Source organism: Rhizobium acaciae, from assembly GCF_025941625.1.
GTDB lineage: Bacteria > Pseudomonadota > Alphaproteobacteria > Rhizobiales > Rhizobiaceae > Rhizobium > Rhizobium acaciae.
The window spans coordinates 57672-115342 of sequence record NZ_JAPCZO010000017.1; the positions used below are offsets into that span (position 1 = coordinate 57672).

The following is a 57671-nucleotide window of genomic DNA, read 5'->3' on the forward strand; positions in this document are numbered from 1 at the left end:
CCCTTGCCGAACAGATTCAGGCCATGGCCGATCTGCCGGTCGAATTTCATCTGAAATCGCTGATCGAGACGCTGGAACTCGGCGACAAGATGAGCGATGTCGTCGAGACGATGACCGACCTCTATCTCTCCGGCGACATCGGCATGACCATGCCGATGCTGAAAACGGTGACGCCGGAGGAAGAAGGCGAAAACAGCGACTATGCCGCCTTCGAGCAGCGCGTCATCCTCGACCGCAACAAGGTGATGGCCGAGCGCGCTACCCCCCTCCTCGACAACGGCAACGTCTTCATGGCTGTCGGCGCCCTGCACCTGCCCGGCAAGGAAGGCGTCATCGAACTTCTGCGCAAGCAGGGCTTCACCGTCACCGCAGTAAACTGAACCGGCCGGCGGTCAGCCGAGCGTCATGCGGCGCAGAACATTGCTTTTCCAATAGAAGTGATGAACGAGCGCGCCGGCGACATGCGCCGCGATCAGCGCCCAGAGAATGATCTTCAGGACATCCGCGTGCAACGACCCGGCGGGATCGATACCGAAATAGTAGGCGGCGATGCCTGAAATCGGCATGGCGAAGATCAGGATGTAGAGGCCGGCATGAGCAAGCCTCGCTGCAAAACGGAAGATCGCCGGCTCCTGCGCGATCTCATCCGGAACGCCCTTGGAAAAACGCAGCCCGAGCCTGAGGACGGCAAGCACCAGGATGGCGATGCCCACATAGGCATGGATATTCGCCGACGAAATCTGCTCCGGCGTCGGTACCTGTCCCCTGCGCATGAGCCGATGCCAGATATTCATGCCATCGGGAAACAGCAGGTTGAAGAAGATCAGCAGCGCCACGGCCCAGTGAAGAAAGCGCTGGCTCAGGCTGTAACTCACGATGGACGGCTGTTGCATTTCTGGACCTTCACGAATGCTGAACTCAACGATACGCAAAAACTAAAACAGCCGCCTGCCTTCCGGCAAGCGGCTGTATGCTTTGTTACGAATATGTAAGATTACATATGGATCGGCTTGAAGAAGGTTGCGAGCGCAGCCTCTTTCACCGCTTCCGACATGGTCGGATGCGCGTGGCAGGTACGGCCGAGATCTTCCGACGAACCGCCGAATTCCATCAGCACGGCGATCTCGTGGATCATCTCGCCGGCGCCGAAGCCGACGATATGGCCGCCGAGCACCCGGTCGGTTTCCTTGTCGGCAAGGATCTTGACGAAGCCGTCGGTCGCCAGCATCGCGCGAGCGCGGCCGTTCGCCGTGAACGGGAACTTGCCGACCTTGTAGGCGATGCCTGCCGCCTTCAGCTCTTCCTCGGTCTTGCCGACGGAAGCGATTTCCGGCTGGGTGTAGACGACGCTCGGAATGACCTCGTAGTTCACATGGCCATGCTGTCCGGCGAGGATTTCGGCAAGCGCCACGCCCTCGTCTTCCGCCTTGTGCGCCAGCATCGGACCCTTGACCACATCGCCGAGCGCATAGATGCCGTCGACATTGGTCTTGTAGTGACCGTCGATCTCGACACGGCCGCGATTGTCGAGCGTAACACCGGCCTCTTCGAGGCCGAGACCCGCCGTATAGGGCTTGCGGCCGGTGGCGATCAGCACGACCTCGGCGTCGAGGGTCACCTTGTCGCCGCCCTTGACCGGCTCGAAGGTGACCTTGGCACCCTTGTCGGCCTTCTCGACACCGGTAACCTTGGCGCTGAGATTGAAATCGATGCCCTGCTTGGCGAGCATGCGCTGGAATTGCTTGGAGACTTCGCCGTCCATGCCGCCAAGGATGGTGTCGAGATATTCGACGACGGTGACTTTGGCGCCGAGGCGCGACCAGACGGAACCGAGCTCGAGCCCGATGACGCCGCCGCCGACGACGATCAGCGTTTCCGGCACCTTCTCCAGCGCGATGCCGCCGGTGGACGAGATGACGGTCTTTTCGTCGATTTCGACCTGCACGCCGGGAATGCCGGCGACGTCGGAGCCGGTGGCGATGACGATGTTCTTGCCCTCGATCTCCTGCACCTTGCCGTCGTCGGCGGTGACGGAGACCTTGCCGGCCGAGACGATCTTGCCGGTGCCCTGGAAGGCATCGATCTTGTTCTTCTTGAAGAGGAAGGCGACGCCGTCGACATTCGACTTCACCGTCGCATCCTTGTGGGCCATCATATTGCCGAGATTGAGCGTCGGCGCCGGAACGTCGATACCGAGCGCGCTCATCCCGTGGCCGGCCTGATGGAACATTTCGGAGGCATGCAGCAGCGCCTTCGACGGAATGCAGCCGACGTTCAGGCAGGTGCCGCCATAGGTTGCCCGCTTTTCGATGACGGCGACCTTAAGGCCAAGCTGGGCCGCCTTGACGGCGCAGACATAGCCGCCCGGGCCGGTTCCGATAATGATCACATCGTAGGACATTGCTTCTTTCCCTTTGGATTTTTTCGTCTAGAGCATGATGCCGAAAAGTGTGAGCGGTTTTCGGACGACATCACGCTCTAACTATTTAATTTAGAACAGGATTCAGATTTTAGGCCGACCCGGCCTAAATCATCCTGTTCTAGGCGGCCCCGCGCGACATCAGGCCGAGGAATTCGAGAATATATTGCATGCTATTTTTCACCCCGTCGTTCTAGCGGCCGCCGCTCACATTGAGGATCGCGCCGGTTATATAGGAGGCCGAAGGTGAAAGAAGATAGAGGATCGCATCCGCCACCTCCTCGGGCGTGCCCGCGCGCTGCATCGGGATCGACGGCGCCAGCTCGCGCGGCCGATCCGGCAGGCCGCCGGAAGCATGAAGGTCGGTTTCGATAACGCCGGGCCTTATCGCATTGACGCGGATACCCTCGGCGGCGACCTCGCGCGCCAGCCCGACGGTGAACGTGTCGATCGCCGCCTTCGAGGCGGCATAATCGACGTACTGCGTCGCCGAACCGAGGACCGCCGCCATCGACGAGATGTTGACGATCGCCCCGCCATGCCCGCCATGCCGGCTCGACATGCGGCGTATGGCCTCTGCCGCGCAGAGTATCGACCCGGTCACATTGACGCGCAGCATGCGCTCGATCCGCTCTACCGACATCTCGTCGACGCGCTGAGGATAGTCGACGATGCCGGCATTGTTGACGAGCCCGTCGAGCCGGCCGAAATGCCGGTCGACCGTCGTGAACATCGAGACAATATCCGCAGCCTTGCCGACATCGCCCTGGATCGCCACGGCCTCGCCGCCATCCTCGACAATCGCAGCGACGACGGCATCCGCGGCTTGACGGTTGGCGGCGTAGTTCACCGCAATACGCCAGCCCTGGCGCGCGGCAAGCCGTGAAGCCGCAGCGCCGATACCCCGGCTTCCGCCGGTAATGAGAACCACAGGTGCATCGCTCATGTCGCACACTCCTTAAATGTCAGCACGTCCCACGGTGCCACCACGTCCTTGCCCTCGCCCCAGGCGCTGGATTCGCGGATGGCGGGACCAAGGCCGGGAAGCACGAGCTTTTCAGCCGCTTCAGCGCCTTCGGGCTGCAGATTGTCCATCTCGCCCTCGGCATCCATGCCATAGACGGCGCCCTGCCAGACCGTGCAGGCATCGAGATCGGCGCCGGTCGCATCACCCTCGGGGCAGTTGAACATCAGGATGCCGATGGCGCGCACCGGATATTCCGACGGCATGACATAACCTTCCATCACGACAGGTGTCTTCAGCGCGCTGACCTTGAACTGGTTGCTGGCGGCTGCCGATGGAGAATTCAGCGGTGCAAAGCGCAATTCATAGGCACCATCGCGATCGACATAGACAGCCTGCTCCTGCTTGCATGCGGCACCGAAGGTGGACGCCGGAACGGCGAAAAACGCGGCGGCTGCGATTGCAGCCACGCCTGTCCGTCTCGTCGTGATCCCGGTCCTTCCGCTCATTGCAGCTTCGGCTCCTTGCGCCCGTCGGCATTCTCGACAACGCTGAAATCCGTCAGCAGCACCAGCGCGCGGCCATCCCTGTCGAGCCCCCAGAAAACCGGATAGAAACCGTCGCCCCAGCCGCTCCAGAACACCGCGACATTGCCTCGTCTGCCGGCGACCGGCCGGTGCAGCGCATAGATGCCCTTGTTGGCGTCGAGATCCGACGCCAGCACGTCGTCGTAATAGTTGACGTCGGAATCCGGTTTCTGCGCCTGCACCTGCTCTTCGCGCTCTCCGATCAGATCAAGCGTATCGGCATCCATGTAGCAGCCGAGGCCGGCATCGACGGGGTAGCCGAAGATCTCGCCGTCCTTCAGCGTCGTCGGGTCCTGCCCTGGCAGAACCGCAAGCTCCCAACGATCCGGCTTGCCCTCGGCAAACCGCATGCTGGCAGCGGCGATGCGCCCGAAGGCCTGGTAGAGCGTCACCGGATATTCGCCCGGCGCAACCGTTCTTGCGAGTGCCGGACGGTCGGGCTGGGCGAGCGGATCGGCGGCAACGATGCGCCCCGAGGTCAGTTCGACATTGCCCATATGGATCGCGCCGATCGACCGACCGGAGAGTTCGGCATCGCTGAGTGCCACCAGCTCAAAATTGCTGCTTGCCTTGCCGATATCCCAGCCGGCAGCCGATGCGGCGACCGGGACATGCGCGGCGGCAGCGCAAAGAAGAAGGCGCGCCGCTCGCATGATCCGGTTCCGCATCGAAAGCGCTCCCTTAGAGATCGAGAACCAGACGTTCCGGATCTTCCAGGCTTTCCTTGACGCGCACGAGGAAGGTGACCGCTTCCTTGCCGTCGACCATGCGGTGATCGTAGGACAGTGCCAGATACATCATCGGACGGATGACCACCTGACCGCCGATCGCAACCGGCCGCTCCTGGATCTTGTGCATGCCGAGAATGCCGGACTGCGGCGCGTTGAGGATCGGCGAAGACATCAGCGAACCGTAAACGCCGCCATTGGTGATGGTGAAGGTGCCGCCCTGCATGTCGGCCATGGAGAGCGAGCCATCACGGGCTGCCTTGGCAAGACGGCCGAGCTCCTTTTCGATTTCGGCGATCGACATCTGGTCGGCGTCGCGGATGACGGGAACGACGAGACCTTTATCCGTGCCGACGGCCATGCCGACATGGCAGTAGTTCTTGTAGATGACGTCGGTGCCGTCGATTTCGGCGTTGACGGCCGGTAGTTCCTTCAGCGCATGCGTCACCGCCTTGGTGAAGAAGCCCATGAAGCCGAGCTTGACGCCGTGCTTCTTCTCGAAAATGTCCTTGTACTTGTTGCGCAGGTCCATGACCGCCTTCATGTCCACCTCGTTGTAGGTGGTCAGCATGGCGGCGGTGTTTTGCGCATCCTTGAGGCGCTTGGCGATCGTCTGGCGCAGGCGCGTCATCTTCACGCGCTCTTCGCGCGAGGCATCCTCGACCGTCGACGGGCCGCGCGCGGCCGCAGGCGTCGTCGCCGGTACAGCCGCCGGAGCGGAAATGCCCTTGGCGACGGCGGCGATGACGTCGCCCTTCAGCACCTGGCCGCGCTTGCCGCTACCGTCGACCTGATCGGCGGAAAGGTTGCTTTCGGCAAGCATCTTCGAAGCTGCCGGTGCCGGCGGCATGGTGGAGACGGAAGCGCTCGATGACGATGCAGCAGCGACAACCGCCGGCTGGGCCGGAGCGGCAGCGGCCGGTTGGGCGGGAGCCGGAGCAGCAGGCGCGGCCGCCGGTGCAGCAGCAGCCGGCGCCGCAGCAGCGGCAGCACCTTCGGCGATCTGGCCGAGCAGCGCGCCGAGGCCGACGGTCTCGCCGGCGGCGACGACGATTTCCGAAAGCGTGCCGGAGGCCGGTGCTGGAACTTCGATGGTCACCTTGTCGGTTTCAAGCTCGAGAATCGGCTCGTCGGCCTTGATGGCGTCGCCGACCTTCTTGAACCAGGTGCCGACGGTTGCCTCGCTGACGGATTCACCGAGAGTTGGAACGCGGATTTCTGTGGCCATTGTTCAGATCCTGATTTGGTGTGTTTTCGTTTATGCGTTTCAGACGGCGGGCGGCCGCGAGATGATCGAGGGCATCGGCAGGATATCGAAGCGGAAACCGAAACCGGAAGCGATGATCGGATCGCCGTCGGCAAGAACCTGCGCCGCCGCCTGATCCTCGACCTCGACGATCGCCATGCCCCAGGCGCCTTCACCCTCGAAGACGGGGCCGACGATGATCGCCGATCCCGCAAGAGCGTTCCGATGCCAGTATTCGGCATGGCGTTTCATCGCCGCCATTTCCTCCCCGGTCCCGTCATGCGGGAAAGTGGGGCGCGGCGGCTGCAGTCTCAGAAAGAAATAAGCCATTGCGCCCCCCTTGTCTTAACCGCCCAATGCATCCTCGAGGAATGCGGCGAGCTGCGACAGATGCTTGGACATCAGGCCCGTCGCCGGCGAGGCGGCGGCTGGACGACCGGTATAACGGACGCGCTGGTACTTCGCGTCGATATGGGCGAGCACCCATTCGAGGAAGGGGTCGATGAACGACCATGCACCCATGTTCTTCGGCTCTTCCTGGCACCAGACCATCTCGGCATTGCGGAAGCGCGACAGCTCGTTGATCAGCGCCTTTGCCGGGAACGGATAGAGCTGCTCGACACGCAAGAGATAGACGTCGTCGATGCCGCGCTTTTCACGCTCTTCGAGAAGATCGTAATAGACCTTGCCGGAGCACATGACGACGCGGCGGATCTTGTTGTCCTTCTGCAGCTTGATCGGACCATCCTTGATCACCTCGGCATCGTCCCAGAGCAGGCGATGGAAGGCGGATTCGCCGGCCATTTCGGCAAGCGTGGAGACCGCCCGCTTGTGGCGCAGCAGCGACTTCGGCGTCATCAGGATCAGCGGCTTGCGGAAGTCGCGCTTTACCTGCCGACGCAGGATGTGGAAGTAGTTCGCCGGCGTCGTGACGTTGGCGACCTGCATGTTATCCTCAGCGCAAAGCTGCAGGAAACGCTCGAGGCGGGCCGAGGAGTGTTCCGGACCCTGACCTTCATAGCCGTGCGGCAGCAGGCAGACGAGGCCCGACATGCGCAGCCACTTGCGTTCGCCCGACGAGATGAACTGATCGAAGACCACCTGCGCGCCGTTGGCGAAATCGCCGAACTGGGCTTCCCAGAGCGTCAGCGCATTCGGGCGGGCAAGCGAATAGCCATATTCGAAACCGAGCACGGCCTCTTCCGAAAGCATCGAATTGATGACTTCGTAGCGCCCCTGCGTCGGCGAAAGATTGGCAAGCGGGATGTAGCGCTCTTCGGTTTCCTGATCGTAGAGAACCGAGTGACGCTGCGAGAAGGTGCCGCGTTCACAATCCTGGCCGGACAGGCGGATCTTGCTGCCTTCGACGCAGAGCGCGCCGAAGGAGAGCGCTTCGGCCATCGCCCAGTCGATACCCTCGCCGCTGGCGATCATGTTGGCGCGGTTTTCCATGAAGCGCTGGATCGTGCGGTGCGCGTTGAAGCCCGCCGGGATCTCGGAGAGCTTGCGGCCGATCTCCTTCAGCGTCTTCATCGGCACGGCGGTCTTGCCGCGGCGCTGCTCGTCGGCATTGTCGGCCGTACGCAGGCCCGACCACTCGCCGTCCAGCCAGTCGGCCTTGTTCGGCTTGTAGTGCTGGCCGGCCTCGAACTCCTGCTCGAGATGGGCGCGCCAGTCGGCCTTCATTTTCTCGACTTCACCGTCGGTGAGCAGGCCCTCGGCGACGAGACGGGCCGCATAGAGCTGCAGCACGGTCTTGTGGGCGCGGATCACCTTGTACATCTTTGGCTGCGTGAAGGACGGTTCGTCGCCTTCATTGTGGCCGTAGCGGCGGTAGCAGAACAGGTCGAGCACAACAGGCTTGTGGAACTTCATGCGGAATTCGGTGGCGATCTTGGCCCCATAGACCACCGCTTCCGGATCGTCGCCGTTGACGTGCAGGATCGGCGCCTCGATCATCTTGGCGACGTCGGACGGATAAGGCGACGAGCGCGAGAAGGCCGGGTTGGTCGTGAAGCCGATCTGGTTGTTGATGATCACATGCATGGTGCCGGCAACGCGGTGACCGCGCAGACCGGACAGGCCGAGGATTTCGGCAATGACACCCTGGCCGGCAAAGGCCGCATCGCCATGGATCAGCAGCGGCAGCACCTTGGCGCGTTCGGAAAGCGGGATGATGTCACCGTCCCAGACGGTGGCGTTCATATCCTGCTTGGCGCGGGCCTTGCCCATGACGACGGGATCGACGATTTCGAGATGCGACGGGTTCGCCGTCAGCGAAACGTGGATCTTGTTGCCGTCGAATTCGCGGTCGGAGGAGGCGCCGAGATGGTACTTGACGTCACCCGAGCCCTCGACCTCGTCGGGAGCGGCCGAGCCGCCCTTGAACTCGTGAAAGATCGCCCGGTGCGGCTTGCCCATGACCTGAGAGAGCACGTTCAGGCGGCCGCGATGGGCCATGCCGAACACGGCTTCCTTGAGGCCGAGATGGCCGCCGCGCTTGAGTATCTGCTCCAGCGCCGGGATCAGCGATTCGCCGCCGTCAAGGCCGAAACGCTTCGTGCCCTTGAACTTGACGTCGAGGAACTGCTCGTAGCCTTCGGCTTCGACGAGCTTGGCAAGGATCGCCTTCTTGCCTTCCGGCGTGAAGGCCACACCCTTGTCCGGCCCTTCGATGCGCTCTTGGATCCAGGCCTTTTCTTCCGGATTGGAGATATGCATGAATTCGACGCCGAGCGTCGAGCAATAGGTGCGCTCGAGGATTTCGATCATCTCGCGGATGGTCGCGTATTCGAGGCCGAGCACGTTATCGATGAAGATCTTGCGGTCGTAATCGGCGGCCGTGAAACCGTAATTCTCCGCCGAGAGCTCGTGATAGTCGTCGACGGAAGCGGCGATGCCGAGCGGGTCGAGCTTGGCATGCAGGTGGCCGCGCATGCGGTAGGCGCGGATCATCATGATGGCGCGCACGGAATCGCGCGTCGCCTGCAGCACCTCGGTGCTGTCGGCAGGCTTGCCCTGAGCTTCGGCCTTGGCCTTGACCTTGGTCTCGATCACCTTCTCGACGATGCCCCAGTCGCCATCGAGAGCCGATACCAGATCGCCGCTTGCCTGAAGCGGCCAGTTCTTCTTGCGCCAGGAAGCGCCCTTGGCCGCCCTTTTCACATCGCTGGGATCCTCCTCCAGCGCCTTGAAGAAGGACCGCCACTGATCGTCGACCGATGCCGGATCTTCTTCGTACCGCGCGTAGAGCTGCTCGATATAGGCAGCGTTGGCGCCATCCAGAAACGAGGTGATCTGAAACTGCTCGTTGGCTTCTTGCCGTGCCATGGTGATATGCGGACGCTTCCGTCCGCCTCCTGACTTTGATGAATTTGCCGGCTTGATGGCCGGCTGCCGCATTCCGATTGCCGCCTGTCCGCGGCGCATCTGCTGGTCTGGTGTTGTCGAGGCCGGGCGGAAGGCGCAGATGCCGTTCCTCCGCCCGGTCTATATAGGTGGCTTAGCCCTTGAGGACTTCAACCAGCGTCTTGCCGAGGCGGGCCGGAGAGGGAGATACCTTGATGCCTGCCGATTCCATCGCCGCGATCTTCGATTCCGCATCGCCCTTGCCGCCGGAAACCACAGCGCCGGCATGGCCCATGGTGCGGCCCTTCGGCGCCGTACGGCCGGCAATGAAGCCAGCCATCGGCTTCTTGCGGCCCTTCTTGGCTTCGTCCTTCAGGAACTGCGCTGCGTCCTCTTCAGCCGCACCACCGATTTCACCGATCATGATGATCGACTGGGTCGCTTCATCGGCCAGGAACATTTCCAGGACGTCGATGAACTCGGTGCCCTTGACCGGGTCGCCGCCGATGCCGACGGCCGTCGTCTGGCCGAGACCTTCGTTGGAGGTCTGGAACACGGCTTCATAGGTCAGCGTGCCCGAGCGGGAAACGATACCGACCGAACCCTTGCGGAAGATCGAGCCCGGCATGATGCCGATCTTGCATTCTTCCGGCGTCATGATACCCGGGCAGTTCGGACCGAGCAGGCGCGACTTGGAGCGGTCGAGGCGAGCCTTGACCCGCACCATGTCCATGACCGGGATGCCTTCGGTGATGCAGGTGATGAACGGGATCTCGGCGTCGATCGCCTCGATGATCGCGTCGGCGGCTCCTGCCGGCGGAACATAGATGACGGTCGCGTTGGCGCCGGTCTTTTCCTTGCCCTCGGCAACGGTTGCAAAGATCGGCAGGCTTTCGCCCTTTGCGCCGGTCCAGGTTTCGCCACCCTTCTTCGGATGGATACCGCCGACCATCTGGGTGCCGTAGTAAGCGAGCGCCTGTTCGGTGTGGAATGTGCCGGTCTTGCCGGTCAGACCCTGAACGAGGACCTTGGTGTCTTTGTTGACGAGAATAGACATTCTTTCAGATCCTTCAAAATTAGCCGTTGATCGCCGCGACGATCTTCTTGGCCGCATCGTCCAAGTCGTCAGCCGCCGTGATCGCCAGACCCGACTCGTTCAGGATCTTCTTGCCGAGCTCGACATTGGTGCCCTCAAGGCGCACGACGAGCGGAACCTTGAGGCCGACTTCCTTGACCGCGGCAATCACGCCCTCGGCAATGACGTCGCACTTCATGATGCCGCCGAAGATGTTGACGAGAATGCCTTCGACCTTGGGGTCTGCGGTGATGATCTTGAAAGCTGCAGCAACCTTCTCCTTGCCGGCGCCGCCGCCGACGTCGCAGAAGTTAGCCGGCTCCTTGCCGTAGAGCTTGATGATGTCCATGGTCGCCATGGCAAGGCCCGCACCGTTGACCATGCAGCCGATGTTGCCGTCGAGCGCGACATAGGCGAGGTCCCACTTCGAGGCCTCGATTTCCTTGGCGTCTTCTTCGGTCTCGTCGCGCAGCACCTTGACGTCGTCGTGACGGAAGAGCGCATTGCCATCGAAAGACATCTTGGCATCGAGGACGCGCAGGTGGCCGTCCTTCATGACGATCAGCGGATTGATCTCAAGCAGAGCCATGTCCTTCTCGCCGAAGGCCTTGTAGAGCATCGGGAAAAGCGTCTTGGCGTCTTCGGCGGCAGCACCCTCGAGCTCAAAAGCCTTGGAGATCGCAGCAACGTCGGCAGCCGTCACGCCGGCTTGCGGATCGATGGCGATCGTCTGGATCTTCTCAGGCGTGTCGTGGGCGACAGCTTCGATGTCCATGCCGCCTTCGGTGGAGACCACGAAAGCCACGCGACCGACCGAGCGGTCGACCAGCAGCGAGCAATAGAGCTCGCGAGCGATGTCGGCGCCGTCTTCGATGTACAGGCGGTTGACCTGCTTGCCGGCTTCGCCGGTCTGCGCCGTCACCAGCGTGTTGCCCAGCATTTCCTTGGCATGGGCGACGACTTCGTCGATCGACTTGGCGAGACGCACGCCGCCCTTGGCTTCCGGCGACAGTTCCTTGAACTTGCCCTTGCCGCGGCCGCCGGCATGGATCTGGCTCTTGACCACGTAAAGCGGACCGGGAAGCGACTTGGCGGCAGCCTCGGCTTCTTCAACCTTGAGAATAGCCACACCTTCGGCAACCGGCGCGCCATAGCCCTTCAGCAGAGCCTTGGCCTGATATTCATGAATGTTCATGGGTGTATCCCTGTTTCGATTACTTCAGCCCATCGACTACTTGAGGGCAGGCGCGATGTTGATGCAGGCTTCGCAGAGACCGGCGACGGCGCCGACGGACTTGTCGAAGGCTTCCTTCTCGGTCTTGTTGAGATCGATCTCGATGATGCGCTCGACGCCGCCGGCGCCGATGACGGTGGGAACGCCGACATACATGTCCTTGACGCCGTACTGACCGGAGAGGTGGGCAGCACAAGGCAGAACGCGCTTCTTGTCCTTGAGGTAGGATTCGGCCATCTCGATCGCCGAGGCGGCCGGGGCGTAATAGGCCGAGCCGGTCTTCAGCAGGCCGACGATTTCGGCGCCGCCGTCACGGGTGCGCTGGATGATCTCTTCGAGGCGCTCCTTGGTGACCCAGCCCATGGTGACGAGATCGGTGAGCGGAATGCCGCCGACCGTCGAGTAGCGGGCGAGCGGCACCATCGTGTCGCCGTGGCCGCCGAGAACGAAGGCCGTGACGTCCTGGACGGACACGTTGAATTCCTTGGCGAGGAAAAGACGGAAACGCGAGGAGTCGAGAACGCCGGCCATGCCGACGACCTTGTTGGCCGGAAGGCCGGAAAACTTCTGCAGCGCCCAGACCATGGCGTCGAGCGGGTTGGTGATGCAGATCACGAAGGCATTGGGGGCATACTTCTTGATGCCGGCGCCGACCTGTTCCATGACCTTGAGGTTGATGCCGAGAAGGTCGTCGCGGCTCATGCCGGGCTTGCGGGCGACGCCCGCCGTCACGATGCAGACGTCAGCGCCTTCGATCGCGGAATAGTCGCTGGCGCCCGTCAGATTGACGTCGAAGCCTTCGACCGGCGACGACTGGGAAATATCGAGACCCTTGCCCTGGGGAATGCCGTCCGCGATGTCGAAGAGAACGATGTCGCCCAGTTCCTTCAGGCCGGCGAGGTGCGCCAGCGTGCCACCAATCATGCCAGAACCAATGAGTGCGATCTTGTTACGCGCCATTTTCGCTGTTTCCTTTGCGATCAAATTCGTCGAACGGACGCGCAAGGCACCGCCCAATGACGCAATCGCATAGACCCAAAGCCAAAAAATGGCAATTCATTATTTTTGATGCAGCGTTTTCAATCGTTTAGATACAAAAATTCTTACGTAAACGTAAGGTATTCTGTCACCAAATTGTTACTCTGCGGCGCGTTTCTCATGGTGCAGCGCAAGATATTCCGCACTGCGCATCTCGAACAGACGCGACGCCGTGCGGTCGAATTCGAAGCCCTCGGTGCCCCGGCGGTGCAGCAGCAGTTCCTCCGGCATGGCCGCCGCGGAAATGTAAAGCCGCACGGCATGATCGTAGAATGTATCGACCAGAATGATGAACCGTTTGATCTGGTTTCGCTTTTCCGGCCCGAGCAACGGAATGTGATCGACGAAGACCGTATCGAAACGTTCGGCGATGGCGAGAAAGTCGACCGCCCCGAGCGGCTTTTCGCAAAGATCGGCGAAAGAGAACCGCGCCATGCGGTCGACGGCGAGCGGCACATGGATGTGGCGCCCCTTCATTGGAATATTAAGCGGCTGCGCCTTGCGCCCATGCAGCGCCTGTGTCCAGGACGCATCCATCGCCATGTCGTTATGCTCGTTGATCGGCACCAGATAGACCGGCTGGCTGCTCAGCTTCTCCATCCGGTAGTCGGTCGGCGAATCCAGGGTGACGACATCGACATGCTGCTTGAGCAAGGCGACGAAGGGCAGGAACAGGCCACGATTGAGGCCATCCCGGTAGAGATTGTCGGGCTCGACGTTCGAGGTCGCGACCAGCACGCATCCGCGCGCGAAAAGCTCGGAGAACAGCCGCGACAGGATCATCGCATCGGCGATGTCGGTGACCGTGAACTCGTCGAAGCAGAGCAGTTCTGCCTCGTCGTACAGCGCTGCGGCGACCGGCGGCATCGGATCGGCCTGCCTCGTCTCGCCGTTCTTAAGCTTGAGCCGGTGCGCCGCGATGCGGTTATGCACATCTGCCATGAATTCGTGGAAATGCGCCCGGCGTTTCTTCCGGCATGGCGCCATGGCGAAAAACATATCCATCAGCATGGTCTTGCCGCGCCCGACGCTGCCGTGGATATAAAGCCCCTTGATGCCGTCGCCGGATTTCTTCTTGGCGGCAAACAGCCAGCCGAGCGCGCTCGATTTTGCCGCCGGCCGCCGCTGCTTCAGCCCCGCGAGCACCCGGTCGAGGCTCTTTGCCACATCCATCTGGGCGGAATCGACCTGGAGCGCGCCCGATGCGGTCAGCGCTTTAAGCTGTTCGCAGACGCTGAGCGCATAATCCGGCATTGGTTGCATGAGGGCATGTCCGCCTGTCAGTCAACGGCGGAGACCCGCCGGAACATTTACCGGCTGAGGCTGATCGACTGGCCTGTGCTCGTCTGTCCCTCGAAGCGGTTGTCGGCCGTCTTGTAGACGCTGCCGAGCTGGTTGCCCGAGCGGTCCTTGAGCAGCACCTGCTTGCCGGCGACCTCCCAGGAGCCCATCGCCGTCAGCTCGCCGACGCAGCCACGCGTTCCGCCGCGCGAACCGCTGCCGAGATTGGTGAGCGTCAGGAACATGTCGCAGCTGCCGTTGACACGCCAGCTACCGACCATCGATTCCTTGGTGATATCGAGCGCATTGGCGGCCATTGCGCCGGGCTGAGCGCCCGGCATCGGCGCCGTCGCCGTCGGTGCGGCCGGAAACTGCGAACTGCCGGTCGGCGGCGGAAGCTGCCCGCCCTGTACGGAGGGAACCGGCTGCGCAGTCAACGGCGTTGGCACCGAGTTTGAGCTGGAGTTGTAATTATATGCCGTCCGATCACAACCGGCTAGCGACAGAACCACCACCAGACCTGTCATCGCATATCGCAACTGCATCATCATACTCCTGAATTCGGCTAGCGCCGTAGAGAAACGGGCGTGAGACAAGTCCGATTATCTTAATTCGCTTTGGTTAATCAAGTCGGGCTGCATAAATTGCCCGTGACAACAACTAACCGAAAAACGATACAGTTCAACTGTCCCGCTGCAAAACTTCCTGCACATAGAATTTGTCAGCAAGGTGTTGCCCGCGTTCATCTCTGTCAGGATCCCTGTCGAACGCGCGCAATGTCTCGGAATAGCGCTCCGGCGAACCCCGCAGAAGGATTGCACCAGCACCGATGCTGAGGCCCTGTTCGCGCACCGAGGCAAGCCTCGACCTGATCTCGGTGACGGCTCCGGGATCGAAGCCGTCTATTCCGCCATCGGTACCGAGGCTGATCAAACCCGGCGCTCGACCATCATCTTCTTGATTTCGGCGATCGCCTTGGCCGGGTTGAGGCCCTTCGGGCAGGTCTGCGCACAGTTCATGATCGTGTGGCAGCGATAGAGACGGAACGGATCCTCGAGATTGTCGAGGCGCTCGCCGGTCGCCTCGTCTCTGGAATCGATCAGCCAGCGATAGGCCTGCAGCAGAACGGCCGGGCCGAGATAGCGGTCGCCGTTCCACCAGTAGCTCGGACAGGAGGTAGAGCAGCAGGCGCAGAGGATGCATTCATAGAGGCCGTCGAGCTTCTGCCGGTCCTCGTGGCTCTGCTTCCACTCCTTGGCTGGCGCCGGCGACACCGTCTTCAGCCATGGCTCGATCGAACGATGCTGGGCATAGAAGTTGGTGAGGTCCGGAACCAGATCCTTGACGACGGGCAGATGCGGCAGCGGATAGATCTTCACCGCACCCTTGATATCGTCGAGGCCCTTGGTGCAGGCGAGCGTGTTCGTGCCGTCGATATTCATCGCGCAGGACCCGCAGATGCCCTCGCGACAGGAACGACGCAGCGTCAGCGTCGGGTCGATCTTGTTCTTGATGTAGAGCAGACCGTCGAGCACCATCGGTCCGCAATCGTCGATATCGATGTAGAAGGTATCGATCGACGGGTTCTGACCGTCGTCCGGGCTCCAGCGATAGACGCGGAATTCGCGGGTGTTCTTGGCACCCGCCGGCTTCGGCCAGACCTTGCCTTCACGCATCTGAGAATTCTTGGGGAGAGCGAGTTCAACCATGTCCGGTTCCTCTTGAGATCAGTACACGCGAGCCTTCGGCTCGATCTTATGCGGATCGATGCCTTCGGCAATGAGCTCGGTGTGAACCGGCCGATAGTCGAGCTTGACGTCGCCGGCCTCGCTGACCCAGGCGAGCGTGTGTTTGCGCCAGTTGACGTCGTCGCGGCCGGCGAACGCACCCTCGGTATAATCCTCGCGTGCATGCGAACCGCGGCTCTCCTTGCGGGCTTCGGCGCCGTAGATCGTCGTGATGGCATTGGCCATCAGGTTCTGCAGCTCCAGCGTCTCGACCAGATCCGAGTTCCAGATCATCGAGCGGTCGGTGACCTTGATGTCCTTCATCTCGCCCCAGATCGCAGAGATACGCCGGCAACCGGATTCCAGCGATTCCTGTGTCCGGAAGACGGCGGCGTCTTCCTGCATGGCGCGCTGCATCTTCTCGCGCAGTTCCGCCGTCGGCGTGCCGCCGCTGGCGTGACGCAGACCGTCGAAGCGGTCCATGATCTTGTCGCAGGCTGCGACGTTGAGATGCGGGATTGGCGCTGCGCGGTCGATCACCTCGCCGGCGCGGATCGCAGCGGCGCGGCCGAAGACCACGAGGTCGATCAGCGAGTTGGAGCCGAGACGGTTGGCGCCGTGCACCGAAGCACAGCCGGCTTCACCCACAGCCATCAGGCCGGGAATGATCCGTTCCGGATTGGCACCGTCGGCGTTCAGCACTTCGCCCCAATAATTCGTGGGAATGCCGCCCATATTGTAGTGAACGGTCGGCAGAACCGGGATCGGTTCGCGCGTGACGTCGACGCCAGCGAAGATCTTGGCGCTCTCGGAAATCCCCGGCAGGCGTTCATGAAGAACGGCCGGATCGAGATGGTCGAGATGCAGGAAGATGTGGTCCTTGTTCTTGCCGACGCCGCGGCCTTCGCGGATTTCCAGCGTCATGCAGCGCGAAACGACGTCGCGCGAGGCAAGGTCCTTGGCCGAAGGGGCATAACGCTCCATGAAGCGCTCGCCCTCGGAGTTGACGAGGTAACCGCCTTCACCGCGCGCGCCTTCGGTGATCAGACAGCCTGAACCGTAGATGCCGGTCGGATGAAACTGGACGAATTCCATGTCCTGCAGCGGCAGGCCGGCACGCGCCACCATGCCGCCGCCGTCGCCGGTGCAGGTATGGGCGGATGTGGCCGAGAAATAGGCGCGGCCGTAGCCGCCGGTCGCCAGCACCACCATCTTGGCGGCGAAGCGATGGATCGTGCCGTCATCGAGGCACCAGGCGACCACGCCGATGCAGCGGCTGCCGTCTTCCGACATGATCAGGTCGAGCGCAAAATACTCGATGAAGAATTCGGCATTGTTGCGCAGCGACTGGCCGTAGAGCGTATGCAGGATGGCGTGGCCGGTACGATCGGCAACGGCGCAGGTGCGCTGTACCGGCGGGCCTTCGCCGTAATTCTGCATGTGGCCGCCGAACGGGCGCTGATAGATCTTGCCTTCCTCGTTGCGCGAGAACGGCACGCCGTAATGCTCGAGCTCATAGACCGCCTTCGGCGCTTCCATGGTGAGATACTGCATGGCGTCGACGTCGCCGAGCCAGTCGGAACCCTTGACGGTGTCGTAGAGGTGCCACTGCCAGCTATCCGGTGTCATGTTGCGCAGCGAGGCGGCGATGCCGCCCTGGGCCGCGACCGTATGCGAGCGGGTCGGAAATACCTTGGTGATGCAGGCCGTGCGGAAACCCTGCTCGGCCATGCCGAGCGTGGCGCGCAGCCCGGCGCCGCCGGCGCCGACGACGATCACGTCGTAGGAGTGATCGACATACTTGTAGGCTTTGCCATTCTGGGCGGGTGAAGTCGGTGCCATATCAGCTTATCCTACGAATGCGATTTTCAGAATGGCGAAGAGACAGAGGCCGGCGATCAGGATCGCAAAGAACGTGTTCAGCATCAGGAGAGCGACCTTGCCGAATTCGCCATGCACGTAATCCTCGATGATGACCTGCATGCCGAGCTTCATGTGGATGACGCCCGAGATCACCATCAGCCCCATGACCACCGCGACGAAGGGGTTCGACAGCGCGCGAACCACATCCGCATAGGGCGCGCCGGCATAGGCGAGCATGAAGAAGACGAAGAAGAGGATGAGCGGAACATTGGCGACGGCCGTCAGCCGCTGGCGCCAGAAATGGTCCGTGCCGTCCTTGGCGGAGCCGAGCCCGCGAACCTTACCGAGAGGGGTGCGCATATCCATCAGAGGACCTTCAGAAGCGAATGAGGAAGCCGATCACCCAGACCAGCACGGTCAGACAGAGCGACCCGATAATGTTGGCGATGGCGAGCTTGGTCGAGAACTCTTTCCCGAAGCCGTAGCCGAGATCCCACATGAAGTGGCGGAAGCCGCCGAGCATATGGTGCAACAGCGCCCAGGTATAACCGAGAAGGACGAGCTTGCCGAGAAGGCTGCCGAGCACCCAGTTGGCCCAATCGTAAGAACCCTGGCCACTTGCCGCCGCGATCAGCCACCAGGCCACGAGGATCGTGCCGACATAGAGGGCGCCACCGGTGATACGGTGAACGATGGACATGATCATGGTGGGGATAGGCTTGTAAATTTGCAAATGCGGCGATAGGGGCCGGTTATTTGTCACGTTCGCCATCAGAACCTCGCGGCGGCTATTCTGCACTCCCGAATTCGGAGCATGCTCAGTCAACCACACGAATGACAAAATTCTCTGTGTGCGTTGCATCAATTGCGACGTTTAATCACCGGGAACGCCGACGACAAGCACAATCGCTGTCTGCTTTTAATTTAATCGATTCGCGTTACCGGGAAGTTTGCGGGCTAACAAAACTGGCCCTTTCCGCTCAAATTTTGCGCTGTTTCTCCGGCCCGAATGGACAAGCTTCGGCTTTTGGCGCAATCTGGCGTTAACGATTTGTTAGGGATCGGAATTCCGGAGGCCGGCCACCCATGTTTCGAAGTCTGTCCGCAGTCGCCCTGCTTGCCCTGTCCGCGCTTGCTGCACTTCCCGCCGAAGCTGGCGACCGCCGTCATGAACGTCGCTTTTCCGACCACCGCCACGCTTTTCATGGCGGGCTGCTTCTCGGCGAACGTGTGAACTGGCGCAATCGCGGCATCCGTTTCGACAATGCCTATCGATATCGGAACCGCAAAGAACGGATGCCGTTCCTGAAACAGTTTTCATCGCCGGCGACCAATCGCGTCGCCCGCAACAATCTCATCGTCGTCGTACCCCAGGCGCAGGGTGACGGCGACACCTATGCCGGCACGTCTTACGTCTATCAAGCCGATGGCGGAACCTATGTCGGCGGCGAGCGCTACGGCTTCTATCCTCCCGTGCGGCGTGAGCCGCTGGCCCCGAAAGCGAAGGTCATCGATATCGCGGTGCAGGACGATCCCTGCGCCTACGAGGCCAATGTCTGTGTCATCCGCCCTTAGCGCATGATGCCGAAAGTGCGGAATTCCGCTTCGGCTTCGCTGACAAGGCTATGAAGATGACGAGCGAAGGCGGCTCAAATTTGCCCGGCCCCACTCTTTCGCGACGCGGCTACGTCAATACGGATGACGCACATCGGCGGGAGATTCTTGTCCTCAAACGTCGCCCGCCGTGGTGTTCCGCCATCCGGCATCCAAGCATCCCAGGCTCTGTTCATTTCCTCGAATGAGGCAAGGTCCCTGAGCCAGATGTTGGCGAGAATGATCTCTGACTTGTCGGTACCTTCACGCAGCAGCATGTCATCGATGCGCTCCAGTATTTCGTTGGTTTGCGCCGTCACGCTCGCTCCCCTGGTGAGGTTTGCGACCTGGCCGGGCAGATAGGCGGCATCCGCAAGGAGAGTTTCGTCAACTTTGGCTTGCCCCATCATCGTATTCGCAGACTTCCATGAATGCTTGAGATTGGGCCATCGACCCTTCTTCCGATCACTGTGGGGCTTCGCTCGCCACTCCGGTAGAGGGAATTAAATTGACCCGATATAATGGAAGCTGAACGCTCCTGGAGCAGGATGTCGTCCGAAAACCGATCACGCTTTTCGGCATCATGCTCTAGCTGGACAATATGGCCGTATGCCGCGAAATGAAGTCCACAAGGTAGCGCGCGCCTTCGGCCGTCTCGGGTTGAGCATACAGACCGATCTCGATGCGCACCGGACCGGGCAGATCCGCCGATCTGTCAAGCGTCCGGCAGCCCTCCGGTTTCGTATTGAGCATCATTGGCGCGATACCGATACCGACGCGAACCGCGGTCGCCATGGCCACCAGCGTCGATGCGACGCACGCCGTCTTCCACTTGACGTTCCGCTGGGACAGCGCCGCAATCGTCGGAAGCGTCCAGGGACACTCCTCCTCGAACATGATGATGGGAAGCGGTTTTTCCGTATCCGCCACGAAATCGGATCTGACCGTCCACATCAAATATTCGGTCCAGATCAGGGTCGGTTTTCGCGAGAGGCAGGTGATATCGCAAACCACGAGATCCAGCTTCCTGTCTTCAAACAGTTTGGCGAGGCGGCGATTCGGCTCGACAATGATGTCGATCTCGACCTTCGGGTTCTGGGCTCTGAAGGCACTAAGAATGTCGATCAGGTGGCCGGCTGCGAAGTCCTCAACGACGCCGAGGCGAATGCGGTCCTCGATCATCTTGCCTGTCAGCCTTTTCCCGACCTCGTCGCTGAGGGCGACCATTTCGCGGGCATAAGCCAGCATGATCTGCCCATGGCTCGTCAGCTCGAGGCCTTTTGACGAACGCGAAAACAACGTAACGCCGACAAGCTCCTCCAGTTTGCGGATCTGCATGCTCACGGCCGCCTGCGTTCTGTTCAGCTTGACGGCTGCTCCATTGACGGTGCCGATCTCCGCGACGGTCAGAAATGCACGAAGCAGATAGGAATCAAGATCAAGCATCAGAGGCCGCATTCCATACTTTGTGGCGCTCGAGAGCCGAGGGCCTCTCCGCCTATAAGCGGATATTGGACGAACCATGTCCTTCCGGCAACTGGTGACCCTTAGCCCCCGGGCGCAGTGCAGGCTGCGCCCCATCAATGCCAGTCTATCGCGCGAAGAGAACGCATGCCTCGGGGGGAATGGAAACGCTGATCTCCTGCCCGCGAGCGAAGGCTATGTCTGGACGGTTCGGGCAAGCCGAGATTATGCGGTCGCCACTGGCGAGGTCCAGAACGACATGCCTGAAGGCGCCGAGTGTCACGACGTCGGCAACGCGTCCGGGCATGGCTCCGGCACCCGGAGCGCCGGACGATAACTCGACGCTTTCCGGCCTCACGCAAATCTCGGCGGCACCTGAAAGACTTCCCGTGGACACGACCGGAAACTCCCAGCCGGATTCGGAGCGAAATTTCCGGGCCGTTCCGCCCGCGGCCGAAATCGAGCCATGAATCCAATTCGTCCGCCCCATGAAATCCGCGACGAAACGCGAGTCTGGACGCCAATACACATCATCCGGCCTGCCGGATTGCATGATTGCTCCGCGGTTCATCACGAATATGCGCTCTCCCAGGCTCATTGCCTCCTCCTGGTCGTGGGTTACAACGATGGCGGTCGAGCCGACCGCGGCGAGCACATCCTTCAATTCGGTGCGCAGCTCATGGCGAAGTTTGGCGTCGAGGGCCGACAGGGGCTCATCCAGGAGAAGGAGGCTTGGATGGGTGGCAAGCGCCCGCGCAAGCGCAACACGCTGCTGCTGGCCGCCGCTCAACTGGTGCGGCCGCCGCTGTCCGAAACCGGTGAGCCGGACGAGCTCCAGCATCTCGGCAATGCGGCGCGGTATTTGCCCCGGCGGATGGTTGCGATGGCGAAGTCCGTAACCGATGTTCTGTTCGACGGTCATATGCGGGAAAAGAGCGTAGTGCTGGAACAGCAGCCCGACATTGCGCTCATAGGGTTTCAATCCGGCCATCGGCTCGCCGTCGATCAAGATCGAGCCTTTGTCGGGCCGCTCGAATCCGGCAATGAGCCGAAGAATGGTGGTCTTGCCGCAGCCGCTCGGTCCAAGCAGTGCGATTGTTTCACCTGCGTTCACCGAGAAGGAGATATCACCGAGGGCGACAGTTTCGCCGAAGCGCTTGCTGACCCCTTGAAATTCCACGGCAGAATTCATCGTATTGTCCTCATGAACGAAACAGGCCTTGGCCGACGACGGTATCGAAGCCGACGACACGGTCCAGCACGACGATCAGCAACGCGGTGACGGCAATCAGGACCACGGCCGCCGCAGCGATCGTCAGATCGAAAGCCGCGCGCATGTTGCTGACCAGCGTAACAGGCAATGTCGTTGCGGACGGATCGCTCAGAAAGAGACTGATCGATACGTCATCCATCGAAATTGCGAAGGCGAAGATCGCGCCGGTGACGACGCCGGTCCGCATGAGCGGCAGGGTAATGGTCCAGAAAGCCTGGCGCTCGGTGGCGCCGAGAACCATTGCGGCTTCCGTCAATCGTTGGTCGCTGCCGAGAAGGCTGGCGAGACTGGTCCTTATGCAATAGGGCAACGTCACGATCACGTGGCCGAGCAGCAGGCGCGCCATACCATTTGTGATACCGGCCTTGGAAAGGAAAAGCAGCAGGCCGAATCCAATGACAACAGGCGGGACGATGAGTGGCGAGAGAAAGGCCGAAGTCAGCGCTGCCTTTCCTGGAAAATTGCCCCGGGCAAGACCGACAGCCGCCGCAGTTCCAATCGTGACGGACAGAACCGTCGTGAGTACCGCCAAGATGAGGCTGGTGCGCAGGCTGGCAAGGATATCCGCCTGGGAGACCAGCCGTTCGAACCAGTGAAGCGACAGGGCAGGCGGCGGCATCGGGCCGAGGTAGGTCCTGGCGTCGAAAGCCATCACGCACGTTATCACCAACGGGATGGCGAGGAACGCCAATCCAAGGCCGATGACACCGTAGGCAAGAGAACCGGCGATCCGGTCTCCGGTTCGCGCTGCAAGAGACTGTATGCTCATCGGGAAATCCTCCGCGCCTGCGCAAACGTTATGACGGCGACGACCGCCAAGGCCACGGCAAGCATGACGAGCGAGATCGCCGCGCCGCTCGGATAGTTGGCGATATCGCTGAACCGGGTGTAGATGACGTTCGACATGAAAAGCACCCTGCCCCTCCCGAGCACCATGGGAATGACGAAGGCGCTGATCGCGAAAGTCAGCGACACAAGCGTGCTTGAGATCAGAGCCGGGAAGCTCAGGGGAAGCGTGATCGACAGATGGGCTTTCCATCCCGGCGCGCCGAGCGACTGGGCTGCATCGAGCAGACGCGGATCGATCGATTGCATCGCGCCAATCAGCGTTAGTGTTGCGACCGGTATGATCGAGTGAACCAGACCCGCAATAACGACGATATTAATATATTCGCGGCTGTTGGGAGAAAGGCCCAGTGTCAAGAGGAAGGGTCGGAAGATGCCGACCGACCCGAAGGTCAGTTCGATCGCATACGTCTTGATCAGGACGCTGGAAAGAACAAGCGTAATCAAAAAGCCGAGAGCGAGCGTGCGCATCCGCGGCGAAATGCGCCGCACGATGAAATAGGCCAGCGGGAATGCCACAAGCTGGCCGATGATCGCGGCAACTCCACCGATCCAGAAGGTCGTCAGCAGGACGCTTGCAAACGCCTGGTTTGCAAGCTCGTAATAGTTTTGGACCGTTGCCGCGGCATTTTCCACGGAGCCGACGCGCCCCGGCGTAAACTCCTTCAAGCTTTCGATTGCCAGGTTGATGAGCGGTGACAGAAAACCGAATGCGAACACCAGCAGGGCTGGCCCGAGCGTCAGGGCAGCATCTCGGCGATCCGGAAGTGAAATGGCAACGGGTTGCCGCCTTACCTTGGTCATGGTGGAACAGCCTTTTCCTCGCCCTTGCGGGCCATGAGAAAGGGAGATTGTCGAAGCCGCGCCCGCGCCTTCGACAACCTGCCGCGACACGCTTTAGAGCAACGGGGCGATGTCCTGCTCCCAGCGCTTGGACCAGGCATCCTGCTGTTCGAGAACGACATTGTAGTCCGGCACATAGACGAAGCTCGAAAACTCGTCAGACGTGAAGGACAGATGCTTGAGATTGTCGGGCGTGACCGCCTTGCTGTTCAACGGCGCTTCGCCAGCCACCTTGGAGTAGAGCGAATTCATGTCCGGGCTGATCGCGAAGTTGACGAAATCGAGCGTCGCCTTGGTGTTCGGTCTATTCTTCAGGACGCCGAAACCGCTCTGGTAGAGGAAGGCCTTGAAGTTGCTGTCCTTGGTGAAACGCGTAACCGGGAAGTTCTTCGCCACGGCCGCCCAGCCGGGCTCAGCGAAGAAGCCGACGGAGGTCTCGCCCGACGTCAGCGAATTGGTGAAATCGATATCGGTGATGGCGACGCGGCCGATATTGCCGGATTTCGCCAATTCCGTCATGAGCTTCCACCCGGGTTCCATATTCGTTTCACTGCCGCCGGCGTGAAGGGCGAGCGCGACGATTTGGAGCATCATGCTCTGTGTCGGGCCTGGCCAGCAGATCGCACCCTTAAGATCGGGGCTGAGCAGATCATCGATGGTCTTCACGGCGATCGGAGCCGTGTCCGTTCGCGCACCGAAATACATGCCGCCAACTGCGCGCGGGACCGCTTTGATATTGCCCTTGCCGTCACGAATGATGATTTTCTCGGGAATATTCGCAAGATTGGGAACATCGGCAGGATTGATGGTCTCGAGCCAATCCTCCTTCACCATGCTGTTGAATGAGCCTTCCCAACCGGCGACATAGTCGTAGTCGACATTCGGCCAGATGGCCTTGATCTTTGGAAGTATCGCGCCCGCGCCACCCTGGTGAAGAACCCAGTTGAATGTCGCTGCATTCTGGTCGGCGGCAATCTGCTTCATCGCTTCGACGACATCGCCGCCCCATTCGACGGCGGTCAGATTGCCGCTGCCGGCTGCGGCAGATCTCGCAAACCCGGTCATCGTGCCGGCAATGCCCGCGGCAGCGGCGGATCCTAGGAAGCGGCGGCGTGTCATATCGTGCAACATGGTAGTCCCCTTTGTTTTCGGCCCCTCTGCCGGACCGTTCGCATCGGAGACTGCTTGGAGGTTGCCAACCGCGGTAGTGGGAAAATTCTCGCCGGGTTATAAAGTTTTCTGAACATCCCAATGGACGCGCTACCCGCATCGCGGAGCCTCGGCGGATCCAAGCTATCAAGAATCGTTATATCCCCTCTCGAATTTTCGCGGTTCCAAGAGAAGCGTGCGGCGCTGATGATGATGGCAGCATCAATACCGTGGGAGCCTGCCTTGACCATTGACCGGGATTTTCTGGAGGATTTGAGAAAGCGCTTCGGCAGCGCTGCAGGCGGAGAGATGGAAGATCCGCACTTCCGCGCCGTGGCGGCGAGCGTATTCAAGGACGGCGACAGCCGCAAATGGCCCTTCGCCGATCCTGCGACCTTTCTGGACGCCCGTTTCATCGAGAACGGCTTGCGGCCCGAGGTGCTTGAGGCGCTTGACGTGGCTTTGATCGGCGTGCCGATGGACCTCGGCGTCACCAATCGCGCCGGCGCACGGCTGGGGCCGCGGGCCGTCCGGGCTGTCGAGCGTATCGGTCCCTACGAGCATGTTCTGCGTGTCGCGCCGATGGGAGGGCTAAAGGTCGCCGATGTCGGCGACGTGCCGATGCGCAGCCGGTTCGGCCTGGCCGAGTGCCATGCCGACATCGAGGCCTGCTACCGGATGATCGCGGCAACCGGGGTTATCCCGCTGTCGGTCGGCGGCGACCATTCGATCTCCGGCGCCATCCTCAAGGGCCTGGCAGCCGGCCAGCCGGTCGGCATGATCCACATCGACGCTCATTGCGACACCGCCGGTCCCTATGAGGGCTCGAAGTTCCATCACGGCGCGCCTTTCCGCGAGGCGGTTCTGGCGGGCGTGCTCGATCCGAAGCGTACGATCCAGATCGGCATCCGCGGCGGCGGCGAATATCTCTGGGAGTTCTCCTTTGCCTCCGGCATGACCGTCATTCACGCGGAAGAGGTGGCGGAGATGGGGCTCAAGGCGGTGATCGCAAAGGCTCTGGAGGTTGTCGGCACCGGTCCGACCTATCTCAGTTTCGACGTGGACAGCCTCGATCCGGCCTTCGCTCCGGGAACCGGCACGCCGGAAGTCGGCGGGCTTCAGCCGAGGGAGGCCCTGACCCTGCTGCGCGGCTTCAAAGGCATCAACCTCGTCGGCGGCGACGTCGTGGAAATCGCGCCGCAATACGACAACACCACCAACACCGCGCAGATCGCCGCCCAGGTCCTGTTCGAACTCCTGTGCCTCGCGACGTTCAGTCCCGCGGTCAGGACAAAGCTGACCTGAGAACCAGCTCCACAACGGCAGCGGGCATCGCGCCCGCTGCCATCCATCACCTGTCGCACAACACGTCTCAAAAAGGGGGAACGACATGACTGCTCTTATGAAATTGCGCTACACCGCCACCGCGGCAATTGCCGTATTCGGCATCCTGGCAGGGGCCGCGCAGGCCGACGAACTTGCCGATATCAAAGCCGCAGGCGAGATCAACATCGGCATCTTCTCCGATTTCCCGCCCTTCTCTTCGGCAAGCGCCGATATGAGCATCAAGGGCTATGACGTCGACGTCGCCCAGAAGATCGCCGACGGGCTCGGCGTGAAACTCAATCTGGTCAGCGTTACCGGCCAGAACAGGATCGCCTACCTGAACGACGACCGCGTCGACCTGCTGATGAGCGTCGGCTACTCGAAGGAGCGCGCCGAGGTTATCGATTTTGCCGCCCCGTACGCCCCTTACTATATCGCCGTCATCGGTCCGGCTGCGCTGAAGGTGAGCGGCAAGGAAGACCTCGCCGACAAGACCGTTGCCGTCAATCGTGGGACGCTCGAAGACACGTCGCTGACGGCCGTCGCCCCCGGCTCGGCTGCGATCCAGCGTTTCGAGAACTATAATTCGGTCATCCAGGCCTTCATATCCGGCCAGACCCAACTGATGGTCGTCGGCAACGATGTCGGCGCGCAGGTTCTGGCACGACAGGACGAGCTGAAGCCGGAGCAGAAATTCCAGCTCCTCAGCTCCCCCTCGCACATCGCGCTCCGCAAGGGCGAGGAAGGCCTGAAGAAGGTCGTCAACGACAACGTCGCCGCAATGATCTCCGATGGTTCGCTCGACGCAAGCTCGAAGAGCTGGCTGAAAGCGCCGCTCAACCCTGAAAACCTGAAGGACTGACGAGCACGGCCTCCCACTCACCAGAGCATGATGCCGAAAGCCGTAAGCGATTGCGGTGGCATCATGCTCCAATTCTTTGGTTGAGAGGCGGATCGGGATTTCGGGCCGACCCGGCCCGGATCATCCGGCTCCAAAGGACAAGCGATGAGATACAGCCTCGATTTCAATTGGCTTTGGGACGGAATGGGAGCTCTGGCTTATGGCGCAGGCACGACGCTTGCACTGACGGTCTCCACATCGGTCCTCGGGATCGTTCTCAGCATTCTCGGCGCAGCTGCGCGCCGGGGACCCTATCCATGGTTGCGCAAGGTCGTCGGCCTGTATGTGGAAATCATGCGCAATACGCCATTCCTGGTGCAGCTGTTCTTCATCTTCTTTGGCTTGCCTAGCCTCGGCATTCGGCTTGATCCAATCACTGCCGCCGTCCTTGCCATGACCCTCAACATGGCCGCCTACACGATCGAGGTGGTCGGGGCCGGGCTCGATGCCATACCGAGAGGCCAGAAAGAGGCGGCGCAGGCACTCGGCCTCAGGCCTCGGCTGGTGTTTTTCAAGATCATCCTGCCGCAGGCGATCGCCATCATCTTTCCGGCGCTAACGAGCCAGATCATCATCATGATGCTGGAATCGGCGGTGGTTTCGCAAATATCCGTCCGCGAGCTGGCGCAGGAGGCCGATCTGCTTCAGTCGCGCACCTTCCGCTCCTTCGAGACCTATCTGGTGGCGACGTTGATCTACCTTTCGATGTCCGCCGCACTTCGCCGGCTCTTTTTCGCCGGGAAGCGCCGTTTTCTGGGAGCCGGTCTGGCATGATTGAGTTCACCTTCTGGGACATTCTGCGCAATCTTGTCTTCGCGACACGCTGGACGCTGCTGCTTTCGCTCGCAGCCTTTGCCGGCGGCGCCATCGTTGGCCTGGCGATCTTGTCTGCGCGGATATCGAAAACACGCTGGCCGCGCAGCTTCGCGTCCGGCTACATTGCCCTGTTTCAGGGAACGCCGCTCCTCATGCAGCTCTTTTTGATGTTCTTCGGCCTGCCGATGCTCGGCTTCCGGATCGAGTCATGGACCGCCGCCGTCTGCGGCCTGACGTTCTACGCCAGCGCTTATCTTGCCGAAATCTGGCGGAGCGGCGTCGAGGCTGTGCCGCGCGGGCAATGGGACGCCGCAGCCAGCCTGGGCTTGCATCGTCTCCTCGAACTTCGTCTTGTCATCTTGCCGCAGGCTTTCCGGATCACCCGCGCGCCGACGGTCGGGTTCTTGGTCCAGTTGATCAAGAGCACCGCACTGGCCTCGATCCTCGGCTTCGACGAACTGCTGAAAACCGCGAACGCCATCAACAACGCGACCTTCGAACCTTTCAAGGTCTACGGTCTCGTCGCGGTGATCTTCTTCGCCCTGTGCTATCCGCTGACGCAATACGCCAGATTTCTGGAGAAGAAAGCGGCGTTTGGCTGAGCGGCGACGCGGCTCTCGTTCAATCACAGAGAATTCGCCTTATCCAGCAGTCAGAACTTACTGAGAGATCGCTTCAATGACCGACACACAAATCCGTATTCTCGATGCCCGGACAACGGGCGAGCTTCTCCCTTTCGGCGCGCTGGTCGCGACCCTGCGGCAAGCATTTGCCGAAGGCTGTGTCGTGCCGGTACGGCATCACCACACGATAGCCAATAGCGGCGAGCCGGATGCGACGCTGCTTCTGATGCCTGCCTGGCATGAAACGCAGCGGTCGGAGCGCTTCCTTGGCATCAAGATCGTCACCGTCTTTCCCGGCAACACGCTGCGCGGCATTCCCGGTTTGACCTCGACTTATATGCTCTACGATGGCCGGACCGGGATGCAGCTTGCGCTCCTTGACGGAAACACGATCACCACGCGCCGCACGGTAGCGGCATCGGCCCTTGCCGCGGACTATCTTGCTCGAAAGGACGCACGCCGTCTGCTGGTGATCGGCGCAGGCCGCGTCGCGAGCCTCATACCCGATACCTACCGCGCCGTCCGGCCGATCGCGCGTGTCGATATCTGGGATATCGATCCCGCCAATGCGGAACGGCTGGCGCAGAGCCTTCGGCAACAGGGGCTCCAGGCCACTGCCGTCACTGATCTGGAAGCAGCAGTGCGGCAGGCCGATATCGTCAGCGCGGCGACGCTGGCGACAGCACCGCTTATCCGCGGCGAATGGCTGCGGCCGGGCACCCATGTCGATCTGATCGGCGGCTTCACACCGGCGATGCGCGAGGCCGATGACGAGGCGCTTCGGCGTTCCTCGGTCTATATCGACACCCACGAAGCCCTTCACGAAGCAGGCGATCTGGTTCAGCCGATCAGGGGTGGCGTCATTGCTGCAGATGCGGTGCGTGCGACACTTGACGAGCTGTGTCGCCGGGATGTTCCAGCGCGGACGTCCAACGATGAGATCACTCTCTACAAGGCCGTCGGAACGGCGTTGGCCGATCTTGCCGCCGCGACAATGGTGTATGAAGCCGTTTTGATCGCCGGCTGACGTCTTTGGGGCGAAGGGGAAGCAACGGGCCGGCGCTGATATTCGTGCGGTATAACGCTTGGTGTGCCATAGTCGGGGAAGCCCCTTGTGCAATCCGATATAGACCCACAGTGATTACAAATCCGCCGCGCATCGAAATACAGCAACTGGCCCATTTCGTGCTGGCCTGCCAGAGCCCGACGCTGGCAGAGACCGCGCGCGAGCTTGGGATTGCTCCTTCGGCGCTGACATCAAGTCTGCGTACTTTGGAAAATGAACTTCAACTCAAGCTCTTCATTCGGAAAAGCGGTCACCTCAGCCCTTCACCGGCAGCCTTCTGGCTGTTTCAGCAGGCAACGGCCATCCTTCATCGCGAAAGGTTCGTGCGTCGGATGCGGAACGGGGGCACGGGCCCCCTTCGCATCGATATTCGTCTCGATCTCAGTTTCTCCATCGGCCGGTTTTCGAAGGCGATCGGACGTACCGTCGAAGATATGGAACGCCAGCGGCCCGACCTGCTGATCGACGTGATGTTTGCAGACATGCGAGAAAAATCCCTTGTTGATGACGGAGCCGCGGAAATCCCGGGCAACGCGGGTTCGATGGAGATCGAAGTCGGCTATATGACCAGCGTGCCATCGGCGAAGCTGCCTGCGATGACGCCCTTTTACGATGAGGTCTGGTTTTCCGTCGGAACGGCGGAGGCCGCGGTTGATCTTCGCTCCCCCAATCAGAAATTTGTCGTTTTGAAAATGCGTCAGGCACTTCGCGATGCCGTCACCCGATATGCGGACGAGCATGGCATCCGCGACCGCATGATCCTGATGGATGAGGAGCCGGCAGACCTTCATCGGCTGCTCAACGAGTTTCCGCAAATGCGATTCCTGATGCCCCGCAGTATGGTCGCCGACCGGCTCGGACTTGCGCGCCTGCATCTGGAGCCCCTCGATCCGCCGTTGTCGAGCCCCTTGGGCGTGCGCGCAAACTGGCCGGACCAGGAGGTCGTGTCCGCCCTGCTTTGTAACCTCAAGAAAAATCTGGAGGCAACGGAGGCCAATATCGTCTTCCGGCCGCAGTTGACGGCACGTCAATTGCACTACTTCAACCTTGCGCATCTCAGCGGAGGTATTTCGGCGGCGGCGCGCGCGGCGCATATCACGCAACCTTCCGTTTCGACGCAGATTCAGAAGATCGAGGCAGTTGTCGGGCAACCCCTGTTCGAACGGCGGCGCAACGGTGCCGAGAGCACGAAGGCCGGCAAGGCATTGCTTCCCTTCACCCTGGAGATCGAGGAGCGCATCGATAACCTCCTTCGGGCCAGTCTGGATATTGCCGCCCACACACAGGCGACCATCTCGATCGGCATGCTGCCGAGTTCGGGGCATGACAGCGTCATGACGGACAAGGTGGCGCAGGCACTTACGGCAACCCGCCTTGGCCATCCCGAATACCGGCTGAGAATCATCGAAGGTTCCAACGCTGTGCTTCACGACCAGGTACGTGCGGGAGAGCTCAATCTGGCCATTGTCGGTGCCGTCCAGACGCAGATGACCCGGATCCATCTCGGGCCGAGCGAGCGCCTGTCGGTCGTTGCCAATCCGGCCTTGGACCTTGCCGGTCGCACGGAGATTCCACTGGCCGAAGTTTGCGGATTTCCGCTGGTTCTCGGAATCAAGCATCTCAGCATCCATCAGGCGTTCATGGCAGCCGCCAGTGCGCGTCATCTGCGTGTCGAGCCGGTCATGGACGTCGGTTCCCTGCCATTGGCCATCGCCATGGTCCGCCGTTTGCCGGTCTGTACGGTTCTGCCGGTGTCCTCGGTCCAGCAGGATATCGACAGCGGGCGCCTCACCGCGGCGCCGATTACGGAAGACGTCATCGCCGGAAACCTCTCGGTGATTTTCTCCGGCGAAAGGACGCTGTCCGAGGCCGAGCGGACGATGATCCAGTCACTCGCTGCCGTCTTCGGCCGACAGGCGTGATCTAAAAAACATATCGTATCGAATCGCGCTCATGCACCGAGCATTCTGATTTTCCTATCCTCCAATTCATGATTTTCGAGCTACCCAGCCTCTGGCCTGCGGCTGATACTTGCCGCATCAAAACAGCCCTCGGAAATGACTTTCACAGGATTGCCGGATGAATGATCACGCTGATCCGCTTGAAAACAAGGCCATGACATCCGGGACGACCGGCGCTGCAATGCCACGCGGCGAAAGCGATCAGTCGTGTCGGGGCATTCTTCAGGAGCTCGACCGTCGCGGTCGGCTGCTGGTGATTTCGGAGGAAGTCGACCCGATCCACGACGTATCGGCCATTCTTTCCATCGTCGATGAAAAGGCCGCGGTGCGGCTCGACTGCATCAAAGGTCACGACATGCCGATCTTCGGCAACATCCTGTCGGATCTCGATCGTGTCGCCCTGGCGCTTGGCGTCGCGAAAAGCGATATCCAGGAAAAGCTGCTGTCCTCGATCGCGTCTCCGGTGCCGCCGGTCTTCGTGGACGATGCGCCGGTACAGCAACAGCTATTCCAGGACGATATCCTGACCCGGCTTCCAGTCCCGACATTCTTTTCCAAGGAGACCGGTCCCTACATTACCGCGGGTCTGATCGTGGCGCGCGACCCTGAAACGGGCCTGGGCAACGCGTCCTATGCCCGTATCAAGGTGCTTGGTCCGAACGAGGCGATGATCGGAATTGCACCGAACCATCATCTCGCCATCATGGCCCGCAAGGCGGGCGCCAGAGGCGAGCCGCTCCCCTTCGCCGTCGTCCTCGGCGCGCATCCAGCCATTCAGCTTGCCGCCTGCTTCTATCTGGGGCTTGGTGACGATGAAATGCACTGCGCCGGATCGCTGCTCGGCGAGCCGGTGCGGCTTGTCCGCTGCAAGTCGATCGATCTTGCCGTGCCTGCAGAGGCGGAGATCGTGCTCGAAGGTCATATTCATATCGACGAGCCGATCCTCGAAGGGTTGGTCTCGGAATATCACGGCATGTACGAGGATTACGGTTCCGGGGTGCGCGTCAGATTTGAATGCATGACTTGCCGCTCCGATGCGATGTTGCAGGTGATCGAGCCCGGTTACCACATGGAGCACCTCTATCTCGGCGCGGTGCCGATCGCTGCCAGCCTCAAGGCTGTCATCCGGCGGTCCGTTCTCAATGTCGGCGAGGTTGCCGTCACCGCATCAGGCAGCGGACGGAACAACGTGGTCGTGCAGATCGATGCGCCCCGCCCGGGACAGGCACGCCGCATCATGTCGATCTGCTGGGGTGCGGTCAGCATCGTCAAGAACATCACGATCGTCGACAGCGATGTCGACCCTTGGGATCTCGGTGCCGTCGAATTGGCAAAGATGACCCGCATGCGCGCCGAGCGCGACATTCTCATCGTCTCTGACCTTCCGGCAGATCGGTCCGAGCCTCAGGAAGACGGCGGCGTGATCGCCAAGGTCGGTTACGACGCCACGATGAAGGCAGGCGATCGAAGGGAAGGGTTCGACAAGGCGCTTCCGCCGCCGGATTCCTACGAACGGATGCGCCAGCTGCTGTTGCGCGTCAAGCCGGAGATGCTGATTTGAGGCGATTGATCATTGGCATATCAGGGGCTTCCGGCGCAATCTACGGACTGCGTGCGCTGGAGATGCTCCGGGATTTCGACGATGTCGAGACGCATCTCGTCATATCGCCCTCGGCGATCCGCACGGCACTGGCCGAAGGGACGGGAAAGACCGCGGACGAAATCCGTGGCCTCGCCGACCGGGTCTACAGCCACGGGGATATCGGCGCCTCGATCGCCTCCGGCTCCTTCCGGTGCGACGGAATGCTGGTTGCGCCATGCTCGATCAAGACGCTGAGCGGGATCGCGCATTGTTATGCGGACGATCTGATCGTGCGCGCCGCCGATGTCTGTCTGAAGGAACGCCGCCGGCTGGTGCTGATGGTGCGGGAAACGCCGTTGCATGCGGGCCATATCGCGCTGATGGACCAGGCAACACGCAACGGCGCCGTCATCATGCCGCCGGTGCCGAGCTTTTACACGCTGCCGAAATCAATCGCCGAAATGGTCGACCAGACCGTGGGGCGTGCGCTGGATCAATTCGGGCTTCATCATCCGACGGTCCGGCGCTGGACGGAGGATCATAACGACTGAGCCATGAAGAGCAGCGCTGAAAGCTGCCGGGCCATCATGTCAACCGCATGCAAAACAACGACGCACAATCACTCCCCCAGGGGAACTCAAAAAAAAGGAGATAGAGTGATGTTGTCAGACAATCGTTCCAGAAGGTTGCAGAGCCTGTTCATGCGCGGCGGCGCCGCGTTGCTGTTGTCGCTGATGGCGGCCGCACCCGTGATGCTCGCCGCGTCTCACGCGGGTGCGCAAACGGAAAAACCCGTCAGCGGCGGCGCGATGATCATCATCAACGGTTCGGACATCAAGAGCTGGGATCCGGCGATCACCGCCGGCACCTATCCCGGCGGCCCGATGGATGTGCTCGACGCCGTCTACGGCTTTATCGTCTACGTCAACGACAAGGGCGTCGTGACCGGCGGCATGGCCGAAAGCCTGACCAGCACAGACGCGGTGACCTGGACCTTGAAGCTTCGCAAGGACATCAAGTTCACGGACGGGACGCCCTATGATGCGGAAGCCGTCAAATACAATTGGGACCGCGCCGCCGATCCGGCCACGCTTTCACCGGCGCAGCCGTTCATATCCTCATGGAACAAGGCGATCACCGTCGTCGATCCGCAGACGCTGACGATCAAGCTGTCCTCCCCGAACGCCAATTTCGCAGCCCAGGTCGCCGAGCTGTGCCCCTTCATCGCCTCGCCGGCAGCATTGAAGGCCGCCAAGGAAAAAACCGACATCAAGCCGGTGGGCGCCGGCGCCTTTACGCTGACCGAGTGGAACCAGGGCATATCGATGACCATGGCCCGCAATCCGGGTTATTGGGATCAGCCGCGCCCCTATCTGGATACGATCAAGTTCGCGATCATTCCTGAAACCAACAGCCGCATCGCCACCGTCGTGCAGGGCGGCGCAACGATGATGGCCGGTTATCCCTATCAGTTCGGCTCGAACGCAACGGCGCCGGGGGTTGCGACCCGCGAGATCCCGATCCGCGGCATCAACCGCGCCTATCTCAACCAGGCCAAGGGTATCTTCACGGATGTTCGCGCCCGCGAGGCCTTCTATTCCGCCATCGACCGCGCGCGGCTGATGCAGGCCTTCACGCAGATGCCCGGATACAAGGCACCCAGCAATTACTTTGGAGAGAATTCGCCCTATTTCGACAGCGCTTCATCTCTTCCGGCCTATGATCCGAAGAAGGCGCAGGAACTGTTCGATGCTCTGAAGGCGGACGGCAAGCCATTCTCGATCAAGATCGTCACCTATACCAACTCGGACCTGAAGCGCCTTGCCGCCTACATCCAGCAGGTGCTGACCGGCTATGAAGGCGCCTCGGCTGAGATCGTCGAGGTCGACCAGGCCTCGCTGATCCAGCGATGCAAGACGCAGCTCGACTTCGACATCTGCGTCGAAGGGGGGGTGCTGGTGTCGAACGGTGCCGAGCCGAACATTTCCAATCTGCTGAGTTCCGGCGGTGCTTTCAACTGGGGACAGTACAAGAGCGCCGAGATGGACGCTGCATTGAAGGAAGCCAGCTCCACCGTCGACCCTGCCGCTGTCAAAGCCGCCTATGTCAAGGTTCAGAAGCTCGTTGCAACCGAAATGCCGCTTTACATCTTCGGGGAACAGACGCGCTCGCTGCTGCTGCGCAACAATACCGGCGGCGTCGTTCCCTCGAACGGCGGCATCCTGCAAAAGCAGTTCCTCTACGTCTGCACGGATGCCTGCCAGAAATAGCAGGTTCCAGATCACGACGCGCAGGCTCGCCCGGAAGATCCGGGCGGGCAGCGAAGGGCCGGTCGATGGGCTGGACGACCCGGTACACGCCAGAGACGTTAAGACGACAGAATGAGCCCTGCGATGCGGGGCGATCGGAAAAGGTGGATGACGATGATCGGCAATCGCGAGAAGGTGAAGTTTCGGGACCTGGTTTCCCGCAAGCAGGTGTTCACGCCCTGCGTCTGGGATTGCTACTCCGCCAAGGCGGCGGAAATGGCCGGCTTCGAGGCGATCCTGCTCAGCGGCGCCTCACTGGGATTCAGCATGTCCGGCGTGCCGGATCTTGGCCTGCACAATCAGGAGGAACTGGTCTACGCGACCGACCGCATCGCCGACTACTCGCCTCTGCCGCTGGTCATCGATGCCGATGACGGCTTCGGCGATGTCGTCCAGACCTTCCGCACCTGTTATCGTCTCGCCAAAGCCGGCGCCGGAGCGATCCTGATCGAGGATACGCCCAATGAACGCGGCTATGCGCGGTTCGGCCGCGCCATGGAGGCAGCGACGCTTGCCGGCAAGGTCGATGGCAACGTGCCGCATGAGGTCGTCTCGCAGGAGCTCTGGCTCGCCAAGATCAAGGCCTCGATCGAAGCCTGTCAAGGCAGCGATTGCGTGGTGATAGCGCGCACCGAATCCAAGCTCGAAAAGGGGCTGGACGACGCTATCGAGCGCTGCGTGCGCGCCGCGGCACTCGGCGCTGAAATGACCTATGTGCACGGCCTGCGCACGTTGGAGGAATGCCGGAAGGTGGCCAAGGAATTGCCCGGCTGGAAGATGTTCGGCGATGTCGCGACCGTCAACGGCGTGCCCTTCGTGCGGCTTGAAGAAATCGAGGCGCTCGGCTTCAACCTGGTGACCATGCATTATCTCGAGAAGGGATCGATGTATGGCATGATGGATTACGGTCGGCACGTCTTCAAGGACCGCAGCACGCGTTACGCGGACGAGCACAGCATGGGCGGCATGACGCCTGCCGAGCAGAAAGCCTCGCTGGAGCGGGACAGTGGCTGGCTCGATGCCGAGGACAGATGGAAGGCGCTCTGATCCCGGAGACCGGCCGCTCTGCCGCCTCGTTTCCCGAAATTACGATGCCGGTTCTCTCCGGCATCGGACGTTCCACCTGATACGGAGTTCGATCGTTGCGAATTGCCAAGCTCTCCTATCTGAAAGCGGTCGGCGTCCGGCTTCTGGCCGGCATTCCGGTCTTCCTGCTGGTGACGTTCTCGGCGACGGCTCTGTCGAGCCTGATGCCGGGGTCGGCCGCGCAGCTAATCCTTGGAGAGAACGCGACGCAGGCGCAGATCGATGCGCTGAACAGCCGTTACGGTTACGATCTGCCGGTCTGGGAACGTTATCTCGGCTGGCTCGGACGGCTTCTGCAGGGAGATCTCGGGCAGACCATGTTCAGCCAGCAGTCGGTGGCAAAGCTGCTGGTCGACCGGGCGGCGGTGACGTTCGAGATCGCGTTGCTTGCGATGTTCGTCTCGCTTCTGATCGGCGTGCCGCTGGCCATGTACACCGCCAGCCGTCCGGGCGGCATCCTCGATACGGTGCTGAGGGCAGTGTCCTCGGTCATGCTGTCGATCCCGACTTTCGTCATCGTGGTTCTGCTCGGTTTCGTCTTCGCGATCGTGCTGCGCTGGCTGCCGGCGACCGGCTGGGTTACCTTCAGCGACGATCCGATCGGCAATCTCTACTACGTCGCCTTGCCAGTCATGTGCCTCAGCGTGCACCAGGCAGCCTATTTCTACAGGGTGAGCCGCAGCGAATTCGTCGCGATCCTCCAGGAGGACTATGTCCTCGTTGCCAGGGCCAAGGGCCTGCCGACGCGCTATATCCTGATGCGCCACGTGCTGCGCCCGGCCTCTCCCCAGGTGCTGACGGTGATGGGCCTGTCGATGACCTATCTGCTCGGCGGTTCCTTCATCGTCGAGAGCTATTTCGCGGTGCCCGGCATCGGCTGGACCGTTCTCAACGCGGTGAGCAGCCACGACCTGCCCGTCATGCAGGCCATTCTGTCGCTGACGGTGGTGATCTTCGTCGTGATCTTCATCCTGGTCGATCTCGGTTACGCGCTTATCGATCCGCGGGTGGACGTGTCATGAGCCGCCTCCAGCCCACACAAACGGACCTCGTGCCCGGCGAAGCGGTCGCATTGGCGGAGACGTTGAATGCCGCGATGCCGAAGACCGCGCGTTTCCGCATGCCGAGCGGCCATCCGATGGAATGGTTCGCCTTCGTGTTCCTGGCAGTCCTGATCATCTCCTCGGTTTTCGTGGAGTTCATTCCGGGTCTCGTTCGGGCAAGCTTCCCCTATGGCGATTTCTCGCAAGGCCCGGAATGGAGCCTGAACGGCCTGTTCGGAACCGATGCGCTTGGGCGCAGCATCCTGTCCCGCGTGCTCTACGGTGCACGAACGACGCTCGCCATCGTCTCGGTCGCGACGCTGATCTCGCTGGTGATCGGCATGATCCTCGGAATGCTGGCCGGCTTCTATCGCGGCCCGGTCGAGCGGATCGTCGATCTCTATGCCAATTCCATGGCGTCGCTTCCGCCGATCCTCGTCATCCTGGCGCTGATATCGGTGACCGGAAATTCGGTTTTCACGATGATGCTGGCGCTTGGCCTGCTCGACATCGGAACCTATGCACGCATCGCCAAAGGCGGCGTGATTGCTCAGAACGATCGTGATTACGTGTTGGCAGCACGCGCCATGGGCGCGTCGGACATGCGGCTTCTGCTGCGCGAGATCCTGCCCAATCTCGTTCCGGCGTTGACGGCCATCGTTCCGCCGCTGATGGCGGGGCTGATCATCACCGAGGGGTCGCTGAGCTTTCTCGGCTACGGCATTCCGGCGCCGGCGCCGAGCTGGGGCGGGATGATCGCCAGCTCGACCGACCTGCTCAGCCGCTTTCCACTGCTGATCTTCGGACCAATCGTCGCCATCGTTCTAACAGTTTACTCGCTCAACACGGTCGGGGATTGTCTGGCCCGTCGCATGAACCATCGCGGCAGGGAACTCTGATATGAATGAGGCTGCGAAAACCACCCCAGTCCTCGATTGTCACGAGCTCTCCTGTCATTTCAGGTCGCCGTTCGGGCCGATCCGCGTGCTGCATGACGTCAGCTTCAGCATCCCGCCGCGCACCACGCTCGGCATCGTCGGAGAATCCGGCGCGGGCAAATCCATGCTGGTCAAGACGATCATGGGCATTGCGCCGGAGGGCATGAAAACCAGCGGCCGCATCCTTGCCGACGGGACCGATCTGTCGACGCTTAACGAGACGAAACGCCGCGCCTTTCTCGGCCGCAGGTTCGGGATGGTTTTCCAGAACCCGATGACATCCCTCAATCCGTTCGTTCGGGTGGGACGGCAGATCGAGGAGGCAAGCCGCTTCCATCTGCGGCTCGGAAAGGCGAAGGCGAAGGCACTCGCGATCGAACTGCTGGCAAGCGTCGGCATTCCCGATGCCGCGGAATGTTACGGGCATTATCCGCACCAGTTTTCGGGCGGCATGAAGCAGAGGATCATGATCGCCACGGCACTTGCCTGCCAGCCGGATCTCTTGATCGCCGACGAGGCGACGACCGCGCTCGACGTGACCGTTCAGAAGGAAATTCTCGACCTGCTGCAGGTCATCCAGCAGCAACGGCAGATGTCGATGATCCTGGTCACGCACAATCTGGGCATCGTCGCGGGACGCACCGACGACATCCTCGTGCTCTATGGCGGGCATGTCGTGGAATACGGCCCGACGGACACCGTCTTTTCCCGTCCGCGCCATCGCTATACCGAGGCTCTGCTTTCGGCGATGCCGCGCATGGACCAGCCGGCTCATACGAAACTGCGCACGATCCCGGGCCGTCCGCCCGATCTTGCCAACCCCGCGCCGGGATGCCCGTTCGCACCGCGCTGTCCCGCCGCCGAGGCCCGCTGCCATGTCTCGATGCCGCCGATGACTACCAGTGCGGACGGCAAGCATCGCTTCGCCTGCTATGTGCCTGTTCAAACTGGCGATGCAGCCGACACTGCGGTCGAAAGGAGGGCATAGTCATGAATAACGAGACTTCCGGCCAGGCCGTCGATACAAGTGCCGCAACGCATGCCTTCGATGCTTTCCTGCGCGACGACGCGCTTTTGAAGGTACGTGATCTCTCGGTCAGATACCGGCGCGGCGGCAAGATCTTTGTTGCAGTCGACGGCGTCTCGTTCGACGTGGCACCTGGGGAAACGCTCGGTCTCGTCGGAGAGTCGGGCAGCGGCAAGACGACCATCGGCCGTGCCCTTCTGAAGCTTCTGCCGAAGGCGGACACGCGTGTCGACGGCCACGTCGAATATGACGGCCTGAATGTTGCCGATCTGTCTGCTTCCGATCTTCGCGCCATCCGCAGCAAGCTGCAGATGATCTTCCAGGACCCGATTTCTTCCTTCAATCCGCGCCGCAAGGTGCAGGATATCGTCGGAGAAGGCCTCGAGATCCAGGGCATCCGCAAAGCGGAAAGACTGGAAAGGGTCGATCGTGCGCTCAACGATGTCGGCATGAGCCGGACGATGGTGGAGGGCCGCAGGCCGCATCAGTTTTCCGGCGGCCAGTGCCAGCGTATTGCGATCGCGCGGGCGCTAGCCGTTGGGCCGGAGCTCATCGTCTGCGACGAGCCGGTTGCATCTCTCGACGTGTCGGTGCAGGCGCATGTGATCAATCTTCTGCAGGATATCCGCCAGAAGCGAAACCTGGCGCTGATCTTCATTTCCCACGATCTCGCCGTCGTGCGCAATGTCAGCGACAGGGTCGCCGTCCTCTACATGGGGAGGATCGTCGAGATCGGAACCGGCGATGCCATCTATCAGCGTCCGGCGCATCCTTATACCCGCATGCTGCTGGAAGCAGTCCCGGTTCCCGATGCCAGCCGGAAGATCGTGCCGAGCGCAACGCCGACGCAGGCCTTGTCGCGGAGCGCGCCGCCGTCCGGATGCCGGTTCCGCCTGCGTTGCCCCCGCGCTCAGGCGGTCTGTGCGGGAGAGGAACCGAAGCTTACGGCGATGCCCTACGGCCAATTCGCGGCCTGCCATTTCCCTCACGACGAACCGGCGCCTGGAATGAAGACGGCGGAGCAATCGTGATGGAAAAAGCCCCTGATGCATTCGAAGAAAAAACAGTGGCAAGCGGCAGCGCGCGCTCAGGACAGGATAGCGGAGCTGCGAGGCGCGCTGCTTTCTGTGCCAATGTGTTCGATGTCATGGTCCGGCTCTACGGCGAGCCCGGCATCGCGTCCTGGTGCCTCGAAGCCCAGAACAGTCATGCGGTGGACGTGCCGTCTCTGCTGTTCTTCGCTCTTGCGGATAGTGACGGACACGGCACGGATGACGGCGACATGCAGCGGCTTCTGGAACGTGCCGGCGAATGGCGCGCGCTTTTCGTCCTGCCGTTGCGACATCTTCGGCTAACCCTGCGTCAAGGCCGCAGGAACACGGCAGAGATTGAATTTTACGAGAAGATCAAGGCAGCGGAGCTGGAGGCGGAACGGTTGCAGGTCCGGCGTCTGGCCGACGACTTTCTCCCGCTCGAAGGGCCGGGCGGGCTGGCAGCCCGTTATCTCGAAACGATTTCCATGCCGGAACCCCAAGCAGGGACGTTGGTCGGACGGCTTCGAGACGCCGCCAAAGCCGTGTGCCACGGCTTCCCCATCATGCGCACTGAGGATCTGAAGACATCATGAGCGATTTCGACGCCGTCATGACAGGAACCATCGTCACCGAAGAAGGTGTCACGGAAAACTCCGTCGCCGTCACCGGCGGCATTACCGCTGCGATCGAGACAGGCTGCGCTCCCGGCGCGCGTGTTCGATTTCGGCACTTACCTTCTCACACTTATCGAGCTTCAAGGACATCGAGATGAACGCCATAATTCTAGACGGTGACAGCCTGACGATCAAAGATACCGTTCGCATCGCGCGCCAGGGCGCCAAGGTAGCGCTCGCCGATGCAGCGCGCGCCGAAATCATCAAGGTGAGAAACTATATCGAGGAAAACTGGCTGACCGAAAACGCGCCGCCGACCTACGGTTTCAACACCGGCGTCGGTAAGCTCAAGGATTATGCCATCAACCAGGCCGACAACGACCGCTTCCAGCGCAATATCGTGCTCTCGCATTGCTCCGGCATCGGAGAACCGGCATCGGAAGAAATCGTCCGCGCCATGATGGCCGTCCGCATCAACGCCTTCTGCCTCGGAGTTTCCGGCCTGCGGATCGAGGTGGTCGATCGTCTCGTTGAGATGCTAAACCGCGGCGTTCATCCAGTCGTGCCGATCCAGGGATCGGTCGGCGCGTCTGGAGATCTGGCGCCGCTCGCGCACATGGTTTCGGTGCTGATCGGCTATGAGGAAGCGGAAGCCTATTACCAGGGCGAACGCATGCCGGCACCGCAGGCGCTGGAAAAAGCCGGCATCTCCCCAATTGCTTTCGATCTCAAGGCGAAGGACTGCCTTGCCCTCATCAATGGCAACAGCCTTTGCGCGGCCATGGCGGTTCTCAACCTCCACGACGCCGAGATGCTGATGAAGACCGCCGATGCGGCCGGCGCGCTCAGTCTGGAGGCGATCCGCGGCGAGCAGGCGGCATTCGATCCCCGCATTCATCTCGTGCGCAAGCAGCCCGGGCAGATCGCGACTGCGGAAAATATCCGTCGCATTATCGAGGGCAGCCGTCGCACGACCGAGGCAGCACGTGCGGTGCGCCTCGAGGACGATATCCTGCATCCGAAACACACCGCCCGAATCCAGGATCAGTATTCCTTCCGTTGCCTGCCGCAGGTGCATGGAAGCTGCCGCGACCAGCTGGAGCACGCCAAGGAGTTGATCACGCGCGAACTCAACGCCGCGACCGATAATCCGCTGGTCTTCTGGAACGAACTCGGCGCGCTGGAATTCCTGTCCGGCGGCAACTTTCATTGCGAACCCATCGCTTTTGCCATGGACTTGCTGACCATCGCTTTGGTGGAAATCGGCAATATTTCCGAGCGCCGCCTGTTTTCGCTTTGCGACACGACATTGAACTACGGCCTGCCGCCGAACCTCGCCGGCAAGCCGATCGGCCTCAATTACGGCTATGGCATCATCTCGACGGCAGCGGCGTCCGTCGCATCGGAAAACAAGACGCTGGCTTTCCCCGCCGTTGCCGATACCATCCCGACCAAGAGCAGCCAGGAAGACCATGTTTCGATGGCGACATGGGCATGCCGCAAGACGCGTCAGGTGGTCGACAACATGCCGAAGATCCTTGGTGTTGAATGCCTGCTTGCGGCCCGCGCCATCTTCCTGACCGAAGAGGCACTCGGCGGCTACAAGCTCGGAGCCGGCAGCCAGGCGCTCTATGACGCGCTTCGCGACGCGATCCCGTTCCAGCAGGAGGACAGCTACATGCCCAAGCAGACCACACCGGCTCTCGAGATCGTGCGGTCCGGCGCATTTCTCGAGACCATCGAGAACAAGATCGGCGCCCTGAAATAGGCGGGCCGGCTGATTTGCGCTGCGGCCGCATCATGAAGCGCCGGCATTTCATCGCCGCCCGCAATTCCCCTGACCGGAGAGAACCATGTTCGATGATCTGATAATGCCGCCAGCCGACAAGATCCTGTCGTTGATGCCGATTTTCCGGCAGGACAGTCGTTCGAACAAGATCGATCTCGGCGTCGGAGTCTACCGGGACGCCTCCGGTATGACGCCGATCCCGCGGGCGGTGAGGGAGGCAGAAAAGCGAATCCATACCGCGCAGACGACCAAAGCCTATGTCGGCCCGGCCGGAGATCCTGTTTTCTGCGATCTCATCGGCAGGCTTGTCTTCGGCGAAGCCGCGCCGTGGGAGCGAATTCGCGGCATCCAGACGCCGGGCGGAGCAGGCGCCTTGACGGTGCTCGCCGGCCTGATCTCCCTGGCGCGCCCGGGTGCTGCGGTCCATGTGCCCGACCCGACCTGGGTCAACCATGTGTCGATCCTCGAAGACAACCGGCTTCGGGTCGTCACTTACCCGTACCTCGATCGCCGAACAGGCGAGGTGGATTTCGACGCCCTGCTCGATCATTTCTCACGGTCGGAGCGGGGCGACATCGTGTTGCTGCACGGCTGCTGCCACAATCCGACCGGCGCCGACCCGAGCCGTTCGCAATGGCAGGCGCTGGCAGAGATCATCGCCGAGCGCGGGCTCGTTCCGCTGGTCGATATCGCTTATCAGGGCTTTGGCGAGGGTCTCGAGGACGATGCCTTCGTGGTACGGCTGCTCACCGGCATGGTTCCGGAAATGCTCGTCTCCTCGTCATGCTCGAAGAATTTCGGAATCTATCGCGAGCGTACCGGTGCCGCATTCATTCTCGCCGCGAACGCGGATCGGGCGGATGCAACCAAGGCGCAACTCACAGTGCGAGCCCGTGTCGTCTATTCGATGCCGCCGGATCATGGCGCGGCTATCGTTCGCACCGTCCTGGAGGACCCTGCACTCGCGGCCGACTGGCGCGCCGAACTGGACGATATGCGCTCCAGCATTCTGTCGCTGCGCCAGGGGCTTGCTGCCTCGTTCCGGCGTTTCACCAATGGCAGCGACTACGATTTCCTCGCCAAGAACAAAGGCATGTTTTCGCTGATCGGTCTGACACCCGGAGAAGCCGTGATGCTGCGCGAGCAGCACGCCATCTACATCGTCGAGGACGGACGCATCAATGTCGCCGGGCTGCAGGCCAGCCAGATCGACACCTTTGCGGAAGCCGTTCTGGCAGTTCGCGGGAAACGCTGACTGGCATCCGTTTGAGGCCAGAGACAAGAACTATTCGCGCTTCCTTCCGCCGGCGGCGTTCCTTACAATCTCGCCAGTCCTCCCCCGAGCCCTGGAAATGAGGTTTACATGAGCACGCTTACCCGTTTCTCCGTTCAGCCGCTCTCGACCATGACCCGCCGCCTTGCCGATGTCGCCTCCGCTCGTCGCGAACCCGACCTGGTCATCCAAGGCGCGCGCGTCTTGTCCACCTATTCGGAGCGCTTTCTCGACGGACGCGAAGTCTGGATTTCGGGGGGCCGCATCGCAGCCGTGAAGCCGGCCGGCAGCTACAGGGGCGCGAGCGCCAAGCTCTACGACGCCAGGGGCGGCATCATCGCGCCCGGTCTGGTCGATCCGCATATCCATATCGAATCCTCGATGGTGACGGCCTGCGCCTATGCCGAAGCGGCGCTCCTCAACGGCACGACGACGATCTTCTGCGACAGCCACGAGATCGGCAACGTCATGGACGTCGCTGGCGTCGAGGCCATGCTCGAGGACGCACGGCAGGCGCCGCTGTCGATCTTCCTGACCGTGCCGAGCACCGTGCCGGCGACGACGCCGGATCTGGAAACAGCAGGCGGCGACCTGACGCCGGACAAGATCGCCGCCCTGTTCGACAAATGGCCGGAAGCCGTGGCTCTCGGTGAGAAAATGGATTTTGTCCCCGTTGCGATGGGCGACGAGCGCAGCCATGCGATCCTGGCTGCGGCGCTCGGGCGCGGCAGGCCGGTGTCGGGCCATGTTTACGGACGGGAGTTCGTTGCCGCCTATGCCGCATCCGGCGTTACCGACACGCATGAAGCCATCGACCGCGACATTGCCGACGACCTGCTGGAAGCCGGCGTATGGATCTTCCTGCGCGGCGGCCCGCCGACGACACCCTGGCATTCGCTGCCGCAGGCGATCAAGACGATCACCGAGCTCGGCGCTTCCCACAAGCGCGTCGCCGTCTGCACCGACGACCGTGATGCCGAAGATCTGCTTGCCTTCGGCCTGGACTGGGTAACGCGCGAAGCAGTGAAATACGGCATGAGGCCGGAACAGGCCTGGGCGATGGGTTCGCTGCACGGCGCGACGCGGTTCGGCATGGAAGGCGAAATCGGCGGTCTGGGCGGCGGACGCCGCGCCGACCTGGTGCTTCTCAGCGACGACCTTACGCCTGTTAGCACCTGGTATGGCGGCGAACTCGTCGTCGACGGCAAGAAGATCATGCCGATCCTCGACGAAGCCCTGTCGAAACCATACCGCTATCCGGATGCCGCCTACCACACGGTCAAGCTGCCAATAAATCTCAAGCTGACACCGAACCTGCCGACGGAGACGGTCGTCGCTCATACGATCAAGACGGAGCTGCCTGGCATTACCCTCGGCCATGTCACCGTCACGCTGGAACGGGCCAATGACTGGCAAGCCCATTTCGACAAGCACGACCTCTGCTTCGTGACGGTGGTGGAACGTCACGGCAAGTCTGCCGGCAATGTCGCCCACGGACTGCTCAACGGCTTCGGGCTCAGACAAGGCGCTGTCGCATCCTCGGTCGGCCACGACAGCCACAACATCATCGTCGCCGGCACCAATGCCGCGGACATGCAGGTGGCGCTCGACGCGATCGAGGAAAAGCAGGGTGGCGTCTGTGTCGTGATGGACGGCAAGGTGACGGCCATGGTGCCACTGCCGGTCGCCGGGCTTTTGTCCGACAAGCGCGTGCACCAGGTCGCCGACGAGGTAAAGGCCTTGAAGCTCGAATGGGAAAAGGCAGGCTGCACCATCGCCTATATGGGCTTCAACCTTATCCCGCTATCAGTCATCCCGGAAATCCGGATAACCGACAAGGGCCTGGTGCTGGTGCCGGAAATGGTGATCTCACCGCTCTTCGAAACGGCCTGAACGCTGAGGTGCCGATCCTTCGCCGTGACGGGGCAAGAAAACCTAACTTGTCGCTAGCGAACCACCATCAATAACGTTAGGCATCGAGCGCACCTCGTTTGGCAATCGAGATCAGCTCCTTGAAGTGCGCAGCAATCCTACCTTCGCGGCTAGCGTCCTCCGCTTCCCAACCGAACTTCCACGCATCGTGACGCGCAAGCCAATCCCCGAGGGCGCTGGTATCACCAGTCGGCATCCTATGGGTGGCGAGGTATGGGTTTTCGTGAGCCTTCAGGCCGAGCACCCGCGCCCTTGAGCCTGCTTCCTGCAGATCGATCAGCTCTTCAATCGTCATACGCGATCCCCCACGATGCCGGCGACGGTAGCATCGCAGTCCACGCATGCAAGTGAATGCTAATTAATGGGTTAATTTGGGACAGTTGCAGTGACAAGCGGCGCAGCAGCCATGCCCCAGAATAGCCTGCTGCCACCACAGGCCGGTGTCGCCCGCCGCCTCCGCCCGCATCCAACCCGTCTTTCCGTGACACAGAAAAATGCAACTGCAATACTAAAGGTCAGCGACTTGTAGATGCATTCGCGTAAATGCGATGAGGCTTTCGATGTGTTGGGCGACAGCTCGGCGCGTTTCCTCAACATCGCCCCGGTCGATCGCCTCGATGATAACGAGATGTTCCGTGGAGTCCGGCTTCAAGCGATCTTTCAGGCGGTCGATTTCGAAGAGACGCGTGGTCGCCCGAAGCTCCCGCAGTACCTTTGCCATGACCGCGTTGCCGCAATGATCAATGATCATATTATGGAGATTGTCGTCCGAGAACCAATGCGCGTCTGTGTGATACGCCGTCGCATCCAAAAGGTCGTGGATTTCCCGCCGGACGCTCATCAAAAGCCGCCGCGGAATGGCGTTGATCGACAATACCGCCGCTTCAGGTTCGATCAGCAACCTCAATTTCAAGCTTTGAAGATACTCGCCGACATCCACCTGTCGCACGACGTAGTTTCGGCCATCGCCCTTGCGAACCAGGCCTTCGCCTTCTAACCTCTGCAGCGCTTCGCGCAGCGGCGTCCTCGAAATCCCGAGTGTCTCGGCAAGCCTTGCTTCAACGATGACATGCCCGCCTTTCAGCCGGCGATGCCGGATCATGTCGGACACGGCCTTGTAAGTCAGCGATGCAAGATTATGCTGCCCTTTCTCCGCAATTCTCCGACCCGGGGCCGCTAAGGCGTCTGTCACCGTTTGCTATTTCCTTGTTCTTTAGGGCGTTGGCCGCTCGACGCGGCACCGCGCTTTCCTTACGCGATCACTTGTTACATATGATAGCCGATTTGGAAAAGGACTGGAACGAGTGCAGATGGACGATGGTCTGAATGAAGTTGGCGACTCCAGCCTTGCTGACGAAACCTACCGTTCCCTGCTGGCCGATATTCTATCAGCCAGGCTCGCGGGGGGATCGGTCGTCCAGCAACGCCGCCTGGCGACGAAACATGCTGTTTCGCGTTCTCCCATGCGCCACGCGCTGGGACGTCTCGAAGGAGAGGGACTACTTGTCAGAAACGAAAAAGGTGTTCTCTCGGTCAGGGTCATCAGTCTCAAGGACTACCTTGACAGTCTCACCATGAGGATGCTGCTCGAACCAACTGCGGCCGCGCTCGCCAGCTCCCATGTTTCGCGACTTGAACTGGACCCTTTGACAAGGATGCTGGACGAGATCGAGGCCGACCCCGAACCTGACCCAGAGGTGGTCTGGGCGTTTGACGATGCGCTTCACAACTATATCGCAAGCGAAAGCCGCAACCCCTTTATGGCAACCACGATCGGGGAGATGCGGCGCTACACAACGATTTTCGAGCGGCAGCTGCCTGTCGTGCGCGCGAAGCCGGGCGTGCGGGAACATCGAGCCATCCTGCTTGCCTTGGCCGCCAACGATGCCGAGGCGGCTCGCCGGGCCATGACCGATCATCTCGAAGTCGTCCGTCAGGGCGTGCTTGCGAACTACTGAATCGATGAGTTGAGAATGCACTTGCATCTACGGCGAACTTTTGTATAAAAGTGGGATCCCACTTGAATGCACGATCGGGATCCAACGATAAAGAACCGAACTCCAGAGGCTCTCCATGCTCCGTTCACACTTCTCTCGCAGCGTTCTTGCCGCGTCCTTCCTGTCGGTCACAGCGTCTTTTGCCTTCGCTCAATCCTGCGAACCCAAAGTGGCGGCAGGCGAGTTGATCAAGCCCGGCACGCTTGTCATGTCGACCAATCCAACGCTTCCTCCGCTCCAGTTCATCGACTCCACGGGCGATCTGAAGGGCATGCGCATCGACCTCGGCAAAGAGGTCGCCAAGCGCCTTTGCCTTGAACCCGAATATGTCCGGATCGAATTCTCCGCGATGGTTCCGGGCCTGCAGGCTGGCCGTTGGGACATGATCAATACAGGCATTTTCTTCACCGAAGAACGCGCCAAGATCATGCAGATGATCCCCTATGAAGATCAGGCCATCAGCGTCTCCGTGGCGCCGGATTCGAAGAAAAACGTCGCCGCAAAAGATGATCTGGCCGGCATGACGATCGGTGTCGAAATTGGTGGTTTCGAGGAAACAAAGACACGCCTTCTCGACAAGGAACTGCGTGACGCGGGCAAAGAAGGCTTGACGATCCAGACGTTCGATAATTTCGCCTTGGCCTTCCAGGCTCTGCGGGCAGGCCAGGTCCAGGGTGTCGTGTCGATCGACGCCGTCGCCAAGGAGTACGATTCTCGCGGGGACTTCAAACGGGCAATCAGCGGCCTCTACCCCGCCCCGGTTTCTGTCGCATTCAAAAGCCCGGCTTTGGCTGATGCCGTGTCTGAGACGCTGAAAGACATGAAGGCGGATGGATCTTTAAAGGCGCTCTTTGACAAATACGGTCTGCCGATGATCGCGGGTGACTATTCGGTCAAAGGCCCCGGCCGCTGAACTGATTTCAAGGATCGTTTAGAGATAAGGCGGGGCGCGACCACGTCGCGCCAAACCTCTTGCAGAAAGTCGTTGTCATGTCGCTTTGGAACTGGTCCGGCTTCTTCGGTTATCTGTTCAACCCCTTTATACTTGGCGGGGTGTTCACGACCGTTTGGCTCACCGTCGTCTCGTTGATTGCCGGGCTTATTCTAGGCTTTGCCCTTGCATTGATGCGGCGATCGTCGCGGCGGGTGCCATACTACATTGCCAAGGCGTATATCTGGCTTTTTCGTGGCACGCCGCTTCTTGTACAGTTGATTGCGATCTACACGGCGCTTCCTCTGTTCGGCATCAAGTTCACCGTCATAGAGGCGGCGTTGCTCGGATTGGCTCTCAACGAGGCGGCGTATCTCGCGGAGATCATTCGCGCCGGTATCGAAGCCGTGCCGGAAGGCCAGACCAGGGCAGCGCGCGCGCTCGGCATGACGGAGCGTCAGATCATGCGCTACATCGTGATGCCGCAAGCCTTTAAAGTTATCGTTCCGCCTCTCGGCAATTCGGTGAACGGTCTCTTGAAAACGACCTCCGTCACCTCCGTCATCTCGGTCGAAGAACTCCTTCGCCGGACCCAGGTTCTCATCCAGGAGCGGTTCATGGTGCTCGAACTGTTTGCGGTCGCGGCGATTTATTACCTCCTCCTCACAACACTCTGGGACTTCTTCCAGAGCCATATCGAAAAGCGTCTCGGTCAAGCCGGATCTCGGCTTTCCATTAACGAGAAGCGCTAGAACCAGGATTTTCAAATGCAGAAGACGTTCCGCGGTGTCTACACCGTGATGATTACTCCCTTGGATCCCAGCGGCGCGGTCGATCTGAAGGGGCTGGCTGCCTTTACCGACTGGCAGGTCAAGGAAGGTATCCATGGTCTGATCCCTCTTGGATCGACAGGTGAGTTTCTATCGCTCAGCGAGGAAGAGCGCGATAGTGTGGCGAGGACCGTCATCGAAACTGTCGCGGGACGGGTGCCTGTTCTGATCGGCACGGGAGCGGAAGATACGCGGGAGTCCATTCGCCTTAGCGTCAAGGCCGAGGCAATGGGCGCTGACGGCGTCATGATTATTCCGCCGTTCTATTCCACCCCAACGGACGACGAACTCGTTCACCACTACAAGAGCATTGCGTCTGCCGTGGCCATCCCGATTATGGTCTACAACAATCCCGCGACCGCAAACGTCGATCTGAAGCCGGAGTTGGTCAAGCGCATCGCCGAAATCGACGGCTGCGACTATATCAAGGAGTCCACCCTCGAAGTGACGCGCGTGCGTGATATCATCCGGCTGGCCGGCGACGATATGACTGTGTTCGGGGGCATACTCGGGTTCGAGTCTTTCGTTATGGGTGCGCAGGGCTGGGTGGCAGTGGCTTCAAATGTTGCGCCAGGACCGATGGCGCGGATCTTCGAACTTGTCGCAAATGAGAAAAAGTTCGATGAGGCAAGAGAGCTTTACCTCAAATGGCTGCCTGTCATTCAGGCGGTCGGGGGCCAGGCCTATGTCGCAGGAACGAAGTCACTGCTGACCCATATGGGATTTGGCGCAGGCCTGCCGCGTCCGCCGCGCCTGCCGTTGCCGCCCGCGCAGGACGTCGCCATGAAGAGGCTGGTGACCGATTTCGGTCTGACGTTCAGCATCTGAGGAACTCCATGATGCCCGTCGCTTCCATAAACCAGAGTTTGAGGCTCGACGATGCACGGGTCAGGCTCTCGGTCGACGGTCTGCAGATATCTGCCGAAAAGGGCATGTCTGTTGCCGCCGCCATCGAGGCGACGGGGCGGCATGAATTTTCCCGAGGCATCAAAGGCGACGGCCGTGGCCTCTTCTGCGGAATGGGTGTCTGTCACGACTGTCTCGTGACGATCGACGGAAAAGTCAGCCAGCGGGCCTGCATGACCACTGTCGACAATGACATGCAGGTCCTGCGCCCTGCTGCGCGGCCCGATCTTGCCACTGGTCAGATTGCCGATCTCTGCAGTGTGCCGCAGTCCTTGACGACAAGGACGATGGACGTTCTCATTGTCGGAGCGGGGCCTGCGGGGCTTGCCGCAGCGCAGGTTCTTGCTGCGGCCGGCGCCAAGGTGACTGTCATTGATGAACGGCCGTCTGCCGGCGGGCAGTATTTCAAACAACCCTCGACACGGAGCGCCGCCGAGCAATTGAGTGGCGACGAGCAGGCTTTATCCGGCGCAGCGCTCATAGGGCAAGCGCGCGACCACGGCGTGACATTTCTAACCGCTACAGTGGTGTGGGGTGCCGCACGTGACGACGACAGTTCGCTTATTGTCGCCTGCTATGGGTCCGGCCATGCGTTTTACTGCAAGCCGAAAATACTCATCATCGCGACGGGGGCCTACGAACGCCCAACGCCGGTGAGGGGTTGGACACTTCCTGGTGCGATGACAACAGGGGCCGCCCAGACGTTGCTGAGGAGCTACGGAACCGTGCCCGGCCGAAGGATCGTTATCGCCGGAAACGGTCCTTTGAATATGCAGGTCGCAAACGAACTTCGAAAGGCAGGAGCCTCCATAGTCGCTTTGCTGGAAGCAGCACCGCCACCCTGGTCTCGGCCGCTGGCAGCCCTCGGCCTCCTGACAACGGATCCCGCTCTCGCCCGTCACGGACTGCGCCAGATATCGACGCTGAGGTCCAGGGGCGTCAAGATAGGCTGGAATAGCGTACTCACCTCGATCAACGGGTCGCAGCGTGTGGAGAGCGTCACTTTCGCCGGACCCGGCGGCGAGACCAATCTCGATGCCGACGCGGTCCTCATTGGCGGCAATTTCACATCCTCCAATGAGCTGTCGCGGCTACTCGGATGCGGCCATGAGGTCGTCGGCGGCGATCTGCGGGCAATGCGAGATCTCGACGGTCAGACAACGCTTGCAAACGTGCATATTGTCGGTGAAGCGGCGCGTTTCGGCGGTGCGCATGTTGCGATGGCAGAAGGGCAGATCGCCGCCGCCGCGATTGCGCGAAAACTGGGCCTCCTTGTCCAAGCCGACGAAAGCGCAGTGAAAAGGCTTGCCCGCCATAGATGGTTTCAAGGGGCGCTTTGGCAGGTCTTTGCGCCGAAGGACGATGCAAAGACAAAGACGGCATTTCCGCCAGATGATGCATTGATCTGCCGTTGCGAAGGCGTGACTTACGGTGTCTTGAGGACGCTCAGCGCAAATAGTGCGCAGGACGTTTCGACATTAAAGCGCCTGTCGCGTGCAGGCATGGGGCGATGCCAGAGCCGCTACTGCGGCAAAGCGATCGCTGACGTCGTGAAAGAACGGCACCTCAAGGGCGAAACAAGCGGTTTTCTGGCGCCGCAAATGCCCCTTCGACCTATTCCGCTGGCGGCTCTTGCGGTCGAAAAGCCGGAATGGGGCGGCCACAAGCGCGCACTTTTGCCGGAAAAGCCCCCAGTGGCGAGCCCTCAAGCTTTGCCGGTGGCGGAAACGTCCACGCTGGTAATCGGCGCCGGCATTGCGGGCCTTTCGACGGCGCTTTTCCTTGCCCGGGAAGGCGAGGACGTTACGGTCGTGGAGCGCGCTTTTGCGAACTCGCTGGCATCAGGAGGGAATGCAGGAAGCCTTCATGCCCAGTTGCTTTCCTTCGACCATGGTGCCCGTGCCGAAGGTGGCGGCGGAGCGGCCGCACAAACACTTCCCCTCCAGCGCGATTCAATCGCTCTTTGGGCGGCGCTGCAAAGCGATCTCGGACAGGATTTCGAGATGAAGGTCACAGGCGGCCTCATGGTGGCCGAAACCGATGACCACATGCGTTTTCTGGCGGAAAAGGTCGGGGTGGAGTGCGCGGCCGGGATCGATTGCCGCTTGATCGGGCAAGAGGAACTGCGCTCCCTGGAGCCTGCTCTGTCTTCTCACTTCGTCGGCGCTGCCTACTGCTCTGAGGAGGGCAAGATCAATCCTCTCGTCGCCACGCAATATATATTGGAGGCGGCGCGGCGAGACGGCGCTCAAGTCTTCGAAAATTGCGAGGTCACCGGAATAAGGACCTCGGACGACGGGTTCGAGGTCAAGACGTCGAGGGGCATCTTGCGGACAAAACGGATCGTCAATGCAGCCGGAGCCTTCGCTTCGAGGATCGGCGCGATGCTCGGTGTCGACGTGCCGGTATTTGGAGCTCCGCTGCAGATGGTGGTTACCGAGGCCGCAGCGCCTTTGATCTCGTGTCTCGTCGCCCATGCCGACCGCCATTTGACACTGAAGCAGGCGGCAAACGGGAACTTCATCATCGGCGGCGGCTGGACCGCAGGCCTCGATCCCGTCCATCAACATCCGCGCCCGCTGCTGTCGAGCCTTGAGGGGAACCTTTGGGTTGCCCAGCACGTCGTTCCCGCTCTGCGCAAACTTCACGTCATCCGAAGCTGGGCGGCGATGAATATCAACATCGACGGCGCGCCGATCCTCGGCGAACATCCGTCAATGCCTGGGTTCTTCAATGCCGTCACTTCAAACGGTTATACGCTCGGCCCGATCGTCGGCCAGTTGACATCTCGGCTCGTTCTCGGTCGTGAGACCGATAGAGCCTTGCAACCCTTTTCCATCTCGCGTTTCCAGAAAGGCCGGGCATGATTGAGATCACTGGCGTTACCAAATATTACGGTCAGTTCGCTGTCCTTAGGAACTGCTCGGTGAACGTCGAGCGCGGTGAGGTCGTGGTTGTCTGCGGTCCCTCGGGGTCGGGCAAATCGACGTTGATCAAATGCGTCAACGGGCTCGAGCAGTTTCAGGAGGGTTCGATCCGGGTCCATGGTATCGAAGTCGGCGACCCGAAGACCGACCTGCCGAACCTTCGCACACGGGTAGGGATGGTCTTCCAGAACTTCGAATTGTTTCCGCATCTGACGATCATCGGCAATATCATGCTGGCGCAGAAGATTGTCATTGGCCGCAGCGAAACGGCGGCCCACGCAAAGGCCATGGCGCTTCTTGATCGCGTCGGGCTGACCGACCATGCGAAAAAATATCCCAGCCAACTTTCCGGCGGGCAGCAGCAGCGCGTGGCCATTGCGCGGGCGCTGGCGATGGATCCGCTCGCCATGCTCTTCGACGAGCCGACATCCGCGCTTGATCCAGAGATGATTTCCGAAGTGCTCGACGTCATGACCGGACTGGCAAAGGACGGCATGACGATGATGGTCGTCACCCATGAGATGGGATTTGCCCGCCGGGTGGCGACCCGCGTGATTTTCATCGATCAGGGCGAGATCGTCGAGGATCGTCCGAGCGAGGAGTTTTTCGCGGGAAAACACAATCCGCGGACCGAAGCTTTCCTTGGCAAAATCCTGCAACACTGAAGGTCAAGCTTGTGAGCAACTACGATCTCATCATTCAGAACGGCACGGTGGCGACTGCTGCGGATGTTTTCCAGGCGGATATCGGCATTAAAGACGGCAAGATTGTCCAGATCGGGCAGAGCCTGTCGGGTGCTGCGCGCACGATCGACGCCTTGGGCAAATATGTCCTTCCAGGCGGCATCGACAGCCATGTCCATATCTCCCAGCCTTCCGGCGACGGGATCGAGATGGCAGACGACTTCGAGAGCGGAACGCTGTCGGCGGTGTTCGGCGGCAATACCACCATCATGCCGTTCTGCCTTCAGGAAAAGGGCAAGTCGCTGCGAGAGGTGCTGACGGCCTATCATGCGCTCGCAGAGGGCCAGTGTTATACCGACGTCAGTTTTCATCTGATCATATCCGACCCGAGCGACGCCGTGCTGGGCCAGGAGTTGCCAGCGCTTGTGGCCGACGGCTATCCGTCGCTGAAGGTCTTCATGACCTATGAGAGCCTGCGCCTCGATGACGCGCAGATACTGAAGACGCTCGATGTGGCGCGACGGACGGGCGCCACCGTCATGGTCCATTGTGAAAACGAGGACGCAATCAAGTTCCTGATCGAAAAGCACGAGCTGGCCGGCGACGTTGCCCCACGCGCTCATGCCTCTACCCGTCCGGTCGCTGTCGAGCGTGAAGCCACGCACCGCGCCCTGACGCTCGCCGAAATCGTCGACGTTCCCATTGTCATTGTGCATGTCTCGAACGGCGAGGCGATGGAAGAGATCGCTCGCGCAAGGACGAGAGGTGTCAAGGTCGTTGGGGAAACCTGCCCGCAATATCTGACGCTCACCGCCAAGGACCTCGACGGCATGGATTGGGAGGGTGCAAAACTTGTCTGCTCTCCGCCGCCGCGGGATGAAGATGCCCAGAAAGAATGCTGGCGCGGCATCGAGACCGGGGCATTCGAACTCTTTTCATCCGATCATTGTCCATTCCGCTACGATGACCAGCACGGGAAGCTTAATCCCAAAGGCCGCACGAATTTCAGGCACATTCCCAATGGCATTCCAGGCGTCGAAACCCGCCTTCCCATCCTGTTTTCGCAAGGGTTCATGGCCGGACGCATCGATCTGCCGCGCTTTGTCGCCCTGACTTCGACGAACCATGCAAAGACCTATGGCCTCTATCCACAAAAGGGAACGATTGCCGTGGGGGCGGATGCGGACATCGCGATCTGGGATCCAGCCATCGAACGGACCATCCGTCATGCGGACCTGCATGATGGCGCAGACTATTCGCCCTACGAGGGGATCGAGATCACCGGCTGGCCGATAACGACAATTGTCGCCGGAAAGCCTGTCGTCGAAAACGGCGTCCTGGTGGGTACTAAGGGCCACGGGCAATATCGGAAAGCCGCGGCGAGACAAATCAACAAGCAGTCAAATCTAACAAGAGCGACATCATGAAACTGAAAATTACAGCAGGGCCATTCATCTTCGACGCTGTCCTGGAAACTGCCAAAGCGCCCAAAACCTGTGAAGCATTCATCAAGCAGATGCCGTTCGATGGTAAAATCGTGCACGTTCGCTGGTCTGGCGAGGGCGTTTGGATCCCGCTTGGCGACCATGATTTCGGCGTCGGTTATGAGAACCATACAAGCCATCCGGCCCCCGGTCATATCATCCTTTATCCGGGAGGCATCAGCGAAACGGAAATCCTGCTTGCCTACGGAGGCGTCGATTTTTCATCGAAAATGGGCCAACTGGCTGGCAATCATTTCATCACAATCACATCCAATCTCGACCAACTCGCCGAAATAGGGCGCCTCACGCTGTGGGAAGGCGCGCAATCCATTCGATTTGAGGCCGTATCCTAGAGCAGGATGATTTTAGGCCGGGTCGGCCTAAAATCTGAATCCTATTCTAAATTAAAGAGTTAGAGCATGATGTCGTCCGAAAACCGCTCACACTTTTCGGCATCATGCTCTAGGCGCAATAGCGCGAGGCGACAGGGTTGACGCCGGCGTGCCAGCACCGCCCAACGCGGCGGTTGGCACGTTTCCTGCATTCTAGTCTTCGAGATTTTCTTCAAGATTTCCAGATGGTGGACGAGGCCCGAAATGTCTTTTGATTTTGACTTCGAACTTGCGAAAAGAGCGGCGCAAGAACTGCCTCCATCGCAGAAGCAGCCAAAAACGCGCAAGATGTCTTTTCTACAGAGGCTCATGGCTTCGCCGCCCATTCCTCCTCGTCCGTCTCTCAGCATTCTGCGCCCATATCGAGGTGGTGATGCGCAATGACGCTGTGATACGCCTGTCGAGCAGGTAAGGCGGTGCTATTCCCGTCGAGGTGGCGTCATTTCTACGGATGCGGAATGAACGGAACGCGCCTGTTGCCCCGTTCCCATAGGCGGGCAGCCTCTGCTCCCCACGACTTCAATAGCGCGCATCTTCAAGGCCACAGAAAGGGTCTACCGGGTTGGTGCCGAGGAAGGGCTTGCGGCCAAGCATACAATCAACGACGGCTTCCTGGACACTGTCCATGGTGGAGTACGCATTGATATAGGCCGGTACGCGCGGCGCATCGTAAAGGTGATAGGGATGCCCAAATGAGATCATTACGGAGGGAATATTCGTCCAGGGTCGGTACATGGCCTTGAAAAGGCCCCCACCACCCATCCTATGCCAGTCGACGAATATCCGGCCTCGTACGAGCAGCGACTCGTCGCCTAGCGCGTAGAGGACGAGGTCGAAGTCGTCGGGGGTCGGCACGATGTCCGGTCGGTCGATCGTGACTTCGAAACCTTCCTTCCGCAACAGCGCGGGTAGCAAGAATTCCGGTGGCTGCGGCATGAGCGGATGAATGATGCCTCCATCGACCAGCAGCACGCGCTTTGTTTTCGCCGGATCGAGCGGAAAGATACCATTGACGTCCTTCACAAGCGTAGGCGAGCGACCGATGTATTCCCTTGATGCAGCGACACTGTCTGGATGCGCAAGCAGGTGGCGCACTTCCGCCGCATCGGGGAGGACATCTGACGGTTGAAAAAGTTTGAGATGCGCCTTGAGCGCCAGCACGCGAAGAACCGCTTCCTCAAGTCGCTCCTGAGCAATTCGCCCATCTTCGACGGCAGCCTTGACCGCCGCCATATCCTCCTCAGGTGCATCGCTGAAGAGGATCATGTCGCAGCCATTTGCGATGATATCAGGCAGCGTATCGAGGTGGTGGCCCCAGGCGGACAGCCCTCCCATGGGTGTCGCATCAGAGACGATGATGCCATTGAAGCCGAGTTCGTCTCGGAGAAGATCAACGTTCAGCAACCGGGAAACCGAGGCCGGTCGGAAGGCCTCAAGCCCGGCATCTGGCATCTTCGATCGAACATAGGCCGGAAGGGAAATATGCCCGCTCATTATTGCCAACACGCCTTCGGCGATCAACG

The 57671-nt window shown here is 60.8% G+C and carries 56 protein-coding genes (2 of these 56 cut by a window edge); 29 read left to right on the forward strand and 27 right to left on the reverse strand.

The genetic code is table 11. The features are described 5' to 3' along the window. Positions 1-380, forward strand: partial view of a TraB/GumN family protein gene (locus OLZ32_RS25305; protein ID WP_264423379.1) — the 3' end only. 697 nt of this gene lie to the left of the window's left edge; 380 of the gene's 1077 nt are visible here — the last part of the coding sequence; its start codon lies off the left edge, out of view; the stop codon is at positions 378-380. Positions 381-392: 12 nt separating this feature from the next. Here the strand turns inward: OLZ32_RS25305 and OLZ32_RS25310 are convergent, their stop codons facing one another. From OLZ32_RS25310 to sdhC, 18 genes are all read right to left on the reverse strand, one after another. Beyond that, the gene (locus OLZ32_RS25310) at positions 393-893 is read right to left on the reverse strand and encodes a cytochrome b (RefSeq protein WP_264423381.1); all 501 of its coding nucleotides are present in this window, start codon (positions 891-893) and stop codon (positions 393-395) included. Positions 894-994: 101 nt separating this feature from the next. Beyond that, positions 995-2401 carry a dihydrolipoyl dehydrogenase gene (lpdA, locus tag OLZ32_RS25315; RefSeq protein WP_264423383.1) on the reverse strand — a complete coding sequence of 469 codons (1407 nt, stop codon included), beginning with the start codon at positions 2399-2401 and terminating at the stop codon, positions 995-997. Positions 2402-2612: 211 nt separating this feature from the next. Further along, positions 2613-3365 (reverse strand): SDR family oxidoreductase, encoded by a 753-nt coding sequence (locus OLZ32_RS25320; protein ID WP_003543498.1) that lies wholly within the window; start codon positions 3363-3365, stop codon positions 2613-2615. Then, positions 3362-3892, reverse strand: a complete 531-nt coding sequence (locus tag OLZ32_RS25325) for a hypothetical protein (protein WP_264423385.1) — start codon at positions 3890-3892, stop codon at positions 3362-3364. The genes OLZ32_RS25320 and OLZ32_RS25325 overlap by 4 nt, the downstream gene beginning before the upstream one ends. Then, positions 3889-4638, reverse strand: coding sequence for a DUF4241 domain-containing protein (locus OLZ32_RS25330; protein WP_003543502.1), 750 nt, complete (start codon positions 4636-4638; stop codon positions 3889-3891). The genes OLZ32_RS25325 and OLZ32_RS25330 overlap by 4 nt, the downstream gene beginning before the upstream one ends. A 13-nt stretch (positions 4639-4651) precedes the next feature. Continuing rightward, positions 4652-5926 (reverse strand): 2-oxoglutarate dehydrogenase complex dihydrolipoyllysine-residue succinyltransferase, encoded by a 1275-nt coding sequence (odhB, locus tag OLZ32_RS25335; protein WP_003543504.1) that lies wholly within the window; start codon positions 5924-5926, stop codon positions 4652-4654. 39 nt (positions 5927-5965) lie between these two features. Continuing rightward, on the reverse strand, positions 5966-6274 hold the full coding sequence (locus OLZ32_RS25340; protein ID WP_011653809.1) for a YciI family protein: 309 nt from the start codon (positions 6272-6274) through the stop codon (positions 5966-5968). 15 nt (positions 6275-6289) lie between these two features. Continuing rightward, positions 6290-9274 carry a 2-oxoglutarate dehydrogenase E1 component gene (locus tag OLZ32_RS25345; protein WP_264423388.1) on the reverse strand — a complete coding sequence of 995 codons (2985 nt, stop codon included), beginning with the start codon at positions 9272-9274 and terminating at the stop codon, positions 6290-6292. A gap of 172 nt (positions 9275-9446) precedes the next feature. Further along, positions 9447-10349, reverse strand: a complete 903-nt coding sequence (gene sucD, locus OLZ32_RS25350) for a succinate--CoA ligase subunit alpha (RefSeq protein ID WP_065281498.1) — start codon at positions 10347-10349, stop codon at positions 9447-9449. 19 nt (positions 10350-10368) lie between these two features. Continuing rightward, positions 10369-11562, reverse strand: coding sequence for an ADP-forming succinate--CoA ligase subunit beta (sucC, locus tag OLZ32_RS25355; RefSeq protein ID WP_132611219.1), 1194 nt, complete (start codon positions 11560-11562; stop codon positions 10369-10371). Positions 11563-11598: 36 nt separating this feature from the next. Beyond that, positions 11599-12561, reverse strand: a complete 963-nt coding sequence (mdh, locus tag OLZ32_RS25360) for a malate dehydrogenase (RefSeq protein ID WP_003543522.1) — start codon at positions 12559-12561, stop codon at positions 11599-11601. Positions 12562-12738: 177 nt separating this feature from the next. After that, entirely contained in the window at positions 12739-13902 is a 1164-nt protein-coding gene (zapE, locus tag OLZ32_RS25365) for a cell division protein ZapE (protein ID WP_264423393.1), read from the reverse strand. A gap of 47 nt (positions 13903-13949) precedes the next feature. Further along, positions 13950-14465: a protease inhibitor Inh/omp19 family protein gene (locus tag OLZ32_RS25370; protein ID WP_017989665.1), complete on the reverse strand. Its 516-nt coding sequence runs from the start codon at positions 14463-14465 to the stop codon at positions 13950-13952. A gap of 136 nt (positions 14466-14601) precedes the next feature. After that, entirely contained in the window at positions 14602-14853 is a 252-nt protein-coding gene (locus OLZ32_RS25375; RefSeq protein WP_017989666.1) for a hypothetical protein, read from the reverse strand. Further along, positions 14850-15629 (reverse strand): succinate dehydrogenase iron-sulfur subunit, encoded by a 780-nt coding sequence (locus OLZ32_RS25380; protein WP_017989667.1) that lies wholly within the window; start codon positions 15627-15629, stop codon positions 14850-14852. The genes OLZ32_RS25375 and OLZ32_RS25380 overlap by 4 nt, the downstream gene beginning before the upstream one ends. A gap of 18 nt (positions 15630-15647) precedes the next feature. Then, positions 15648-17489: a succinate dehydrogenase flavoprotein subunit gene (gene sdhA / locus OLZ32_RS25385; RefSeq protein WP_264423396.1), complete on the reverse strand. Its 1842-nt coding sequence runs from the start codon at positions 17487-17489 to the stop codon at positions 15648-15650. Positions 17490-17495: 6 nt separating this feature from the next. Beyond that, positions 17496-17876 (reverse strand): succinate dehydrogenase, hydrophobic membrane anchor protein, encoded by a 381-nt coding sequence (gene sdhD / locus OLZ32_RS25390; protein WP_003543530.1) that lies wholly within the window; start codon positions 17874-17876, stop codon positions 17496-17498. A 10-nt stretch (positions 17877-17886) separates the two neighbouring features. Further along, positions 17887-18282: a succinate dehydrogenase, cytochrome b556 subunit gene (gene sdhC / locus OLZ32_RS25395; RefSeq protein ID WP_003543532.1), complete on the reverse strand. Its 396-nt coding sequence runs from the start codon at positions 18280-18282 to the stop codon at positions 17887-17889. A gap of 314 nt (positions 18283-18596) precedes the next feature. On the opposite strand from sdhC, the gene OLZ32_RS25400 reads away from it, so the two are divergent. Further along, positions 18597-19085 carry a hypothetical protein gene (locus OLZ32_RS25400; protein ID WP_264423399.1) on the forward strand — a complete coding sequence of 163 codons (489 nt, stop codon included), beginning with the start codon at positions 18597-18599 and terminating at the stop codon, positions 19083-19085. 74 nt (positions 19086-19159) lie between these two features. Here the strand turns inward: OLZ32_RS25400 and OLZ32_RS25405 are convergent, their stop codons facing one another. From OLZ32_RS25405 to OLZ32_RS25430, 6 genes are all read right to left on the reverse strand, one after another. Further along, positions 19160-19513: a RidA family protein gene (locus OLZ32_RS25405; protein ID WP_003543536.1), complete on the reverse strand. Its 354-nt coding sequence runs from the start codon at positions 19511-19513 to the stop codon at positions 19160-19162. Between the two features lie 178 nt (positions 19514-19691). Further along, entirely contained in the window at positions 19692-20561 is an 870-nt protein-coding gene (locus OLZ32_RS25410) for a LysR substrate-binding domain-containing protein (protein ID WP_172643638.1), read from the reverse strand. A 133-nt stretch (positions 20562-20694) separates the two neighbouring features. Beyond that, positions 20695-21759: an ABC transporter ATP-binding protein gene (locus tag OLZ32_RS25415; protein ID WP_003543541.1), complete on the reverse strand. Its 1065-nt coding sequence runs from the start codon at positions 21757-21759 to the stop codon at positions 20695-20697. Between the two features lie 10 nt (positions 21760-21769). Next, on the reverse strand, positions 21770-22609 hold the full coding sequence (locus OLZ32_RS25420; protein ID WP_003543542.1) for an ABC transporter permease: 840 nt from the start codon (positions 22607-22609) through the stop codon (positions 21770-21772). After that, positions 22606-23490 carry an ABC transporter permease gene (locus OLZ32_RS25425; RefSeq protein WP_264423404.1) on the reverse strand — a complete coding sequence of 295 codons (885 nt, stop codon included), beginning with the start codon at positions 23488-23490 and terminating at the stop codon, positions 22606-22608. The genes OLZ32_RS25420 and OLZ32_RS25425 overlap by 4 nt, the downstream gene beginning before the upstream one ends. Positions 23491-23583: 93 nt before the next feature. Continuing rightward, positions 23584-24660, reverse strand: coding sequence for an extracellular solute-binding protein (locus OLZ32_RS25430; RefSeq protein WP_264423406.1), 1077 nt, complete (start codon positions 24658-24660; stop codon positions 23584-23586). A 261-nt stretch (positions 24661-24921) separates the two neighbouring features. Between OLZ32_RS25430 and speB the strand changes: the two genes are divergently transcribed. From speB to OLZ32_RS25525, 19 genes are all read left to right on the forward strand, one after another. Continuing rightward, complete coding sequence (gene speB / locus OLZ32_RS25435) at positions 24922-25983, forward strand: agmatinase (protein ID WP_264396342.1); 1062 nt, start codon at positions 24922-24924, stop codon at positions 25981-25983. Positions 25984-26068: 85 nt separating this feature from the next. Further along, positions 26069-26866, forward strand: coding sequence for a transporter substrate-binding domain-containing protein (locus OLZ32_RS25440; protein ID WP_003543549.1), 798 nt, complete (start codon positions 26069-26071; stop codon positions 26864-26866). A gap of 144 nt (positions 26867-27010) precedes the next feature. After that, a complete protein-coding gene (locus tag OLZ32_RS25445) occupies positions 27011-27679 on the forward strand; it encodes an amino acid ABC transporter permease (protein ID WP_003543551.1) in 669 nt (222 codons plus the stop codon). Beyond that, positions 27676-28323: an amino acid ABC transporter permease gene (locus OLZ32_RS25450; RefSeq protein ID WP_017989676.1), complete on the forward strand. Its 648-nt coding sequence runs from the start codon at positions 27676-27678 to the stop codon at positions 28321-28323. The genes OLZ32_RS25445 and OLZ32_RS25450 overlap by 4 nt, the downstream gene beginning before the upstream one ends. A gap of 76 nt (positions 28324-28399) precedes the next feature. After that, positions 28400-29371 (forward strand): ornithine cyclodeaminase family protein, encoded by a 972-nt coding sequence (locus OLZ32_RS25455; protein WP_264423410.1) that lies wholly within the window; start codon positions 28400-28402, stop codon positions 29369-29371. 110 nt (positions 29372-29481) lie between these two features. Continuing rightward, positions 29482-31332 carry a LysR family transcriptional regulator gene (locus OLZ32_RS25460; protein ID WP_264423412.1) on the forward strand — a complete coding sequence of 617 codons (1851 nt, stop codon included), beginning with the start codon at positions 29482-29484 and terminating at the stop codon, positions 31330-31332. A gap of 157 nt (positions 31333-31489) precedes the next feature. Continuing rightward, positions 31490-32932: a UbiD family decarboxylase gene (locus OLZ32_RS25465; protein WP_264423414.1), complete on the forward strand. Its 1443-nt coding sequence runs from the start codon at positions 31490-31492 to the stop codon at positions 32930-32932. Then, the gene (locus tag OLZ32_RS25470; protein ID WP_003543560.1) at positions 32929-33504 is read left to right on the forward strand and encodes a UbiX family flavin prenyltransferase; all 576 of its coding nucleotides are present in this window, start codon (positions 32929-32931) and stop codon (positions 33502-33504) included. The genes OLZ32_RS25465 and OLZ32_RS25470 overlap by 4 nt, the downstream gene beginning before the upstream one ends. A 108-nt stretch (positions 33505-33612) precedes the next feature. Continuing rightward, on the forward strand, positions 33613-35223 hold the full coding sequence (locus tag OLZ32_RS25475; RefSeq protein WP_264423417.1) for an ABC transporter substrate-binding protein: 1611 nt from the start codon (positions 33613-33615) through the stop codon (positions 35221-35223). Between the two features lie 147 nt (positions 35224-35370). Continuing rightward, positions 35371-36309, forward strand: a complete 939-nt coding sequence (locus tag OLZ32_RS25480; RefSeq protein ID WP_017989680.1) for an isocitrate lyase/PEP mutase family protein — start codon at positions 35371-35373, stop codon at positions 36307-36309. A gap of 95 nt (positions 36310-36404) precedes the next feature. Continuing rightward, the gene (locus OLZ32_RS25485; RefSeq protein WP_003543568.1) at positions 36405-37370 is read left to right on the forward strand and encodes an ABC transporter permease; all 966 of its coding nucleotides are present in this window, start codon (positions 36405-36407) and stop codon (positions 37368-37370) included. Continuing rightward, complete coding sequence (locus tag OLZ32_RS25490; RefSeq protein WP_017989682.1) at positions 37367-38290, forward strand: ABC transporter permease; 924 nt, start codon at positions 37367-37369, stop codon at positions 38288-38290. The genes OLZ32_RS25485 and OLZ32_RS25490 overlap by 4 nt, the downstream gene beginning before the upstream one ends. Position 38291: 1 nt before the next feature. Continuing rightward, a complete protein-coding gene (locus OLZ32_RS25495) occupies positions 38292-39317 on the forward strand; it encodes an ABC transporter ATP-binding protein (RefSeq protein ID WP_017989683.1) in 1026 nt (341 codons plus the stop codon). A 2-nt stretch (positions 39318-39319) separates the two neighbouring features. Next, entirely contained in the window at positions 39320-40387 is a 1068-nt protein-coding gene (locus OLZ32_RS25500; RefSeq protein WP_017989684.1) for an ABC transporter ATP-binding protein, read from the forward strand. After that, entirely contained in the window at positions 40387-40983 is a 597-nt protein-coding gene (locus OLZ32_RS25505) for a TIGR02444 family protein (protein ID WP_003543574.1), read from the forward strand. The genes OLZ32_RS25500 and OLZ32_RS25505 overlap by 1 nt, the downstream gene beginning before the upstream one ends. Then, positions 40980-41162 carry a hypothetical protein gene (locus tag OLZ32_RS25510; protein ID WP_157223165.1) on the forward strand — a complete coding sequence of 61 codons (183 nt, stop codon included), beginning with the start codon at positions 40980-40982 and terminating at the stop codon, positions 41160-41162. The genes OLZ32_RS25505 and OLZ32_RS25510 overlap by 4 nt, the downstream gene beginning before the upstream one ends. Continuing rightward, entirely contained in the window at positions 41159-42772 is a 1614-nt protein-coding gene (gene hutH / locus OLZ32_RS25515) for a histidine ammonia-lyase (RefSeq protein WP_264423421.1), read from the forward strand. Before OLZ32_RS25510 ends, hutH begins: the two co-directional genes overlap by 4 nt. A gap of 85 nt (positions 42773-42857) precedes the next feature. Further along, positions 42858-44048, forward strand: coding sequence for an amino acid aminotransferase (locus OLZ32_RS25520; RefSeq protein ID WP_003543577.1), 1191 nt, complete (start codon positions 42858-42860; stop codon positions 44046-44048). Between the two features lie 108 nt (positions 44049-44156). After that, positions 44157-45959: an adenine deaminase gene (locus OLZ32_RS25525; protein ID WP_264423424.1), complete on the forward strand. Its 1803-nt coding sequence runs from the start codon at positions 44157-44159 to the stop codon at positions 45957-45959. A gap of 76 nt (positions 45960-46035) precedes the next feature. On the opposite strand, the gene OLZ32_RS25530 is transcribed toward OLZ32_RS25525, so the two are convergent. Continuing rightward, positions 46036-46293 carry a CrpP-related protein gene (locus OLZ32_RS25530; protein ID WP_003543580.1) on the reverse strand — a complete coding sequence of 86 codons (258 nt, stop codon included), beginning with the start codon at positions 46291-46293 and terminating at the stop codon, positions 46036-46038. A 213-nt stretch (positions 46294-46506) separates the two neighbouring features. Next, positions 46507-47190, reverse strand: a complete 684-nt coding sequence (locus OLZ32_RS25535) for a GntR family transcriptional regulator (RefSeq protein ID WP_003543582.1) — start codon at positions 47188-47190, stop codon at positions 46507-46509. Positions 47191-47302: 112 nt separating this feature from the next. Here OLZ32_RS25535 and OLZ32_RS25540 point away from each other — a divergent pair, with 112 nt between their 5' ends. The 8 genes from OLZ32_RS25540 (at position 47303) to OLZ32_RS25575 (ending at position 56109) form a co-directional block, all read left to right on the forward strand. Further along, the gene (locus tag OLZ32_RS25540; RefSeq protein WP_017989689.1) at positions 47303-47956 is read left to right on the forward strand and encodes a GntR family transcriptional regulator; all 654 of its coding nucleotides are present in this window, start codon (positions 47303-47305) and stop codon (positions 47954-47956) included. Between the two features lie 115 nt (positions 47957-48071). Continuing rightward, on the forward strand, positions 48072-48908 hold the full coding sequence (locus OLZ32_RS25545) for an ABC transporter substrate-binding protein (RefSeq protein ID WP_264423427.1): 837 nt from the start codon (positions 48072-48074) through the stop codon (positions 48906-48908). A gap of 77 nt (positions 48909-48985) precedes the next feature. After that, complete coding sequence (locus OLZ32_RS25550) at positions 48986-49678, forward strand: amino acid ABC transporter permease (protein WP_011653848.1); 693 nt, start codon at positions 48986-48988, stop codon at positions 49676-49678. Positions 49679-49693: 15 nt separating this feature from the next. Next, complete coding sequence (gene dapA, locus OLZ32_RS25555) at positions 49694-50584, forward strand: 4-hydroxy-tetrahydrodipicolinate synthase (RefSeq protein ID WP_264423430.1); 891 nt, start codon at positions 49694-49696, stop codon at positions 50582-50584. A gap of 8 nt (positions 50585-50592) precedes the next feature. After that, positions 50593-53529, forward strand: coding sequence for an FAD-dependent oxidoreductase (locus OLZ32_RS25560; RefSeq protein WP_406648895.1), 2937 nt, complete (start codon positions 50593-50595; stop codon positions 53527-53529). Next, positions 53526-54254 (forward strand): amino acid ABC transporter ATP-binding protein, encoded by a 729-nt coding sequence (locus tag OLZ32_RS25565; RefSeq protein WP_264423432.1) that lies wholly within the window; start codon positions 53526-53528, stop codon positions 54252-54254. The genes OLZ32_RS25560 and OLZ32_RS25565 overlap by 4 nt, the downstream gene beginning before the upstream one ends. Before the next feature lie 11 nt (positions 54255-54265). Beyond that, positions 54266-55699 (forward strand): dihydropyrimidinase, encoded by a 1434-nt coding sequence (gene hydA / locus OLZ32_RS25570; RefSeq protein WP_264396357.1) that lies wholly within the window; start codon positions 54266-54268, stop codon positions 55697-55699. Continuing rightward, entirely contained in the window at positions 55696-56109 is a 414-nt protein-coding gene (locus OLZ32_RS25575; RefSeq protein WP_003543599.1) for a DUF3830 family protein, read from the forward strand. The genes hydA and OLZ32_RS25575 overlap by 4 nt, the downstream gene beginning before the upstream one ends. A gap of 558 nt (positions 56110-56667) precedes the next feature. Here OLZ32_RS25575 and OLZ32_RS25580 read toward each other — a convergent pair. Then, a protein-coding gene (locus tag OLZ32_RS25580) for a glycoside hydrolase family 3 protein (protein WP_264423434.1) crosses the window boundary here: on the reverse strand, positions 56668-57671 show its 3' portion. Its footprint extends 676 nt past the window's final position; the window shows 1004 of its 1680 coding nt (coding positions 677-1680); its start codon lies beyond the right edge, outside the window; it ends in the stop codon at positions 56668-56670.

Excerpts from the sequence above, each read along its gene's own strand:
- OLZ32_RS25440 (WP_003543549.1), top strand. The coding sequence starts at position 26,069 with ATGACTGCTCTTATGAAATTGCGCTACACCGCCACCGCGGCAATTGCC.
- lpdA (WP_264423383.1), bottom strand. The coding sequence starts at position 2,401 with ATGTCCTACGATGTGATCATTATCGGAACCGGCCCGGGCGGCTATGTC.
- OLZ32_RS25455 (WP_264423410.1), top strand. The coding sequence starts at position 28,400 with ATGACCGACACACAAATCCGTATTCTCGATGCCCGGACAACGGGCGAG.
- OLZ32_RS25510 (WP_157223165.1), top strand. The coding sequence starts at position 40,980 with ATGAGCGATTTCGACGCCGTCATGACAGGAACCATCGTCACCGAAGAA.
- OLZ32_RS25520 (WP_003543577.1), top strand. The coding sequence starts at position 42,858 with ATGTTCGATGATCTGATAATGCCGCCAGCCGACAAGATCCTGTCGTTG.
- OLZ32_RS25445 (WP_003543551.1), top strand. The coding sequence starts at position 27,011 with ATGAGATACAGCCTCGATTTCAATTGGCTTTGGGACGGAATGGGAGCT.
- OLZ32_RS25405 (WP_003543536.1), bottom strand. The coding sequence starts at position 19,513 with ATGATGGGGCAAGCCAAAGTTGACGAAACTCTCCTTGCGGATGCCGCC.
- OLZ32_RS25490 (WP_017989682.1), top strand. The coding sequence starts at position 37,367 with ATGAGCCGCCTCCAGCCCACACAAACGGACCTCGTGCCCGGCGAAGCG.
- sdhA (WP_264423396.1), bottom strand. The coding sequence starts at position 17,489 with ATGGCACCGACTTCACCCGCCCAGAATGGCAAAGCCTACAAGTATGTC.
- OLZ32_RS25530 (WP_003543580.1), bottom strand. The coding sequence starts at position 46,293 with ATGACGATTGAAGAGCTGATCGATCTGCAGGAAGCAGGCTCAAGGGCG.
- OLZ32_RS25370 (WP_017989665.1), bottom strand. The coding sequence starts at position 14,465 with ATGCAGTTGCGATATGCGATGACAGGTCTGGTGGTGGTTCTGTCGCTA.
- OLZ32_RS25525 (WP_264423424.1), top strand. The coding sequence starts at position 44,157 with ATGAGCACGCTTACCCGTTTCTCCGTTCAGCCGCTCTCGACCATGACC.
- OLZ32_RS25310 (WP_264423381.1), bottom strand. The coding sequence starts at position 893 with ATGCAACAGCCGTCCATCGTGAGTTACAGCCTGAGCCAGCGCTTTCTT.
- OLZ32_RS25415 (WP_003543541.1), bottom strand. The coding sequence starts at position 21,759 with ATGAATTCTGCCGTGGAATTTCAAGGGGTCAGCAAGCGCTTCGGCGAA.
- sucC (WP_132611219.1), bottom strand. The coding sequence starts at position 11,562 with ATGAACATTCATGAATATCAGGCCAAGGCTCTGCTGAAGGGCTATGGC.
- OLZ32_RS25345 (WP_264423388.1), bottom strand. The coding sequence starts at position 9,274 with ATGGCACGGCAAGAAGCCAACGAGCAGTTTCAGATCACCTCGTTTCTG.
- OLZ32_RS25400 (WP_264423399.1), top strand. The coding sequence starts at position 18,597 with ATGTTTCGAAGTCTGTCCGCAGTCGCCCTGCTTGCCCTGTCCGCGCTT.
- OLZ32_RS25450 (WP_017989676.1), top strand. The coding sequence starts at position 27,676 with ATGATTGAGTTCACCTTCTGGGACATTCTGCGCAATCTTGTCTTCGCG.
- OLZ32_RS25420 (WP_003543542.1), bottom strand. The coding sequence starts at position 22,609 with ATGAGCATACAGTCTCTTGCAGCGCGAACCGGAGACCGGATCGCCGGT.
- OLZ32_RS25340 (WP_011653809.1), bottom strand. The coding sequence starts at position 6,274 with ATGGCTTATTTCTTTCTGAGACTGCAGCCGCCGCGCCCCACTTTCCCG.
- OLZ32_RS25545 (WP_264423427.1), top strand. The coding sequence starts at position 48,072 with ATGCTCCGTTCACACTTCTCTCGCAGCGTTCTTGCCGCGTCCTTCCTG.
- OLZ32_RS25505 (WP_003543574.1), top strand. The coding sequence starts at position 40,387 with ATGGAAAAAGCCCCTGATGCATTCGAAGAAAAAACAGTGGCAAGCGGC.
- OLZ32_RS25480 (WP_017989680.1), top strand. The coding sequence starts at position 35,371 with ATGACGATGATCGGCAATCGCGAGAAGGTGAAGTTTCGGGACCTGGTT.
- sucD (WP_065281498.1), bottom strand. The coding sequence starts at position 10,349 with ATGTCTATTCTCGTCAACAAAGACACCAAGGTCCTCGTTCAGGGTCTG.
- OLZ32_RS25320 (WP_003543498.1), bottom strand. The coding sequence starts at position 3,365 with ATGAGCGATGCACCTGTGGTTCTCATTACCGGCGGAAGCCGGGGTATC.
- odhB (WP_003543504.1), bottom strand. The coding sequence starts at position 5,926 with ATGGCCACAGAAATCCGCGTTCCAACTCTCGGTGAATCCGTCAGCGAG.
- hutH (WP_264423421.1), top strand. The coding sequence starts at position 41,159 with ATGAACGCCATAATTCTAGACGGTGACAGCCTGACGATCAAAGATACC.
- sdhC (WP_003543532.1), bottom strand. The coding sequence starts at position 18,282 with ATGGCGAACGTGACAAATAACCGGCCCCTATCGCCGCATTTGCAAATT.
- dapA (WP_264423430.1), top strand. The coding sequence starts at position 49,694 with ATGCAGAAGACGTTCCGCGGTGTCTACACCGTGATGATTACTCCCTTG.
- OLZ32_RS25575 (WP_003543599.1), top strand. The coding sequence starts at position 55,696 with ATGAAACTGAAAATTACAGCAGGGCCATTCATCTTCGACGCTGTCCTG.
- OLZ32_RS25565 (WP_264423432.1), top strand. The coding sequence starts at position 53,526 with ATGATTGAGATCACTGGCGTTACCAAATATTACGGTCAGTTCGCTGTC.
- OLZ32_RS25550 (WP_011653848.1), top strand. The coding sequence starts at position 48,986 with ATGTCGCTTTGGAACTGGTCCGGCTTCTTCGGTTATCTGTTCAACCCC.
- OLZ32_RS25330 (WP_003543502.1), bottom strand. The coding sequence starts at position 4,638 with ATGCGGAACCGGATCATGCGAGCGGCGCGCCTTCTTCTTTGCGCTGCC.
- OLZ32_RS25380 (WP_017989667.1), bottom strand. The coding sequence starts at position 15,629 with ATGGTTGAACTCGCTCTCCCCAAGAATTCTCAGATGCGTGAAGGCAAG.
- OLZ32_RS25425 (WP_264423404.1), bottom strand. The coding sequence starts at position 23,490 with ATGACCAAGGTAAGGCGGCAACCCGTTGCCATTTCACTTCCGGATCGC.
- OLZ32_RS25475 (WP_264423417.1), top strand. The coding sequence starts at position 33,613 with ATGTTGTCAGACAATCGTTCCAGAAGGTTGCAGAGCCTGTTCATGCGC.
- OLZ32_RS25465 (WP_264423414.1), top strand. The coding sequence starts at position 31,490 with ATGAATGATCACGCTGATCCGCTTGAAAACAAGGCCATGACATCCGGG.
- OLZ32_RS25325 (WP_264423385.1), bottom strand. The coding sequence starts at position 3,892 with ATGAGCGGAAGGACCGGGATCACGACGAGACGGACAGGCGTGGCTGCA.
- OLZ32_RS25410 (WP_172643638.1), bottom strand. The coding sequence starts at position 20,561 with ATGCGGCCTCTGATGCTTGATCTTGATTCCTATCTGCTTCGTGCATTT.
- zapE (WP_264423393.1), bottom strand. The coding sequence starts at position 13,902 with ATGCAACCAATGCCGGATTATGCGCTCAGCGTCTGCGAACAGCTTAAA.
- OLZ32_RS25430 (WP_264423406.1), bottom strand. The coding sequence starts at position 24,660 with ATGTTGCACGATATGACACGCCGCCGCTTCCTAGGATCCGCCGCTGCC.
- OLZ32_RS25560 (WP_406648895.1), top strand. The coding sequence starts at position 50,593 with ATGATGCCCGTCGCTTCCATAAACCAGAGTTTGAGGCTCGACGATGCA.
- OLZ32_RS25500 (WP_017989684.1), top strand. The coding sequence starts at position 39,320 with ATGAATAACGAGACTTCCGGCCAGGCCGTCGATACAAGTGCCGCAACG.
- sdhD (WP_003543530.1), bottom strand. The coding sequence starts at position 17,876 with ATGGATATGCGCACCCCTCTCGGTAAGGTTCGCGGGCTCGGCTCCGCC.
- OLZ32_RS25495 (WP_017989683.1), top strand. The coding sequence starts at position 38,292 with ATGAATGAGGCTGCGAAAACCACCCCAGTCCTCGATTGTCACGAGCTC.
- mdh (WP_003543522.1), bottom strand. The coding sequence starts at position 12,561 with ATGGCGCGTAACAAGATCGCACTCATTGGTTCTGGCATGATTGGTGGC.